At 72.4% G+C, this 55,586-nt stretch carries 57 protein-coding genes (2 of these 57 only partly in view); 29 read left to right on the forward strand and 28 right to left on the reverse strand.

Annotated features, from left to right (window positions below):
* On the reverse strand, positions 1-422 hold the beginning of the coding sequence (gene dapE, locus H7H31_RS10760; RefSeq protein ID WP_187062103.1) for a succinyl-diaminopimelate desuccinylase. The gene continues 667 nt to the left of window position 1, outside the view; the window shows 422 of its 1,089 coding nt (coding positions 1-422); the start codon lies at positions 420-422; its stop codon lies beyond the left edge, outside the window.
* 178 nt (positions 423-600) lie between these two features.
* Here dapE and H7H31_RS33825 point away from each other — a divergent pair, with 178 nt between their 5' ends.
* Both H7H31_RS33825 and H7H31_RS10770 read left to right on the forward strand, forming a co-directional pair.
* The gene (locus tag H7H31_RS33825) at positions 601-1,683 is read left to right on the forward strand and encodes a hypothetical protein (RefSeq protein WP_232109785.1); all 1,083 of its coding nucleotides are present in this window, start codon (positions 601-603) and stop codon (positions 1,681-1,683) included.
* 462 nt (positions 1,684-2,145) lie between these two features.
* Positions 2,146-2,553 carry an ATP-binding protein gene (locus H7H31_RS10770; RefSeq protein WP_187062104.1) on the forward strand — a complete coding sequence of 136 codons (408 nt, stop codon included), beginning with the start codon at positions 2,146-2,148 and terminating at the stop codon, positions 2,551-2,553.
* Between the two features lie 197 nt (positions 2,554-2,750).
* Here H7H31_RS10770 and dapC read toward each other — a convergent pair whose 3' ends face one another.
* Both dapC and fdxA read right to left on the reverse strand, forming a co-directional pair.
* On the reverse strand, positions 2,751-3,872 hold the full coding sequence (gene dapC / locus H7H31_RS10775) for a succinyldiaminopimelate transaminase (protein WP_187062105.1): 1,122 nt from the start codon (positions 3,870-3,872) through the stop codon (positions 2,751-2,753).
* Positions 3,873-4,161: 289 nt separating this feature from the next.
* Complete coding sequence (fdxA, locus tag H7H31_RS10780; RefSeq protein WP_176163910.1) at positions 4,162-4,488, reverse strand: ferredoxin; 327 nt, start codon at positions 4,486-4,488, stop codon at positions 4,162-4,164.
* Between the two features lie 144 nt (positions 4,489-4,632).
* Between fdxA and H7H31_RS10785 the strand changes: the two genes are divergently transcribed.
* Both H7H31_RS10785 and H7H31_RS10790 read left to right on the forward strand, forming a co-directional pair.
* Positions 4,633-5,772: a GNAT family N-acetyltransferase gene (locus H7H31_RS10785; protein ID WP_187062106.1), complete on the forward strand. Its 1,140-nt coding sequence runs from the start codon at positions 4,633-4,635 to the stop codon at positions 5,770-5,772.
* A 29-nt stretch (positions 5,773-5,801) separates the two neighbouring features.
* Positions 5,802-6,632 (forward strand): transglutaminase family protein, encoded by an 831-nt coding sequence (locus H7H31_RS10790; RefSeq protein ID WP_187062107.1) that lies wholly within the window; start codon positions 5,802-5,804, stop codon positions 6,630-6,632.
* Between the two features lie 166 nt (positions 6,633-6,798).
* On the opposite strand, the gene H7H31_RS10795 is transcribed toward H7H31_RS10790, so the two are convergent.
* The 4 genes from H7H31_RS10795 to H7H31_RS10810 all read right to left on the reverse strand — a co-directional run bounded on the left by H7H31_RS10795 (position 6,799) and on the right by H7H31_RS10810 (position 12,024).
* The gene (locus tag H7H31_RS10795; RefSeq protein ID WP_187117891.1) at positions 6,799-9,702 is read right to left on the reverse strand and encodes a peptidoglycan binding domain-containing protein; all 2,904 of its coding nucleotides are present in this window, start codon (positions 9,700-9,702) and stop codon (positions 6,799-6,801) included.
* A 198-nt stretch (positions 9,703-9,900) separates the two neighbouring features.
* A complete protein-coding gene (locus tag H7H31_RS10800) occupies positions 9,901-10,269 on the reverse strand; it encodes a DUF6113 family protein (RefSeq protein ID WP_176166385.1) in 369 nt (122 codons plus the stop codon).
* A 311-nt stretch (positions 10,270-10,580) separates the two neighbouring features.
* Entirely contained in the window at positions 10,581-11,540 is a 960-nt protein-coding gene (gene mshB / locus H7H31_RS10805) for an N-acetyl-1-D-myo-inositol-2-amino-2-deoxy-alpha-D-glucopyranoside deacetylase (protein ID WP_187060794.1), read from the reverse strand.
* A gap of 289 nt (positions 11,541-11,829) precedes the next feature.
* On the reverse strand, positions 11,830-12,024 hold the full coding sequence (locus H7H31_RS10810) for a hypothetical protein (RefSeq protein WP_187060795.1): 195 nt from the start codon (positions 12,022-12,024) through the stop codon (positions 11,830-11,832).
* Positions 12,025-12,668: 644 nt separating this feature from the next.
* Here H7H31_RS10810 and H7H31_RS10815 point away from each other — a divergent pair.
* A complete protein-coding gene (locus H7H31_RS10815; protein ID WP_187060796.1) occupies positions 12,669-14,927 on the forward strand; it encodes a prolyl oligopeptidase family serine peptidase in 2,259 nt (752 codons plus the stop codon).
* Here the strand turns inward: H7H31_RS10815 and H7H31_RS10820 are convergent.
* Positions 14,924-16,216, reverse strand: a complete 1,293-nt coding sequence (locus tag H7H31_RS10820) for a hypothetical protein (RefSeq protein ID WP_187117892.1) — start codon at positions 16,214-16,216, stop codon at positions 14,924-14,926. The two genes, H7H31_RS10815 and H7H31_RS10820, sit on opposite strands and share 4 nt — an antisense overlap.
* A gap of 154 nt (positions 16,217-16,370) precedes the next feature.
* Positions 16,371-17,654: a hypothetical protein gene (locus tag H7H31_RS10825; protein ID WP_187117893.1), complete on the reverse strand. Its 1,284-nt coding sequence runs from the start codon at positions 17,652-17,654 to the stop codon at positions 16,371-16,373.
* A 474-nt stretch (positions 17,655-18,128) separates the two neighbouring features.
* On the opposite strand from H7H31_RS10825, the gene H7H31_RS10830 reads away from it, so the two are divergent.
* The 9 genes from H7H31_RS10830 (at position 18,129) to H7H31_RS10870 (ending at position 29,016) form a co-directional block, all read left to right on the forward strand.
* Complete coding sequence (locus tag H7H31_RS10830) at positions 18,129-19,190, forward strand: ABC transporter permease (RefSeq protein WP_187060677.1); 1,062 nt, start codon at positions 18,129-18,131, stop codon at positions 19,188-19,190.
* Between the two features lie 171 nt (positions 19,191-19,361).
* Entirely contained in the window at positions 19,362-21,149 is a 1,788-nt protein-coding gene (locus H7H31_RS10835; protein WP_187060678.1) for an ABC transporter substrate-binding protein, read from the forward strand.
* Between the two features lie 130 nt (positions 21,150-21,279).
* On the forward strand, positions 21,280-22,257 hold the full coding sequence (locus H7H31_RS10840) for an ABC transporter permease (RefSeq protein WP_187060679.1): 978 nt from the start codon (positions 21,280-21,282) through the stop codon (positions 22,255-22,257).
* Positions 22,258-22,270: 13 nt separating this feature from the next.
* Positions 22,271-23,482, forward strand: a complete 1,212-nt coding sequence (locus H7H31_RS10845; protein ID WP_232109786.1) for an ABC transporter ATP-binding protein — start codon at positions 22,271-22,273, stop codon at positions 23,480-23,482.
* Positions 23,483-23,589: 107 nt separating this feature from the next.
* Complete coding sequence (locus tag H7H31_RS10850; protein ID WP_372455977.1) at positions 23,590-24,684, forward strand: ABC transporter ATP-binding protein; 1,095 nt, start codon at positions 23,590-23,592, stop codon at positions 24,682-24,684.
* Positions 24,685-24,919: 235 nt separating this feature from the next.
* Positions 24,920-25,156 carry a putative ATP-grasp-modified RiPP gene (locus H7H31_RS10855; RefSeq protein WP_372454650.1) on the forward strand — a complete coding sequence of 79 codons (237 nt, stop codon included), beginning with the start codon at positions 24,920-24,922 and terminating at the stop codon, positions 25,154-25,156.
* Positions 25,156-26,118, forward strand: a complete 963-nt coding sequence (tgmB, locus tag H7H31_RS10860; protein ID WP_187060784.1) for an ATP-grasp ribosomal peptide maturase — start codon at positions 25,156-25,158, stop codon at positions 26,116-26,118. The genes H7H31_RS10855 and tgmB overlap by 1 nt, the downstream gene beginning before the upstream one ends.
* On the forward strand, positions 26,115-27,257 hold the full coding sequence (tgmC, locus tag H7H31_RS10865) for an ATP-grasp peptide maturase system methyltransferase (RefSeq protein ID WP_187060785.1): 1,143 nt from the start codon (positions 26,115-26,117) through the stop codon (positions 27,255-27,257). The genes tgmB and tgmC overlap by 4 nt, the downstream gene beginning before the upstream one ends.
* 349 nt (positions 27,258-27,606) lie before the next feature.
* Positions 27,607-29,016: a hypothetical protein gene (locus H7H31_RS10870; RefSeq protein WP_187060786.1), complete on the forward strand. Its 1,410-nt coding sequence runs from the start codon at positions 27,607-27,609 to the stop codon at positions 29,014-29,016.
* A gap of 170 nt (positions 29,017-29,186) precedes the next feature.
* On the opposite strand, the gene H7H31_RS10875 is transcribed toward H7H31_RS10870, so the two are convergent.
* Genes H7H31_RS10875 through H7H31_RS10890 form a run of 4 tightly spaced genes read right to left on the reverse strand, consistent with a single transcriptional unit; the run spans position 29,187 to position 30,728 of the window.
* Positions 29,187-29,393 carry a DUF397 domain-containing protein gene (locus H7H31_RS10875; RefSeq protein ID WP_187060787.1) on the reverse strand — a complete coding sequence of 69 codons (207 nt, stop codon included), beginning with the start codon at positions 29,391-29,393 and terminating at the stop codon, positions 29,187-29,189.
* Positions 29,390-29,671, reverse strand: coding sequence for a Scr1 family TA system antitoxin-like transcriptional regulator (locus tag H7H31_RS33830; protein ID WP_222624934.1), 282 nt, complete (start codon positions 29,669-29,671; stop codon positions 29,390-29,392). Before H7H31_RS33830 ends, H7H31_RS10875 begins: the two co-directional genes overlap by 4 nt.
* A gap of 44 nt (positions 29,672-29,715) precedes the next feature.
* Complete coding sequence (locus tag H7H31_RS10885; protein WP_187060789.1) at positions 29,716-29,916, reverse strand: DUF397 domain-containing protein; 201 nt, start codon at positions 29,914-29,916, stop codon at positions 29,716-29,718.
* A complete protein-coding gene (locus H7H31_RS10890; RefSeq protein ID WP_187060790.1) occupies positions 29,913-30,728 on the reverse strand; it encodes a helix-turn-helix domain-containing protein in 816 nt (271 codons plus the stop codon). Before H7H31_RS10890 ends, H7H31_RS10885 begins: the two co-directional genes overlap by 4 nt.
* Positions 30,729-30,854: 126 nt before the next feature.
* Here H7H31_RS10890 and H7H31_RS10895 point away from each other — a divergent pair, with 126 nt between their 5' ends.
* Genes H7H31_RS10895 through H7H31_RS10915 form a run of 5 tightly spaced genes read left to right on the forward strand, consistent with a single transcriptional unit; the run spans position 30,855 to position 33,148 of the window.
* The gene (locus H7H31_RS10895; RefSeq protein ID WP_187060791.1) at positions 30,855-31,103 is read left to right on the forward strand and encodes a hypothetical protein; all 249 of its coding nucleotides are present in this window, start codon (positions 30,855-30,857) and stop codon (positions 31,101-31,103) included.
* Complete coding sequence (locus H7H31_RS10900; protein WP_187060792.1) at positions 31,100-31,288, forward strand: hypothetical protein; 189 nt, start codon at positions 31,100-31,102, stop codon at positions 31,286-31,288. The genes H7H31_RS10895 and H7H31_RS10900 overlap by 4 nt, the downstream gene beginning before the upstream one ends.
* Positions 31,285-31,782, forward strand: a complete 498-nt coding sequence (locus H7H31_RS10905) for a hypothetical protein (RefSeq protein ID WP_187060793.1) — start codon at positions 31,285-31,287, stop codon at positions 31,780-31,782. Before H7H31_RS10900 ends, H7H31_RS10905 begins: the two co-directional genes overlap by 4 nt.
* Positions 31,783-31,829: 47 nt before the next feature.
* Positions 31,830-31,976 carry a hypothetical protein gene (locus H7H31_RS10910; RefSeq protein ID WP_187117895.1) on the forward strand — a complete coding sequence of 49 codons (147 nt, stop codon included), beginning with the start codon at positions 31,830-31,832 and terminating at the stop codon, positions 31,974-31,976.
* Positions 31,973-33,148 carry a methyltransferase domain-containing protein gene (locus H7H31_RS10915; protein WP_187059582.1) on the forward strand — a complete coding sequence of 392 codons (1,176 nt, stop codon included), beginning with the start codon at positions 31,973-31,975 and terminating at the stop codon, positions 33,146-33,148. Before H7H31_RS10910 ends, H7H31_RS10915 begins: the two co-directional genes overlap by 4 nt.
* A gap of 61 nt (positions 33,149-33,209) precedes the next feature.
* On the opposite strand, the gene H7H31_RS10920 is transcribed toward H7H31_RS10915, so the two are convergent.
* From H7H31_RS10920 to H7H31_RS10940, 5 genes are all read right to left on the reverse strand, one after another.
* Positions 33,210-34,379, reverse strand: a complete 1,170-nt coding sequence (locus H7H31_RS10920) for an ABC transporter ATP-binding protein (RefSeq protein WP_187117896.1) — start codon at positions 34,377-34,379, stop codon at positions 33,210-33,212.
* On the reverse strand, positions 34,369-35,439 hold the full coding sequence (locus H7H31_RS10925) for an ABC transporter ATP-binding protein (protein ID WP_232109788.1): 1,071 nt from the start codon (positions 35,437-35,439) through the stop codon (positions 34,369-34,371). Before H7H31_RS10925 ends, H7H31_RS10920 begins: the two co-directional genes overlap by 11 nt.
* Before the next feature lie 12 nt (positions 35,440-35,451).
* Positions 35,452-36,462, reverse strand: a complete 1,011-nt coding sequence (locus H7H31_RS10930; RefSeq protein WP_187060089.1) for an ABC transporter permease — start codon at positions 36,460-36,462, stop codon at positions 35,452-35,454.
* Complete coding sequence (locus tag H7H31_RS10935) at positions 36,455-37,378, reverse strand: ABC transporter permease (RefSeq protein ID WP_176163882.1); 924 nt, start codon at positions 37,376-37,378, stop codon at positions 36,455-36,457. The genes H7H31_RS10930 and H7H31_RS10935 overlap by 8 nt, the downstream gene beginning before the upstream one ends.
* Before the next feature lie 126 nt (positions 37,379-37,504).
* On the reverse strand, positions 37,505-39,142 hold the full coding sequence (locus H7H31_RS10940; protein WP_187063712.1) for a peptide ABC transporter substrate-binding protein: 1,638 nt from the start codon (positions 39,140-39,142) through the stop codon (positions 37,505-37,507).
* Positions 39,143-39,935: 793 nt separating this feature from the next.
* On the opposite strand from H7H31_RS10940, the gene H7H31_RS10945 reads away from it, so the two are divergent.
* Entirely contained in the window at positions 39,936-41,126 is a 1,191-nt protein-coding gene (locus tag H7H31_RS10945; RefSeq protein ID WP_187063713.1) for a Cmx/CmrA family chloramphenicol efflux MFS transporter, read from the forward strand.
* A 158-nt stretch (positions 41,127-41,284) separates the two neighbouring features.
* Here H7H31_RS10945 and H7H31_RS10950 read toward each other — a convergent pair whose 3' ends face one another.
* Positions 41,285-42,157 (reverse strand): alpha/beta fold hydrolase, encoded by an 873-nt coding sequence (locus tag H7H31_RS10950; protein ID WP_187063714.1) that lies wholly within the window; start codon positions 42,155-42,157, stop codon positions 41,285-41,287.
* 661 nt (positions 42,158-42,818) lie between these two features.
* Here H7H31_RS10950 and H7H31_RS10955 point away from each other — a divergent pair.
* Together H7H31_RS10955 and H7H31_RS10960 are read left to right on the forward strand one after the other, a co-directional pair.
* The gene (locus tag H7H31_RS10955) at positions 42,819-45,098 is read left to right on the forward strand and encodes a catalase (RefSeq protein ID WP_187063715.1); all 2,280 of its coding nucleotides are present in this window, start codon (positions 42,819-42,821) and stop codon (positions 45,096-45,098) included.
* 216 nt (positions 45,099-45,314) lie between these two features.
* On the forward strand, positions 45,315-45,584 hold the full coding sequence (locus H7H31_RS10960) for a DUF5133 domain-containing protein (RefSeq protein WP_187063733.1): 270 nt from the start codon (positions 45,315-45,317) through the stop codon (positions 45,582-45,584).
* A gap of 97 nt (positions 45,585-45,681) precedes the next feature.
* On the opposite strand, the gene H7H31_RS10965 is transcribed toward H7H31_RS10960, so the two are convergent.
* The 5 genes from H7H31_RS10965 to H7H31_RS10985 all read right to left on the reverse strand — a co-directional run bounded on the left by H7H31_RS10965 (position 45,682) and on the right by H7H31_RS10985 (position 47,577).
* Positions 45,682-45,873 carry a hypothetical protein gene (locus tag H7H31_RS10965; protein WP_187063716.1) on the reverse strand — a complete coding sequence of 64 codons (192 nt, stop codon included), beginning with the start codon at positions 45,871-45,873 and terminating at the stop codon, positions 45,682-45,684.
* 263 nt (positions 45,874-46,136) lie between these two features.
* A complete protein-coding gene (locus H7H31_RS10970; protein ID WP_187063717.1) occupies positions 46,137-46,298 on the reverse strand; it encodes a DUF6879 family protein in 162 nt (53 codons plus the stop codon).
* Complete coding sequence (locus H7H31_RS10975; protein ID WP_315971651.1) at positions 46,285-46,881, reverse strand: Scr1 family TA system antitoxin-like transcriptional regulator; 597 nt, start codon at positions 46,879-46,881, stop codon at positions 46,285-46,287. The genes H7H31_RS10970 and H7H31_RS10975 overlap by 14 nt, the downstream gene beginning before the upstream one ends.
* Positions 46,857-47,387 (reverse strand): DUF6879 family protein, encoded by a 531-nt coding sequence (locus tag H7H31_RS10980; protein ID WP_187063718.1) that lies wholly within the window; start codon positions 47,385-47,387, stop codon positions 46,857-46,859. The genes H7H31_RS10975 and H7H31_RS10980 overlap by 25 nt, the downstream gene beginning before the upstream one ends.
* On the reverse strand, positions 47,371-47,577 hold the full coding sequence (locus H7H31_RS10985) for a hypothetical protein (protein ID WP_187063719.1): 207 nt from the start codon (positions 47,575-47,577) through the stop codon (positions 47,371-47,373). The genes H7H31_RS10980 and H7H31_RS10985 overlap by 17 nt, the downstream gene beginning before the upstream one ends.
* 274 nt (positions 47,578-47,851) lie before the next feature.
* On the opposite strand from H7H31_RS10985, the gene H7H31_RS10990 reads away from it, so the two are divergent.
* From H7H31_RS10990 to H7H31_RS11000, 3 genes are all read left to right on the forward strand, one after another.
* Positions 47,852-48,628 (forward strand): DUF6082 family protein, encoded by a 777-nt coding sequence (locus H7H31_RS10990; RefSeq protein WP_187063720.1) that lies wholly within the window; start codon positions 47,852-47,854, stop codon positions 48,626-48,628.
* Between the two features lie 184 nt (positions 48,629-48,812).
* Complete coding sequence (locus H7H31_RS10995) at positions 48,813-49,382, forward strand: GNAT family N-acetyltransferase (protein ID WP_187063721.1); 570 nt, start codon at positions 48,813-48,815, stop codon at positions 49,380-49,382.
* Positions 49,383-49,583: 201 nt separating this feature from the next.
* Positions 49,584-50,147 carry a GNAT family N-acetyltransferase gene (locus tag H7H31_RS11000; RefSeq protein ID WP_187063722.1) on the forward strand — a complete coding sequence of 188 codons (564 nt, stop codon included), beginning with the start codon at positions 49,584-49,586 and terminating at the stop codon, positions 50,145-50,147.
* Positions 50,148-50,173: 26 nt separating this feature from the next.
* On the opposite strand, the gene H7H31_RS11005 is transcribed toward H7H31_RS11000, so the two are convergent.
* Positions 50,174-50,374, reverse strand: a complete 201-nt coding sequence (locus H7H31_RS11005; RefSeq protein WP_187063723.1) for a DUF397 domain-containing protein — start codon at positions 50,372-50,374, stop codon at positions 50,174-50,176.
* Positions 50,375-50,384: 10 nt separating this feature from the next.
* Positions 50,385-51,287, reverse strand: coding sequence for a helix-turn-helix domain-containing protein (locus tag H7H31_RS11010; RefSeq protein ID WP_232109789.1), 903 nt, complete (start codon positions 51,285-51,287; stop codon positions 50,385-50,387).
* A 90-nt stretch (positions 51,288-51,377) separates the two neighbouring features.
* Between H7H31_RS11010 and H7H31_RS11015 the strand changes: the two genes are divergently transcribed.
* From H7H31_RS11015 to H7H31_RS11030, 4 genes are all read left to right on the forward strand, one after another.
* Positions 51,378-51,770 carry an ATP-binding protein gene (locus H7H31_RS11015; protein WP_232109790.1) on the forward strand — a complete coding sequence of 131 codons (393 nt, stop codon included), beginning with the start codon at positions 51,378-51,380 and terminating at the stop codon, positions 51,768-51,770.
* Positions 51,767-52,003, forward strand: coding sequence for a hypothetical protein (locus H7H31_RS11020; RefSeq protein ID WP_187063725.1), 237 nt, complete (start codon positions 51,767-51,769; stop codon positions 52,001-52,003). Before H7H31_RS11015 ends, H7H31_RS11020 begins: the two co-directional genes overlap by 4 nt.
* 148 nt (positions 52,004-52,151) lie before the next feature.
* Complete coding sequence (locus H7H31_RS11025) at positions 52,152-52,982, forward strand: DUF1206 domain-containing protein (protein WP_187063726.1); 831 nt, start codon at positions 52,152-52,154, stop codon at positions 52,980-52,982.
* A 320-nt stretch (positions 52,983-53,302) separates the two neighbouring features.
* The gene (locus tag H7H31_RS11030; protein ID WP_187063727.1) at positions 53,303-53,665 is read left to right on the forward strand and encodes a hypothetical protein; all 363 of its coding nucleotides are present in this window, start codon (positions 53,303-53,305) and stop codon (positions 53,663-53,665) included.
* Positions 53,666-53,900: 235 nt separating this feature from the next.
* On the opposite strand, the gene H7H31_RS11035 is transcribed toward H7H31_RS11030, so the two are convergent.
* A complete protein-coding gene (locus H7H31_RS11035) occupies positions 53,901-55,067 on the reverse strand; it encodes an ABC transporter ATP-binding protein (protein WP_187063728.1) in 1,167 nt (388 codons plus the stop codon).
* Positions 55,060-55,586: the final stretch of an ABC transporter ATP-binding protein gene (locus H7H31_RS11040; RefSeq protein ID WP_187063729.1), read on the reverse strand. Its footprint extends 532 nt past the window's final position; 527 of the gene's 1,059 nt are visible here — the last part of the coding sequence; its start codon lies beyond the right edge, outside the window; it ends in the stop codon at positions 55,060-55,062. The genes H7H31_RS11035 and H7H31_RS11040 overlap by 8 nt, the downstream gene beginning before the upstream one ends.

Genomic DNA, 55,586 nt, shown 5'->3' on the forward strand with positions numbered 1-55,586 from the left:
AGCTCGGCGGCGACCTCCTCGTTGTCGTAGAAGACGAACGTCAGGTCGCGGTTGGGCTCGGGCACCGTGGCCGCGATCCGCAACTGCACGGCCACGCCCGACTTCATGTCGGAGCTGCCGCAACCCCACAGCAGCTTCTCGCCGTCGGCGGTCTCGGTCAGGCGCGAGGGCACGTTGTCGGCGATCGGCACGGTGTCGATGTGGCCGGCGAGCACGACGCGCTCAGCGCGGCCGAGGTCGGTCCGCGCGACCATGGCGTTCCCGTCCCGGTCCACCCGCAGGTGCGGCAGGTCGCGCAGCGCGCGCTCGATGGCGTCGGCCAGCGGCTTCTCCTCGCCGCTCACCGAGGCGAAGTCGACGAGGCGGGCGGTCAGCTCGGCGGCGTCCACGGACAGGTCAAGTACGGGGTGCTCATGCTCCATGAGTGTGACCCTACGGGGTGCCGCGCCGGCCGGCCCAGCGCGCCCACGCCCCGCGATCCGGCCCCCGCTCGCGTGCGCGCGCCCGTGCGCGGCAGGGGGAGACGGGGAGCGGCCGGCGGTCTGCCGGGCCCGTGGCCCCTCCCGTGGCGGGCGCACGCACTCCAGTACGGTGTGACGCGTGTCCCTCCCCTTCCTCCGCAACCGCGCCCGGCGGGCGCGCGCCGGGGTGGCGTGCGCGGTCCTCCTCGCGCTGGTCGGGTACGCGACGGCGCACGTGCTGACCGGTGGCGGCGGCCCACCCCGCTGCGTCGTACGGGCCGACGGCCAGCGGCTCGAACTCGATCCGGAGCAGTCGCGCCACGCGGCCACCATCGCGGCCGTCGCCGCGTCGCGCGGCCTGCCCGACCGGGCGGTGACCATCGCGCTCGCCACCGCCATGCAGGAGTCGGGGCTGCACAACATCCGCCGGGGCGACCGCGATTCGCTGGGCCTCTTCCAGCAGCGCCCCTCGCAGGGCTGGGGCACCACGCGGCAGATCCTCGACCCGGTCTACGCGTCGGGCAAGTTCTTCGACGACCTGGTGAAGGTGCCCGGCTACTCACGGCTGCCGCTGACCGTCGCGGCGCAGCGCGTGCAGTTCAGCGGCTTCCCGCAGGCGTACGCGAAGCACGAGGCGAAGGCCCGGCTGCTGACCGCGTCGCTGACCGGCCACCTCGCGGCCTCCTTCCGCTGCCCGGCGCTGCCGGACGACGGGGAGCCCGGCGACCCGCGCCGGCTGCGGGCGCTGGTGGCGCGGGAGTTCGGGCCGGTGGTGGGCGGGCCGAGCGGCGACGAGGCGCGGCGCGGCGGGAACGCCGCCACCGAGCTGGGTGGCATCGGCGAGCCGGACACCGGCGCCGCCCGCGAGGAGACGGCCGACGGCGGCGCCTCCCCCACGCCGGCCGAGGGCGCGGCGGGCCCGCCGGGGCCGAGCGCGCGGCCGGGCACGGACGAGAGGGACGCGGGCGGCTCCGAGGTGCGCGTCCCGGTGCGAGCGACGGCGCCGGGCGGCGATCCGCGGCAGCGCGGCTGGGAGTTGGCGCACTGGGCGCTGGCGCACGCCGGCGAACTGCGCATCGCGCGCATCTCCTTCGACGGCCGGGAATGGTCGGCGAGCGCGTCGGAAAAGGGTTGGCGAACGGTTTCCCGAAAGGGCGCCCATTCCGGGGATTCGGTCGCGGGGAATTCCCGGACGGAGGTACGCATCGAACTCGCCCGGTGAATCCGGCCCGCGCGGTGATTTCGACGCCCCTTCGCAAGCCGCTCCCCGCCCTCGCCCCCCGCTCAGCGACCGCCCCCTCCGAGGACCCCGGCAGGCGCGGCGCGCCGGACGCCCCAGTAGGGCCGCGCGCCCACCCTCCCGCTCGACGACGGCCGCCCCGTGGCGCCGCTCACCGCCCGACCCCGGTACGCCGTCACGCGTAGCCCTCCCGCGTCGGGGCCGGGCATCGCGAAGCCCGTCGGCACGTGCCGTGGGCCCTTTGCGGGTGGGGCACCGGTAATTGGCGTGCTCCAACTGGCACGATAATGCGACACATTAACAATTCATTACCTTGCGAAACCGCAACTTTCCGAGTCCTCACGCGGTAGTCACTACGTCCACGCGCTGGACACCCACAGCAGGCGTCGCACATTCAGATGCCGCGCACCAGACGTTTTCGCATGACACCGTCGAAGGAGCACTATGTCCCTCCCCCTGAAGCGTCGGATCGCCCGGGCCGCGCTGTTGGTCGCCGCGGGCGCGGCTCCCCTGGTCGGCGCCGGGGTGGCGCAGGCGGCCCCCGCGCCGTCCCCGAACGAGTTGGCCGGTCCCCCGCTGGGCCAGGCGGTGGACGACGTCTCGCGGGAGGCCACGCGGACCGCGGGCGAGGTCGGCGGCGGACTCGTCCAGAAGGCCGGGCCCGCGGCGGGCAGGGTCGTGGGCCCGCTCGGCAAGAAGGCGGTCCGGCCGGCCGAGGAGGCGCAACAGCTCGCCAGCAAGGCGCTCCCCCAGGCCCCGTACCAGCAGAGCGGTCCGCCGCCCGTGGGCGGTCTGCTGGACAGCGGGTTCTGGCCCGGCAACCTCACCGGCACCGACCTGCCGATCGGCTGACATCGCGCGCCGCCGCCGCGGGCTCCCCCTGCCACGGCGGGGCCCGCGACGGCTCCCGACGCGGCCGACGGGCCCGGCGAGCGCCTCCCTGGTGGAGCGCTCGCCGGGCCCGTTTCGCGTGCCCGCACACCGGGCGCCGGTGGTTCTCGGCGGGGCCCGGCAGGACCGGGCCTGGCGTCAGTGCTGACCGGCGGGCGTCAGTCCTTGAGGCGGGCGACCGCCGCCGCGACCCGCTCGTCCGTCGCCGTCACGGCGACCCGTACGAAGCGCTCCCCCGCCGGCCCGTAGAAGTCGCCCGGGGCCACCAGGATGCCGCGCCCGGCCAGGTCGCCCACGGTCTCCCAGCACGGCTCGTCGCGCGTGGCCCACAGGTAGAGCGATGCCTCGCTGTGCTCGATGCGGAAGCCGTACGCCTCCAGCGCGCCACGCAGCGCCGCGCGCCGGCGGGCGTACCGCTCCCGCTGCTCGGCGACGTGCGTGTCGTCGCCCAGCGCCACGACGGTGGCCGCCTGCACCGGCGCGGGCGTCATCAGCCCGCTGTGCTTGCGGATCACGAGGAGTTCGCCGAGCACGGCCGCGTCGCCGGCGAGGAAGGCAGCGCGGTAGCCGGCCAGGTTGGAGCGCTTGGAGAGCGAGTGGACGGCGACGAGGCCGTCGAAGGAGCCGCCGCACACGTCCTCGCGCAGCACCGAGACCGGCTCGGCGTCCCAGCCCAGCTCCAGGTAGCACTCGTCGCTGACCAGCAGCACCCCGTGCCGCCTGGCCCACGCGACGGCCCGGCGCAGCTCGTCGGCGCTCATGACACGGCCGGTCGGGTTGGACGGCGAGTTCAGCCACAGCAGCCTCAGCCCGGCCGGGTCGAACGCGGCCAGCTTGGCGTCGTCGGCGAAGAGGTCCTCGTCGTACGCGACGGGCTCGGCCCGCGCGAGCCGCGCGCCGACCTCGTACGTCGGGTAGGCCAGGCGGGGGAAGGCGACCCGATCGCCGGGGCCGAGCCCGAGCTGCGTCGGCAGGGCGGCCACCAGCTCCTTCGACCCGACGACCGGCAGCACCTGCGCGTGGCCCGCCTCGCGGGCGCCGAGCCGGCGCTCGACCCAGCCGGCGATGGCGTCACGGAGCGCGACGGTCCCCCACACGGTGGGGTAGCCGGGACTGTCGGCCGCATCAGTCAGGGCGCGCTGGATCGCGGCGGGGACCGGGTCCACCGGGGTGCCGACCGAGAGGTCCACGATGCCGTCCGGGTGGCTGGTCGCGGTGGCCTTGTACGGCTCGAGCCGGTCCCAGGGGAAGACGGGAAGGCGGTCGGTGACGGGGGACACGGTGCCTCGTTTCCTGTGATGCCTGTGATGCCTGCGGTGTCTGTGATGCCTGTGGTGTCTGCGCGGACGCGGACGCGGGAGCGCCTGCCGCGTTCGCGGCGCGGGCCGCGCCGGTCACGCGGTTGCCACGCCCGGGCCGTGCGCGGCGGCCCGGAAAACGTCTCGGCCCCGTGCGGCCCGTCGCGCGCGCCACGGAGGCGGGGAGGGCCGTACGGGACCGAGACCGCGCTCGTCGCGCGGAGCCTGGCGGGGCCGGACGAGGTCAGTGGTCACTCGTCACGGCCGCGGATCACTCGTCGTGGCTCTGCGGCGGGAGCGCTGCGATGAAGGGGTGGTCCCGCTCGATCAGGCCGAGCTTCGAGGCCCCACCGGGCGAGCCGAGCTCGTCGAAGAACTCCACGTTCGCCTTGTAGTAGTCCTTCCACTCCTCGGGAGTGTCATCCTCGTAGAAGATGGCCTCGACCGGGCAGACCGGCTCACACGCACCGCAGTCGACGCATTCGTCAGGATGGATGTACAAGGACCGCGAGCCCTCGTAGATGCAGTCGACGGGGCATTCCTCGATGCAGGCCTTGTCCTTCAGGTCAACACAAGGCTCCGCGATGACGTAGGTCACGCTGTCGTTCCTCCTCGGTAGGGCTGGCGGGACCGGTGTTTGTGTGGCCCCGCCGCGTGGCGCGCGGGAGCGCGGCGTCGTCGATGCCCACACCTAGTATCTCCGTTCCGGGGCAGGAGACGAACATGAGGGGCGGACAGAGCTGTGGAGTTCACCACGGGCGGACGACTTGAAGTCCGAATTTCCCCCGCTGACGTGGGAAAACGCGTGTCGGTGCGGCGCCTGAACGATCCGGGGGGTGGGCCCCAGAAGTTCACCGACACGGTAGGGGTCCTTGCATCCTGGACTGGGGGTGTGGTGCGGATCACGCGCAAGACCGGCGAGGTTGTCCGCATCGCGGAAAACACGCTCGTGGCGGGCAAGGTCATCCCGTCCGTGCCCGGCGCCCGCCCCGGTTCACCGCCCGCCCGCCGGCGCGGCCCGGCCGCCGACGCGTTGGAGATCGACCGGATCGCCGCCCGCTCCTGGCCCCCGGCCGAGCGGGCCCGGCTGGCGCCCGCCGGCGCCGACCCCGACGCGGGGCTGGCCTCGGGCTCGGGCTGGGAGCTGCGCGCGGCCGGCGGCTTCACCCGGCGCGCCAACTCCGTGTTCCCGCTGAGCGACCCCGGGCTGCCGCTCGACGAGGCGCTGGGCCGGGTGCGGGCATGGTACGCCGAACGCGGACTCCCCGCGTACATCCACGTGAGCGAGGGCGCCACGGCCGAGCAGGACGCGCTGGCCACCGAGCTGGCCCGGCGCGGCTGGACGAACGAGGGCACGGCCGAGGTGTGGACCTCGGCCCTGGCGCCGCTGGCCGACCGGGACCCGGCGCCGTTCCCGGCCGGCGACACGCCGACGCTCTCGGCGCACGGGGCCGGGAGCGGGGCGGGCGCTCCGGTGCCACGGGGCGAGCTGTCGCGCACGCTCAGCGACGCCTGGCTGGCCCGCTACCAGCGGTTCGGGACGCCTGCGCCGGAGAGCCTCGCGGTGCTCTCGGGCGGGCCCTCGGTGTGGTTCGCCACCGTCTGGGCCGGTCAGGAGGCCGCGGCGATCGGGCGGTGTGTGGTGGACGGGCGCTGGGCCGGGTTCGCCGCAGTCGAGGTGGCGCCCGAGCACCGGCGCCGGGGCCTGGCCACCGCCGTGATGGCCGCCCTGTCCCGCGCGGCGCTGGCCGAGGGCGCCTCGGCGGCCTACCTCCAGGTCGAGGCGGACAACGCGCGCGCCCACGCGCTCTACGACGGGCTCGGCTTCCGCCCGCACCACCCCTACCACTACTTCCGCGCCCCACGGGACGACGCCCGCTGAGCGGGTACGCGGCAGGGTACGAGGCACGTATGTACGACACCACGGACCGACGGCGACGATTCGCCGAAGCGGCGCGCGAGGAGCGTCCCGACCTGGCGCTGCTGTGCCTCCTGGTGGGCGCGGAGGCCGACGCGGAGCTGGGCGAGGCGGGCGTGGACGCGGCCCAGATCGAGCTGGACCGGCTGGCCGGGCTGCTGCCCTTCGCGCCGGGCTCCCCGCAGGCGTGGGCCAGCGCCACCGCCGCCCTGCTGGGCGAGGAGTGCGGCTTCCACGGCACCCCGGCCGACTACCGGCGCCTGGACTCCTCCCTCCTGCACGAGGTGCTGCGCCGCCGCCGGGGGCTGCCCATCCTGCTGTCCGTGGTCTGGCTCGAGGTGGCCAGGCGGGCGGGCGCGCCGGTGTACGGGGTCGCCCTGCCGGGCCACTTCGTGGTCGGGTTCGGCGACCCGACCGGGGCGCACGCGCTGGTGGACCCGTTCGACGGCGGCCGACCGCTGACGGACGAGGACGCGGGGCTGCTGGTGGCGGGCGCCACGGGGGCGCCGCTGTCGCCCGCGCTGCTCGCCCCGGCCGAGCCGCTGGAGATCGTCCTGCGGGTGCTGAACAACATCCGCGCCTGGGCCGCCGCCCGCCCCGAGCGCACCGACGTCCAGCTCTGGGCGGTCGAGCTGTCCCTGCTACTGCCGAGCCACCCGGCGCGGCTGCGTTACGAACGGGGCCAGCTCCTGGTCCAGCGCGGCGACTTCCGGGGCGGGGCAGCGGAGATGGAGCGGTACGCGGACATCGTCGCGGCCATGGAGCCCAGCTCCGCCGAGTCGGTACGCCGCCAGGCCCGCTCGGCCCGCGCCCTGCTCAACTAGCGGCCCGGGCCCGCCCCGGCTAGCGGCCCGACGCGGCCCACCCAGCGGCCCCCAACGGATCGGTCAGCGACGCCGCGCACACGCCGACGGGACCCCGGGCAACTGGCCCGGGGCCCCGTCGACTGGGCCGGCGCGTACAGGAGACGGCGCGTCAGGAGACGGCGCGTCAGCCCAGGGTCGTGTTCGGGATGACCACCGTGCGCTCGGCCAGCGTCTTGCCGGTGAGCGCCCGGCCCATGGCGCCCGCCACGTCCGTCGGGCTGACCGGGGTCTTGGAACCGTCACCCCGCTCGACCAGCACGCCGTCGAAGGTGCTGCCGTAGAGCTGCTTTATGGCGTCCAGGTCGTAGTGCTCGACCAGCTTGCCGTCGACCACCCGCATGGACAGGATCTGCGGCAGCGAGCGGTCCGGGCCGAACTGGATCTCCTGGCCGCCGGCCTGAACGGTGATCAGGCCCGACATCGCGGGCTCGGCGAACGCCTTCATCTTGCGGTCGACCTCGGCGTTGGAGACCTTGGGCTGCCTGGTCGTGCTCGGCAGCGCCACCGCCCGGTTCTCGCCGGACTCGGCCCGCTCCCGGTACGCCTGGGCCACCGCGTCCACCGACTTGTCGGCGTCGAGGCCCTTGCCGGCCTTGCCGTAGACCGGCACCGCCCGGCCGGGCTCGAAGGTGATGGTGCCCTCGCGCGCCGAACCCGAGCCCTCGCCCGCGAGCCGCCCCAGGGCGTCCCGCAGCTTCTCCTCGTCGACCTTGACCTTGGCCTCCGCCTCCCGGGTGCCGCCGAACAGCGAGCCGATGACGGTGACCGGGTTGTAGTCACGCCCGGCGGTGTCCCGCACGGTGGCCTCTGTGTCGATCGACAGGCCCGCGACGGACGGCTTGAGCTCCAGTTGCTCGCCGTCCACGGAGACCTTCATCGGCGCTGTGGTGCGGTTGCCGAGCTGGGTGTCCAGCTTCTCGACCGCCTCCTCCTTCGAGGTCCCGCCGATGTCGATGCCGAGCACGGTGGTCCCGTTGGGCACGTCCGCGTGGCCGAGCACCAGCCCCGCCCCGTACGCCACGCACACCACGCCGACGATGCCCACGCCCGCCATGACGAGCTTGGACCGGCCCTTCTTCTTGGGCTTGCTCCCGCCGCCGCTGGGGGCGGGCGCCGGGGCGGGCGGCTTCGGGGGCTCCTGGCTCGCGGGCGGCTCGCTCGCGCCGCCGGGCGCCGTCGCGGGCACGCCGCTGACCACCGTGTTCCCGGAGACCGGCGGGCCGCTCGGGCGCTTGCCGGCGGCGAGCGCGTCCAGCGCCGCCTTGGCCTCGCGCTCGCTCTCGGTCAGCTCGGGCTCGCCGGGCAGCCGGTTCGCGGCCTGCCCGCCGCGGGTGGTCGCGCCCAGGCCGCCGGACGCGCCGGCGCCCGGACCGGGGGGCGCGCCGGCGCCCGTGGTGGGCGCGGCCGGCGCCTTCTTCGCCTTCTCGCGGGGCTGCGGCGTGAGCCGGGTCGTGTCGCCGGCCGCGCCACCCGCCGCGGGCCGCTCGACGTCGTGCCGGCTCGGCCCGCCGGGACCGCCCGGGCCGTCGAACGGTCCGCCGGGCGTGTCGAAGCCGGGCCCGGCAGGTCCGCCGGGGCCGCTCCCCAGCGTGCCGGGCGCGTCGAAGGGGCCGCCGCCGGCCGGGGGCGGGCCGGCCGGTCCGCCGGGCGTGTCGAAGCCGTCGTAGCGGCCAGACTCGTCGTAGCGGCCGGGCCCGTCGAAGGCGCCGAGGGCGTCGCCGGGCGGCGCGTCGAAGGGCGCTCCCGGCGCGTCGGGGCCGGGTGCCGCACCCGTGGACGGGCCGGGCCCGGACGCGAAGTCGGGCGGCGAGACGGGCATGTCGCCGGTGGCGGGCCCGCCGGTCACGCCGGCGGGGCCGGCCTGGTCAGCGGCGTCCTGGCCACCGAGCCAGGGGCTGGCGAAGCCGTCCGCCGGCGTGTCGGTGCGTACCGGCCAGTCGTCGTACGGGAGGTCGCTGCGGTCGCGAGGCCGCAGGGGGCCCGCGTCAGCGCCGTCGACGCCACCGGGCTCGGGCTCGGAGCCGGGGAAGGTGCCCAGCGGGTCGGTGAGCGGATCGGGCAGCGGGTCGGTGAGGGGGTCCGGCAGCGGGTCGGTGAGCGGGTCGCCCTGCCCGCCGCCGGGACCGCCGGGGCCCGCGCCGTGCTGGCCGTCGGCGTAGTCCGGGTAGTACGGCGGCCCGCCGCCCGGGCCGGGCCCGCCCGCGCCGAACGGGTCGGGCCCCGCGAAGTCGGCGTGCCCGCCGGAGGCGGCCTGGTCCGGGTAGCCGCCCTGGCCGGCGGGGTCCTTCGGGCCGGTGTGCCCCGCGTACCCGTCGTCGTACGCGCCGTCGCCCGGCAGGCCGTCCGCGCCGAAGGCGGGGAAGGGCTGGGTGGTCTCCTGGGTGGTCTCCGGCGTCGGGGCGCTCGGCGCGGCCGGCGCCGGGGGCGAGGCCCCGGCCTGCGTGTTCCTGGGCTTCCTGGGGGCGAACCAGTCGCTGGTGCGCTCGCTCGCCTTGCGCTCGCCCTCGCCCGGGGCCGGGTCGCCCGGGCCGGCGAGGGAGCCGGAGCCGGAGGCGGTGCCGCCGGTCGGGCCCACGGCCGACGCGGGGGAGCCGGGAGACGCCGGGGAGGGAGCCGAACCGGAGCCGGGAGCGGAACCGCCGGGGCGTGCGCCGCCCGATCCGCCGGCCTTCGCGCCGCCCGGGCGCTGCCCACCGCGATCGGACTCGCGCGCCGCGCCGGAAGCGGAGCCGCTACCGGAGCCCGCCGAGTCGTCGTCGCCGACCGGCTTCCGCACCACGACCGGGGGGATCGGCCGCGAACCCGGGATGTTGATCCGGATGCGGGTGGTCAGCGTCGTCTCGGTCTTCGGCTCCTCGGGCACGCGCGGCGGCCGGGGGCCGTCCGCGTCGGCGTTGTCGTACGGGGCCTCCTGGGTCGGGTGCGGCGACGGATACTGGCGCGATCCGTACGGCGGGGTACCCGAGGGGTACGCGGCGTCGCCGCGCCCCTGGGGCCCGGAGGACGAACTGTCAGATTCACGGCTCAAAGCAGGTTCTCCCAGTTAGCTCCGCCGCCCCCCATCTCGCGCTGGGGTTCCCCATGCCGTAGGCCAGGGGAGGCTCGGCGGCGCGCACCACCATACTGGGCACGGCCGACCGACACCTGTCGGCCGCCGTTTCCCCACTCCAGCGGGTTCGCGGCGGCGCGCCCAGCGTCATCTGTACGTCACACCCAAAAGGTGACGTCATTTCCCAAGTCGGGTCGCCGAGGCCGGCGGTTGCGGAACCTTCGGCACCGTGGCACACATCACACCCGCGAACATCCCACCCAGCAGGAAGAGATACGAGCCGACGCCCGACCCGAACACGAAGTCACCCTCGGGCCGGGTCGCGGTCAGGAACAGCACCACCATCAGCCAACCACCGGCGGGCGACCACGCGCCGGCGCGCGCCCGGGTGGCGTACAGACCGCCGTAGCAAAGCGCCGCGAGACCGAGCAGGGCCAGCAGCAACCCGCCCGGGAACCAAGCCGATTGGACCAGCGCGCCGGCGATGCCGACGACCGCGCCGACGACGACCAGCAGGGCGTACGCCGCGATCCGCAGCGGGCGCAGCGGCTTGGCCAGCCAGGCGCCGCCACCACTCGCCCCGCCCCCGGCGCCCGCCCCCGCGCCCGCCCGAGCAGCGCTGCGCGCGGGCGTACGACCGGCGCCACCGCCCGCACCGGCCCCGTTCGCCGACCCCTTGGCCGCCCCCTGAGACGTTCCCCTGGCCGGGCTGCCGCCCTTGGCTGTTCCCTTGGCCGGGCCCTTGGCCGTCCCCTTAGTTGGGTCAGTCGAGCCCTTGGCCGCACCCTTAGTCGAGCCCTTAGCCGAGCCCTTCGCCATGCTCGCGCCCTTGCCCGCGCTCGCTCCCGCGCCCGCGCTCACGTGGCCACCCCCGCGAACAGGTCGTCCTCGCGGCCCGGCCACGCGGTGTCGCCGTCCGCGACGGCGCGGCCCGGGCCGCGTCGCCCCTGTACGAGGCGGTAGAACTCCGTGGTCAACAGCGGCTGGCCGAGATCGTTCGAGAGGGCGAAGAAGTCGCCGCGCACGGTGACCTGCGTGGCGTGGGCCCGCATCGCCGCCGCCTTGGCCGCCGCGTGGGCCGATCCGTCGATCACCGTCGTCACCTCGTCGTCCTCGACCACGCCCGGCAGGTCGGCCAGCGCGGCGGTGCCGGCGAACGGGGCGCCGCCCGGCGTGTCGGCCAGCTTGTGCGCGCGCGCCAGGCCCAGTTCGGCCACCGAGCGGGGGACGCAGTTCCAGTAGATCTTGCCGATCTGGTGCGGATCGCCCAGGTCGCGGCGGAACCCGCGCTCCGCGGCCAGCTCCGCGGCGCGCATCGCCACCCGGTGCGCCTTGATGTGGTCGGGGTGGCCGTAACCGCCGTGCGGGTCGTAGGTGACGAGCACCTGCGGCCTGACCTCGCGGACGACCTCGACCAGGTGGGCCGCCGCCTCGTCCGTGTCGGCCTGCCAGAACGCTCCGGGGAGCCGGTTGTGCGGCATGCCCATCATTCCCGAATCGCGGTACCGGCCGGCGCCGCCGAGCAGTCGGTGGTCGCTGACCCCGAGCGCGGCCATCGCCGCGGTCAGCTCGCCCGCCCGGTGGGTGCCGAGCGCGCTGGCGGGTCTGGGGTCCCGCGCGTCGACGGAGGCCGGGTCGGCGGCGAGGTGGGCCAGGTCGGCGGGGATCACCTCGCCCTCCTCGCCGAGGGTGCAGGTCACCAGCGTCACGTGCACGCCAGCGGACGCGTACGCGGCCATCGTGGCGCCGTTGTTGATCGACTCGTCGTCCGGGTGCGCGTGCACCAGGAGCAGACGACGAGCGGGAAGGACGGTCATGGGAACAGCCTACGAGTCCGCCTCCCGGCACGGGCCCCCGGCGGCCCCCGGGGCGCGCCCCGATGTCCGCCCCCGGCCCGCGCCCGCGCGCGCGACGGCGCGCGGCAGCGCCGAGCCCCCTCCGAGCGGCACCCGGACCGCGACGCCGCGCGGGACGGTGGGACCCGGGCGACCGGTGCTCCGCCGGAGCGGGGTGGCTCCGGCGGGGCGGTGGCCCGGTCAGGGCGCGTACTCAGGGCGCGTACGAGGGCGGTCGGCCCCGACGGTGAGAATCCGCTGGAACCCGCGGCTAGAACCTGATGTCGCCGATGACGTCGGCGACGCTGGTGCCGAGTTCGTCGATCGTGGGCGCCATGGACGAGCCGGCGAGATAGAAGCCCAGCATCACGCAGACCAGCGCGTGTCCCGTTTTGAGGCCGTTCTTCTTGACCAGCAGGACCGTGATGACGCCGAGCAGCAGCACCGCCGAAACTGACAGCACCACGGCGGCTCACCTCCAGATTCATCCGTCGACGACTACTGGCCGCCGTTCACTAGTGTTTCCCGACAAGGACCTTGCGGCCGAACCTCCACCGCGCCCCGCGTAACCCCGCGCGCGACCCGGCGAACGCCCGCCCCTCCTACGCTCCGTGCGCTGCACCGCACCAGGAGCTACCCCGCTCCCCACCCGTTCATCCACGCCACCACCGCTCCACGCTCCCCACGGCAAACGCCGCCGCCGCGGGCCACCCGGCACCACGGGTCCCCACAACACCGGGGCCCGCGGACCAACTTGACTCCTACCCACCATGCGGTCGGGATCATAACTTTCCACCGACCCGCACATCACGGTGTGTGGGGGCATGACAGGGGCGCATGCTTGTTCGCATGTGCCACCTCACCGGTTCCGTCCAGCCATCGGACGGGGCCGACCCCCGCACTGGGCCGCCCGCCACCTCGTCCGCGCGCCCCATCGCACCACCTCGGCGCGCCGCGACCCGTCCGACCCGCCCGCACCCCTACACGGTGGGGTGAGACCCCGGCGTACTCCGGCGCGCGCCGGGCGTCCCCCGTCGCCCACCCGGCATGCGGACGCGACCCCGGGCCGCGGGCCGCCCCGGCGCGGGGGCGGCCCGTAGGCTCGGCCCCATGACCGGACACCTCTCGTTTCCTCGACAGCACGCGCGGACGCAGCGCTTCACCCTCGGGGCGCCGCGCGCGTTCAGCGTGTCGCCGGACGGCGCACGCGTCGTCTTCCTGCGCTCGCGGCACGGCACCGACCGGGCGAACCTGCTGTGGGTGCTGGACGTGGCGCAGGGGCGGGAGTACCCGGCCGCCGATCCGGCCGCGCTGCTCGGCGGCGCCGGCGAGGAGCTGTCGGCCGAGGAGCGGGCGCGGCGCGAGCGCAGCCGCGAGGGCGCGGCGGGCGTCGTCGGCTACGCGACCGACGGGGCCGTCGAGTTGGCGGCCTTCGCCCTGTCGGGCCGGCTCTTCGTCGCCGAGTTGCGCGCGGGCACCACGCGGGAGTTGTCGCCGGCCGCCGGGCACGGGCCGGTGGTGGACCCGCGTCCGTCCCCCGACGGGCGGCACGTGGCCTACGCGGCGGGCGGCACGCTGTACGTCGTCGGCAGCGACGGCGAGGCCGACCGGGCGCTGGCCGAGCCGGAGGGCCGGGACGTCACGTACGGCCTCGCGGAGTTCGTCGCGGCCGAGGAGATGGACCGCTCGCGCGGCTTCTGGTGGTCGCCGAACAGCGACGCGCTGCTGGTCGCGCGGGTGGACGAGTCCCCCGTGCGGCGCTGGTGGATCGCCGACCCGGCCAACCCGGACCGGGAGCCGACCGAGGTGGCCTACCCGGCGGCCGGCACGCCCAACGCCGTCGTGACGCTCGCCCTGATCGGCCTGGACGGCACGCGCACGGAGGTGACCTGGGACCACGGGCGGTTCCCGTACCTGGCCCGGGTGCACTGGTCGGCCGACGGCCCGCCGCTGCTCCTGGTGCAGGCGCGCGACCAGCGCACCCAGCGCTACCTGACGGTCGACACCGCCACCGGCGAGACGCGCACCGTGCACGCGGACGAGGACGACGCGTGGCTCGACCTCTTCCCCGGGGTGCCCGCCTGGACCCCGGACGGGCAGTTGGTCCGGATCGCCGACGAGGCCGGCGCGCGCGTGCTGATGGTCGGTGACCAGCGGCTCACCTCGGACTCCCTGCACGTGAGGGCGGTGCTGGCGATCGGCGAACGGGACGTGCTGTTCTCCGCCGCGCCCGGCGAGGGCGCCGGCCTGCCGCGGGTGCCCGGCGAGATCGGCGTCTACCGCGCCTGGTTCCGCGCCGGCGGCGACGGGCCCGGCGGCGCCGGCCCGCGGCCCAACGTGCCCGGCGGCTGCGAGCCGATCGCGCTCTCCCCCGACCCCGCCGTGACCTCCGCGGTGCGCGGCGGCGACGTGCTGGTGCTGCCCTCGCTGGGGCTGGCCGAACCGGGCGTGCGGGTCGCGGTCGTACGGGTCGACGACGAGCGGGCGCCGGCCGACTGGGAGCGCCTGACCGAGATCGCCAGCCACGCGGAGCGCCCGGTGCTGACCGCCGCGCCGCGCCTGGTCTTCGCCGGCGAGCGGAACATCCCCTGCGCCGTGCTGCTGCCCACCGGGTACGCGACCGGGGACGGTCCGCTGCCGGTCCTGATGGACCCGTACGGCGGGCCGCACGGGCAGCGGGTGCTCGCGGCGCACAACGCGTACCTGACCTCGCAGTGGTTCGCCGACCAGGGCTTCGCGGTGATCGTGGCGGACGGCCGGGGCACCCCGGGCCGCTCCCCCGGCTGGGAGAAGGCGATCCGGCACGAGGTGGCGGCGGTGACGTTGCAGGACCAGGTGGACGCGCTGCACGGGCTCGCCGACCGCTTCCCGCTCGACCTCGGGCGGGTCGCCATCCGTGGCTGGTCGTACGGCGGACTGCTCGCCGGCCTGGCCGGGCTGCGCCGCCCGGACGTCTTCCACGCGGCGATCGTCGGCGCTCCGGTCACCGACCAGCGGCTGTACGACACGCACTACACGGAGCGCTACCTGGGCCACCCGGACGAGCAGCCCGCGGTGTACGCGCGCAACTCGCTGGTCACCGACGAGGGCCTGGCCCAGGCGGCGGAGCCGGCCCGCCCGATGATGATCATCCACGGCCTCGCGGACGACAACGTGGTGGTGGCCCACACGCTGCGACTGTCCTCCGCCCTGCTCGCGGCCGGCCGCCCGCACGAGGTGGTGCCGCTGTCCGGGGTCACCCACATGACGCCGCAGGAACAGGTGGCGGAGAACCTGCTGCTGCTCCAGGTGGACTTCCTGCGCCGCTCGCTGGGGCTGCCCGGCGGCGAAGCCGACGCGGCGGGCGGCGCGGCGGACGGCGCGGCCTAGCCGCCTGACGCGCCGCCCGAGTTTCCGCTCGGGCGGCGCCCGCCCGCCTGCCGCGGGTGCGCCCGGCCACGGCCGGGCGGGTGTGGGGGTGGCGCTCCCGCCGAGGGCGGGGGGCTCATTGGCGGTGGCGGACTCAGCGGGCGCGGTGGACGCGGTGGGCGCAGTGGACGCGGTGGGCTCGCGGGGAGCGGCGGGCCCACCGGGCGCGGCGGACGTGCGGGAAGGGGCGGGGCGCCGTGGCCAGCGGCCGGGTTGCCACCCGCTTCGGCAGGTCCCGGCGGGTGACCCGGGCGGTGGGCCGGCATCGGCGGCGGCCCCCAGCCGGCCGCCGCCCCAGGGACAGGGCCGGGGCCGGGCGAGGCCAGCGCGAGGAGTGCCACCAGGCCGGCGAGGAGTTCCACGAAGCACGTGTACGTGAACAACTCCCTGCTGGCGGACATGTCGTCCAGATGGTCGAAGAAGCTGAGCTTGAGGTCGTGCGACACGCCACTGGTCCCGTGGGCGGTGACCAGGAAGGCGGCGACGAGGCCGAGCGGCCGGGAGTGAGGATCGCGCCCCGGGGCGAGGGCGCCCGCCACGAGCGCGAGGAACGCCACGGTCCAGGCGAGCCAGGCGTAGGGCTGGCCGAGGACCGAGGTGATGGACCGCTCGCCGGTGAATATGCGCTGGTAGCTATCCCCGTCCAGTTCCTGGACGAAGTAGATCTGCCAGGCGATCAACACCAGACCGATGCCGCCCAGGGCGACGAACACCGTTCTCGCCCCGCCCTGCGTGGACCCGGCGAGCCGCGTCGGCGGAGCCGCACCATACCCCTGCGCGACCGCCGGCGACGTCTGCCGGCCCGCGTCACGCGATCGGGCGACCGCCGCCAGCAGCGCCACGCTGGCCAACACGGCTGACCAGCAGGTGAGTTGCGCGCGGGTCGCCGTGCCGCTGGGCAGCAGGCCGTCCATCCAGTCGCCGTGCAGATTCCACAGGCTGGGCAGCCGCAGCGCGATGGTGACCACCGCTACGGCGACCAGGGCACTGCCCGCGACCGGGGAGCGCCTGACGATCAGGCCGGTCGCGACGTAGAGAACAAGCAGGACCAGGTCGTAGTAGGACGAGGCGACGACGCCGTTCGCGTCTGCCGGGTAGGGCACGTGGACCCACACCCACCACAGGTCGGCGCCGTCGACGACGTTGTTCAGGTCGCGGATGATCCAGGCCAGCGAGATGGTCGCGAAGAGCGCGCAGTACAGCGCCCCGAAGATCCGCACCTCACGTGTGATGGTCCGTCGCTCACCCATGTTGGCCGCCCCCTGACCGCCCCCGCGGGCGGCGACGCCACCCGGCACCGCAGGGTTACCCAGGGGTCCGGGCCCTCAAGAGCGCCGGCGGCGGGTCGACCGGATTCCGTCGGTCTGCCGCCCCGCCCGCCACGCGATCAGTCGGGCCGCCCGCCTACCAGGAGCCGGGCGGATTCGCGGGTGGTGGGCCCGCCGGGGGCGGGGGCGGCGGGCTTGCCGGGGGTGGCGGCGGGGCGGCGTAACCGCCCTGGTAGCCGCCCTGTTGGTCGCCCTGGTAACCGCCCGGGTAGCCACCCTGATAGCCGCCGCCCTGCTGGCCGCCCGGATAGCCGTCCTGGTAGCCGCCGCTCTGCTGGCCGCCCTGGTAGCCGCCGCCCGACGGGTAGGCGCGGGGCGAGGGGCCCGGGCCGTAGCCGTCGGGGGTGGCGTAGCCGTCGCCGCCGTAGCCCGGTGTGGGCTGGGGGCCCCAGCCGGGTGGCGGGCCCGTGACGTGTTCGGGTCCGCGCGGGGCCAGCGCGAGGAGGGCCACCAGGCCGGCGGCGACCTGCGCGAAGGACGACCACACGTACAGCTTCTGGTTGGTGGCCAGCTCGTCCATGATGTCGAGGACCTCAAGCTTGAAGATGATCGACAGGTCACCGACCGAGTACGCGATGACCAGGAGGGCGGCGATCAGGCCCAGCGGCCGGACGTAGGGGGCTCGGCGCAGCGCGAGGGCGCCGGCCACGACCGCCAGGAGCGCGACGAACCAACCGACCCAGCCGGTGGGCTGGCCGAGGACCGTCAGCAGGTAACGCTCCCCGGTGAGCTGTCGCTTGTACGCCTCCCAGCCCCGGTCCTGGGCGTAGTAGATCTGCCAGCCGATCAGCACCAGGCCGATGCCGCCGAGGAAGGCGAAGGCTGCCCCCGCCCCGCCGGGCGTGGGCGCGGCGAGTCGCGCCGGCGGGGCCGCGCCGTACCGCTGCTGGTCGATCGCCGGGGGCCGCTGCCGGGCCGTGTTGCGCGCGGCGACGACCGCCAGCAGTACCGCCGCGCTGACCAACACCGCCGACCAGCACGTGAGTTGGGCCCGGGTGGCCGTCCCGCCGGGCATGCCGTCCATCCAGTCGGCGTGCAGGTTCCACAGGCTGGGCAGGCGCAGCGCGATAGTGGTCACCGCGACGGTGACCAGGGCGCTGCCGGCGATGGCGGACCGCTGGACGATCAGGCCGGTCGCCACGTAGAGCACGAGCAGGACCAGGTCGTAGTAGGACGAGGTGACCAGGCCGCCGCTGGAGGGGGAGGTTCCCAGCCCGACCCAGTACCACCACACGGTGGACGCCTCGTCGACCTCGGTCAGGTCCCGGATGATCCAGGCCAGCGAGATGGCCGCGAACACGGCGCAGTACAGCGCGCCGAAGATCCGTATCTCACGCCCGATGGTCTGCTGCTCGCTCACGTTGGCCGCCCCCCTGACTGCCCCGCTCGGGCAGCGGCACCGCCCGGCACGACAGGTCTACCCCAGCGTGCGCGCGGTCAAGTGCGCCGGCTGCGACGAGGTCAGAAAAATCGTCGCCGGCCACGGAATCTCCCGCTTTCCGTGACCGTATGCTCCTGGCGGCGATGCGCTCCCTTTTCGCCGTGATCGCGTGCGATGGCGCGTACTGGCGGCGAAACGGCCCGAAAATCAACGGGTTTAAAGAGATTTTAGGGGCGTCTGTCGCCTTTCCGTGCGGCCTGTCAAGCACGCGCCCACCTCAATCTGCACAACCTTCGCTCAAGAAGGTCGCACCCGCACGGTATCCGTTCCACGCCCCCTTGACCGAGCTGGGAATTCATTGCGACAGTCCCGCTCATCCGGCGGCGCGCGGTGGCGTCCGCGAGGAGTCCACGAGCACGGCACACCCAGTGAGAAGTGCGGGGGCGCTACGCGATGACGAGTCCATTCCAGGCCGCTGCTGCGGGGCCCGAACCCGCCGCCGGCGGCGTGCCGCCGGGCCCGGGACGGGTGACGAAGGAGAGCGGTCCGAGCGAGCCGATGGTGGCCGGGGAGTTGGTCGGCCGCTCGCCCCGGCAGTTGATGTGGCGCCGCTTCCGGCGCGACCGGGCGGGCGTGGTCGCCGCCCTGGTGGTGCTGTTCTTCTTCGCCGTCGCGCTGTTGGCGCCGGTGATCTCGTGGCTGTACGGAAAGGACGCGTACACCACCTACGGCCTGGACCGGCCGGAACTCCTCGACCCGGTCAGCGGCTATCCGATGAAACCCAACGGCGGGATCGATGGCGAGTTCTGGTTCGGAATTGAACCGAAACTCGGCCGCGACGTGCTGATGCAGCTCGTCTACGGCATTCGCACCTCGTTGCTCATCGGTCTCGCCGCCACCGTGCTCTCCACGATCACCGGCATCGTCATCGGAGTGGCCGCCGGATATCTCGGCGGGCGCACCGACTACTTCCTGGGCCGGCTCATCGATCTGCTGCTCTCCTTTCCGCAGCAGTTGTTCTTCGTGGCCTTCATGCCGGTGGTCACTGCGCTTTTCGTGAGCCCGGAGAAGGAAACGCCCACCTATTTACGGGTGACCGCGCTGGTCCTGGTGTTGTGGCTGCTCGGCTGGATGCAGTTGGCCCGACTGCTGCGCGGGCAGGTGCTCTCGCTGCGGGAGCGGGAGTTCATCGAGGCGGCCCGGGTGACCGGGGCGTCCCCGTGGCGGATCATCCGCAGGGAGCTGTTGCCCAATCTGGGCACGCCGATCCTCGTGCAGTCCACGCTGATGCTCCCCATGTTCGTGACCGCCGAGGCCGGCCTCTCCTTCCTCGGCGTCGGGGTCGTGGAACCGACCCCGGACTGGGGCCGGATGTTCGCCAAGGGGGCCGAGTTCTACGAGGGCGACATCACCTACATGTTCTTCCCCGGCGTCGCGATGGTGGTCTTCGTCGTGGCCTTCAACCTGCTCGGGGACTCCGTCCGGGACGCCATGGACCCGAAGACCACCCGATGAGCCGGCCGCCGGAGCGACGCCGAGGAAGCCGCGGACCGGCCCACTCGGCCCCGTAGCCCGGCGGTGCCGGCCAGCGTCCGACAGTGACCGGCGACACCAGACAACACCAGGCAACACCAGGCAGACAGTGCGCAGCAGTGTTCGTCCGACGAGGCAGGTGTATGCACAGCCATGACGGTCAACCGCACATCGAAAGTCAGAACCTGCGCGATCGCGCTGGCCGCCGGGGCCCTGGTGCTCACGGCGTGCAGCGAGGGCGGCGGGTCCGGCAGCGACCGCTCGACGGAGCCGACGATGGAGGCCCACGGCATCACCCTGGGCAGCGCGGCCGACTCCACCGGCCCCGCGAAGGAGGTGCCCGGCGCGAAGAAGGGCGGCACGGTACGGGTCCTGCAACGTGACGCGTACGAGTACCTGGACCCCGGGCAGATCTACGTCACCGACGAGTTGATCATGCAGACCGTCTACAACCGGACGCTGACCAACTACCAGGTGGACGACAAGACGGGGAAGACGAAGCTGGTCGGCGACCTCGCGACCGACATCGGCAGGTCGTCGGACGGCGGCCGGACCTGGACGTACACGCTCAAGGACGGGCTGAAGTTCGAGGACGGCACGCCCATCACCTCGCGGGACGTGCGGCACTCCATCGAGCGGCTGTACGCGAAGTACCAGACCAACGGGCCCCTCTACCTCCAGCAGTGGCTCTCGGGCGAGGGACAGACCTTCCGCAAAGCACTGCCGGACGGCCCGTACGGCGGGGACCACCTGCCGGCGTCGGTGCTCGACACGCCGGACGACAAGACCATCGTCTTCCACTTCGACCAGCCGCGCGCCGAGGTGCCGTTCGCGGTGGCCATGCCGAACATCGGCGCGGTGCCGCCGGGCAAGGACAAGAAGGAGGGGTACAACAAGGCGCCGGTCGCCTCGGGCCCGTACAAGGTCGCCGACTTCAAGCCGGGCAAGGGCATCACGTTCGTACGCAACGAGCACTGGGACCCGAAGACCGACCCGATCCGGCACCAGTACGTGGACCGCTTCGAGGTGTCCTTCGGCCACCAGTGGATGGACTCCACGCGCCGCCTCCTCGCCGACCAGGGCGCCGACAAGCGGGCCATGACCTGGAACAACGCGGTGGACCCGGCGCAGATCTCCACCGTGCTCAAGGACAAGGAGGCGATGGCGCGCTCGCTGACCCGCACCCAGCCGTACGTGGACGTCGTCAGCATCAACACCAGCCGGGTTAAGAACAAGAAGGTCCGCGAGGCGCTGGCCTGGGCCTTCCCGAACGGCCAGTACCTCCAGCAGTACGGCGGGCCCAAGGCCGGTGAGATCGCCGGCTCGCTGGTCGGGCCCACCCTCAAGGGCCACAACCGCGACTTCGACCCGTTCCAGAAGCGGAAGTACCCCGGCGGCAACATCAAGAAGGCGAAGGAGTTGCTGAAGGAGGCGGGCAAGGAGGGCTACCGCATCGTCTACGCGTACGGCAACGACAAGCCCGCGCAGGACGCGTCGGTGGTCGTGGTACGGGCCCTGGAGGCGGCCGGCTTCACGGTGGAGAAGAAGGAGCTGGACCGTGGCACGTACTACACGCAGATCGGCAAGGTGAACAACACCTACGACCTGTACCGCTCCTCGTGGAGCGCCGACTGGCCGTCGGGCTCGACGGTCGTCCCGCCGGTCTACAGCGGCAAGAACGTCCACGACAGCTCGCCCAACTACTCCCACCTCAACTCCCCCACGATCAACAAGGAGATCGAGCGGATCGAGCGGATCGAGGACCTGGACAAGGCCGCCCCCGAATGGGTCAAGCTGGCCGAACGCGTGCTGACCGAGGAGATCCCGCAGGTCCCGGTCTTCTACAACCGGCTCTTCACGCTGTGGGGTTCGGGCATCGGCGGGGTCAAGTTCCACGAGCCGTACGGCGCGGTCGACCCGACGGCCGTGTTCGTGAGGTGACGGTCCCCGCTCGCGGGCGACGGCCGCACTCGCGCGCCGTGCCGGCCGTCCACCGCGAGCGGGGAACGCGACCGTGTAGTGACCGCGCCCGCCCGGGGCCCGCGCCCCCGACCCGGAGACCCGCGATGCCATGCTGAGATTCCTCATCCGCCGCTCCCTCGGCGCGGTCGTGATCCTCGTCCTGATCAGCGCGATCACGTTCTTCCTCTTCTTCGCGCTGCCCGCCGACCCCGCCAGGCTGGCCTGCGGGAAGAACTGCGACCCGGCGTCCCTCGCCCTCATCAACGAGAACCTCGGCCTCGACAAGCCGATCCCCGTCCAGTACGGGGAGTTCATGGTCGGCATCGTCGCGGGCCGGGACTTCCCCGTCGGACACTGCGACGCGCCGTGCTTCGGCTACTCCTTCGTCAACCAGGAGCCGGTGTGGCCCACCATCGTGGACCGCTTCCCCACCACGCTCTCGCTGGCGCTCGGTGCGGCCGTGGTCTTCCTGGCGGTGGGCGTGGGGCTCGGGATGATCGCCGCGTGGCGGCGCGGCACCTGGATCGACAAGCTCTTCAGCTCGCTCTCGCTGCTCGGCCAGTCCCTCCAGGTCTACTTCGTGGGGGTGCTGTGCCTGGCCTGGTTCGTCAGCGGGCTGTCGATCATGGAGCAGCCGGCGTACCACCCGATCACCGAGAACCCCGCCAGGTGGTTCAGCGGCATGCTGCTGCCCTGGCTGGTCCTTTCGCTGATCTTCATGGCCAACTACAGCCGGATGACCCGCTCGCAGTTGGTCGAGCAGTTACACGAGGACCACGTGCGCACCGCCCGCGCCAAGGGCCTGTCCGGTCGCACGGTCTTCTTCCGGTACGCCTGGCGCGGGGCGATCGCGCCCATCGTGACCATCTTCGGCATGGACCTGGGCTCGCTGCTCGGCGGCGCCATGATCACCGAGTACACGTTCACGCTGCACGGCGTCGGCCGGCTGGCCGTGGACTCGGTGCGCCTCACGGACCTGCCCATGCTGATGGGCGTGATGCTGATCAGTTCGGCGGCGATCGTCGTGTTCACCATCGTCGTGGACGCCCTGTACGCCGTCATCGACCCGCGCGTGCGCCTCGCCTAGGAGGGCTGAGCAGATGACCACCGCCACCCACGGCGCGCCGGCGCCCGCGCCGGGCGCGACCGGCGGCTACCTGTCCGTGCGCGACCTCCGGGTGCGCTTCGCCACCGAGGACGGCACCGTCAGGGCCGTGGACGGGCTCTCCTTCGACCTGGAGCGGGGCCGCACGCTCGGCATCGTCGGCGAGTCCGGCTCGGGCAAGTCCGTCACCAACCTCACCGTGCTCGGCCTGCACGACCCGCGCACCACCACCGTGGAGGGCCAGATCCTGTTGGACGGCCAGGAGTTGACCGGCGCCGGCGAACGCGCGCTGGAACGCCTGCGCGGCAACAAGATGGCGATGATCTTCCAGGACCCGCTGACCGCGCTCTCCCCGTACTACACGGTCGGCCGGCAGATCGCCGAGCCGTACCGCAAGCACACCGGCGCCTCCAAGCGGGCGGCGCGGCAGCGCGCCATCGAGATGCTGGCCAAGGTCGGCATCCCGCACGCGCGGCGGCGCGTGGACGACTACCCGCACCAGTTCTCCGGCGGCATGCGCCAGCGCGCGATGATCGCCATGGCCCTGATCTGCGACCCCGACCTCCTGATCGCCGACGAGCCGACCACCGCCCTCGACGTCACCGTGCAGGCCCAGATTCTCGACCTGCTCGGCGACCTCCAGCAGGAGTTCGGCTCGGCGATCATCCTGATCACCCACGACCTGGGCGTGGTGGCCAACGCGGCCGACGACCTGCTGGTGATGTACGCGGGCCGCGCGGTGGAGCGCGGAACCGTACGCGAGGTCCTGTCCGCGCCCCAACATCCGTACACCTGGGGCCTGTTGGACTCCATGCCCACCCTGGCCGGCGCCGTGGACACCCCACTGACCCCCATCCCCGGCGCCCCACCCAGCCTGCTCGCCCCACCCTCCGGCTGCCCCTTCCACCCACGCTGCGGGTACACCGCCGTGGTGGGCGGCGACCGCTGCGCGACGGAGCGCCCGGCCCTGCCGGCGGGGCGGGGGGCCGCGTGCCACCTGGGCGCGGAGCGTGGGGGCGCCGTCCGGCGGGGTGGCGGCGGGGCCGCGGGCGCCGGCCCGGCGGGGGCGACACGTACGGACAACGGTCCGGCGCCTGCGGACGGCCCGGCGCCTGCGAACGGCCCGGCGCCTGCGGACGATCCGGCCGGCGGCGGCCCGGCCAACAAGGAGCCGGGTGGCGGCCCGAGCCAGGGAGGGGACCGATGACGCGGGACGCGGCCACGGGCCGGACCGTGGAGCAGAGCGCGGGGAACGGGCCCCCGCCCGGTGAGCCGCTGCTCGTGGCCGAGCGGCTGACCAAGCACTTCCCGATCATGGGCGGCTTCCCGTTCCAACGGAAGGTCGGCGCCGTGCAGGCGGTGGACGGCATCGACCTGGCGGTGCACGCGGGCGAGAGCTTCGGCCTGGTCGGCGAGTCGGGGTGCGGCAAGTCCACCACCGGCCGGCTGCTGACCCGCCTCCTGGAGCCGACCGCCGGCCGGATCAGCTACCGAGGCCAGGACATCACGCACGCCGACCGCAAGGCCCTGGCCCCGATCCGCTCCGAGATTCAGATGATCTTCCAGGACCCGTACTCGTCCCTCAACCCACGCCAGACGGTCGGCGCGATCATCTCCGGCCCGATGGAGATCAACCGCATCCGCCCACCCGGCGGCCGGGAGGCCCGGGTGCGCGAACTCCTGGAGACGGTGGGCCTGAGCCCCGAGCACTACAACCGCTTCCCGCACGAGTTCTCCGGCGGCCAACGCCAACGCATCGGCGTGGCCCGCGCGCTGGCCCTGGACCCCCGCCTCATCGTCGCCGACGAACCCGTCTCCGCCCTCGACGTATCCATCCAGGCCCAGGTCATCAACCTGCTCCAGCGCCTGCGCGCCGAACTCGGCATCGCCTTCGTCTTCATCGCCCACGACCTGGCGGTGGTCCGGCACTTCTCGCAACGGGTGGCGGTGATGTACCTCGGCAAGATCGTCGAGGTGGGCGACCGCGAGTCCATCTACGTCCGCCCCCGCCACCCGTACACCCACGCCCTGCTGTCGGCGGTCCCGGACGCGACGGAGTTCCTCGCGGAGGGGGCGGGCGCGAGCCACGTGGACGCGGGTTACGCGGGGGCGGGCGAGGGGGCGGGCGGTGGCCCGGCTCCCGGCCCCGGGCGCATCCGTCTCGCCGGCGACGTCCCCTCACCCATCCGCCCGCCATCGGGCTGCCGCTTCCGCACCCGCTGCTGGAAGGCGCGCGACCGCTGCGCGAGCGAGGAACCACCCCTGGCCCCCATCCCGGGCAACGGCCCCGGCCACCTCACGGCCTGCCACTTCCCGGAGGACCCGACGACCGCGCGGGGCGAGGCGGTGATCCTCGATCCGGCGTTGCGGGGTGGGGGTGTGGCGAAGGCTCATGGTGTGGAGGGGTGAGGGGGCGGGTTGGGCCTCACTCCTGAGCGGCCCTCCGTCTCCGTCAACGGTCCACTTTCGATGCTCCGGGCCGGGCGCACGGACCTCGGCCGGTTCACCTCTGGCCGAGGTGATTCAGTCGCAGGTGTGATTGACAACACAGCGTGCACGCCGACAAGTTGGCCTCGCCGAGTCACGAGGAGACGGAGGTACACCACCGATGACGCAGACGCCCCCGCCATGGGGCACGCAACGCATGGGTCCGTACGCGGCGACTACCTCGGTTCCGCAGTACACACCTGTGATCGATCCCGAAACGCAGATCGCCGTCATCGTCGACGAGCACGGGCGAACGGTCGAGTTGGGTAGCCATGGCACCAGCACGAGCGGCCTGACACCCACCACGACCGCCCCCGGGGACGGAGCCGGCCCGGGTGCTGCGACCGACGCCGACAGCACCGAGTCATACGACCAGGACCAGAGTTCCGACTGATGCAGGAGAGCGGTTCGGTGCTGGTGCTGACCAACCCTTACGACGTGACAGCGGACCTGGTGCTACGGCTCCTCGCCGACCGTCGGGTCCCCGTGGTCCGTCTCGACCCCGGCACCGACCTCCACGCAGGTGCCTCGCTGACCGCCACGTACCACGCGGACGGCCAGCAGGGCACTCTCCGCACAGCGAGTCGGGAGATCGACACCACGCGCGTTCACTCCGTCTGGGTGCGGAGGCCGTCGCCCTACCTGGGCCCGCCGGGGCTGAGCGACCAGGATCGCCGGTTCGCCGCAGAACAAACGCTGTGGGGCGCGGGCGGCATCATCGCGTCGTTGCCAGCGGCGCACTACATGAATCACCCCTGGCACAACCGAGCCGCAGAGTCCAAGCCCGCACAGCTCTCGACCGCACAACGCTGCGGGTTCCCGGTGCCCAGCACGGTCATCACGAACGATCCGGACGAGGCGAGGACGTTCGCTGCCCACCAACCGGGCGGCGTCGTCTACAAGCCCCTGTGGAACACGACCTACCGCGTGGACGGTCAGCCGCACAGCGTGTGGGTGCGCGAGGTGGGCGCCAACGACATCACTGACGCCGTAGCCGTCTGCCCACACGTATTCCAGGCCACGGTGAGCAAGGAGTTCGACGCGCGCGTGACCGCCGTCGGTGGCCAACTGTTCGCGGTCCGGATCGACAGCCCCGATATCGACTGGCGCCGCCGCCAGGACCTCATGACGTGCACATCGATCGACGTGCCTGAGCCCATCGCCCATGCCGCCGTCGCGTACCTTGCCGAATTCGGTCTGGTCTACGGTGCGTTCGACTTCGCCGTGACCGCCGAGGGTGTCTGGTACTTCCTGGAATGCAACCCGAACGGCCAACGGGCAGGGCAGCCGGCGGGTACCACCAAAGCCATCGCCCACGCCATCACCGAGCAGCTAGCGAAAGGCCCCGGTACGTGAGCACTTCGACGCAGCTCCGCGAGACGTTGGCGGAAAGCCTCACCGAGACGGGCGCCCTCACGGACCCCGAGTGGCGGAGCGCCGTCAGCGCGGTGCCGCGTGAGTTGTTCGCGGGGGCCTACTTCAGGCCGGTGCCGGGCACCGTACCGACCAGCTATCGACCTGTCCGCGAGGGCGATCCCGGGTGGCTGGAGGGGATCTACTCCGACGAGACGCTGATCACCCAACTGGACGGGCAAACCCGACCCGTCGACGTGGCGGAGGGGACCGCGATCGGTTCCCCCTCCTCCTCGTCCACCCTGCCCTCGCTGGTGCTGCGCATGTGGCAACAGCTCGGCGTCGAAGCCGGTCACCGGGTGTTGGAGATCGGCACCGGCACCGGATACTCGACCGCCCTCGGTGCGCACCGCCTCGGGGACACCAGTATCACCAGCATCGAATACGACCCTGTGGTCGGCGGTGCCGCCGCTGTGGCGCTCGAAGCGGCCGGCTTCGCGCCACGGCTGGTCATCGGTGACGGGCTGCGCGGCGATCCGGACGGAGGCCCGTACGACCGGCTGATCGCCACGTGTTCGGTCCGGTACGTCCCGCTGCCGTGGCTGCACCAGGTCCGGCCGAGCGGGAAGATCCTCGTCACTCTCTCTGGTTGGAGTCTCGCCAACGCCCTCGTCTCGCTGGATGTGACCGGCCCCGGGGAGGCGACCGGTCGGTTCCTGCCCGGCTACACCAGCTTCATGATCGCCCGGCCGCACGATCGCCCGCCCCGACCGGCGCTGGCGCTGCTGCCCGGAGACGAGCGCCCGAGCGAGATCGACCCGACGAAGCTCGATGACTGGACCGGTGGTTGGGTCGCACAGCTCGCGGCACCGTCCGCCGAACGCCTGGGGACGGGCTCGGAACAGATCCTCTGGGACGTGTCCACCGGCTCACAGGCTCGGACGGCCCCCAGCCCCGGTGGCGGCTGGACCGTCGTGCAGCGCGGCCCCGTTCGCCTGTGGGACCAGGTCGAGCGGGCCGTACGACAATGGCAGGCCGCCGGCGAACCGCACCAGGAGGAGTTCGGCATCACGATCTCGCCCGTCGGCCAGCGGGTGTGGCTCGGCACCGAAGCCGGCCCCGGGTGGGACCTGCCGATCTGACCCACCCCGGCCCAGGTCACCCCCGGCAACCCCGACAGGCGGCACGCAGGCCCGCCACGACAGCGCCCCGGAAGCCCGCCCGCGGCATGGCCGAACGGCCGGGCACGGTGATCGCGTCGTCACTCAGCAACCCTCGCCACTCTCAGGCGTAGTGGCCACCCCCACCTGACCACCACAACTGGACGATGTGCTACCGCATTTGGTGGAGATCGGACGGCGGAATCGGGAACTCCGACCGCTGCGTAGCCATGGTAAGGAGTGAGGGGCCACCGGGCCCCTCTTCAACCGGGTCGCGTCGTGTGCGGTGTGGCGGGCGGCCCGGGCGAGATGCACGTCGAGAGGACGTACGGTGAGTTTGCTCAGCACGGATTCTGGTGCTGCCGGCCGATTGCGGGCCGGTCTGGTCGTCAGCGCGGCCCTGGCCGTCACAGCAGTCACGGCCACCACGGCGCCAGCGCTCGCGGCCTCCCCGAGCGGGGACCCGGCCGAGGGTCGGACGGCGGCCCAGGAAGGGCTTGCCCACCCGTCGGCCATGCTCGGCGCCGGCCCGATCAGCCGCACCGCGACCGGCCACCACGCGTTCGAACCCGGGCGCGCCGGCCGCCCCGCCGGAACCCCGCACGCCGCCCCCGCCCACCCGTCCGCCGGCCCGGCGTCGAGCGTCGCCGGCTGGCAGGAGAGGACGATGGCCGAACCGGATGCCACGGGCATCCGCCTGACGCGCGTGGACGCGCACGTCACGTGGGCGTCAGGGATGCGCTTCGACTGGTACGGGGACAACTTCGCGTTCGTACCCACGCTGTGGGAGCGCGACGACCGCAAGGGCACCGGGTGGAAGGAGCGGGCGACCATACCCGGGCCGAACGGGTACAACGAGCGGTGGAACGACGTGGACGCCTCGTCCAGCCGCAGTGCGGTGCTGGTCGGCGACTACCACGAGCCGTCCGGCGGCGTGGTCAACCAGAGCTGGAACGGCCGGGCCTGGAAGAACTCGGTGGCCCCGGTGCCGAAGGACACGATCGGTGCGGGCTTCCTGGCCGTCGACGCGCGCACCGCGACCGACGCCTGGGCGGCGGGCTGGGCACAGGTTCCCACCAGCGACTCGAACGACAGCAGGAACGTGGGCCTGCTCAGCCACTGGAACGGCACCCGCTGGACCACGTCGAAGCTGCCCGCCATCGGCGGTGACCGGGACGGCTGGCACCTGGTCACGGTGACCGCGCTGGCCGCCAACGACGTGTGGGCGGCGGGCTCGGTGTACGGCGACGCGGGCACCCGGCCGCTCCTCCTGCACTTCGACGGCAAGAGCTGGCGCGAGGTGCGGGTGCCGGACCTCGGCGACGTACAGGCCCAGTTCGACGCGCTCGCGCCCGGCCCGGGCGGCGTGGTGTGGGCCGGCGGTACGACCGAGGCGGCGGACGGCACCCTGAGCGGTTTCGCCCTCCGGTACGCGCACGGCACCTGGACCCGCAAGCCGCTGCCGACCGGCACAGCGCCGGTGACCGCGGTCACCGTCAACGGGGACGCGCCGGTGTTCGTGGTCGTCGAGGACGAGGAGCGGACCGACGCGCTGCAGGGCAACGCCACGGGCACCCGCTGGACCTCGCTCGGCCTGGCCGACGCCGCCGCGCCGCCGCTGAACAGCTTTGACGTACTGGCCTCCGGAAAGACCATCGACGTGCTGGGACACCGCCCGCCCTCGGACGGCACCGGACGCATCGGCTACCCGGTCGTCCTGACCAAGACCCTCACGCCCTGACGAGACCGTAGGACCGGCGGTTGGGAACGGGCCCCGCAGCAGCCCGAGGGCCGGGGCGGTCTCAGCGAGCAGCCAACCTCGTACGGCGTGCAGCCCATTCCACCGGCCTGGTAATGGAAGAACCCCCAACCGTCTGGTTGGGGGTTCTTCGGGTGTCGGCGGGTAACGGGTTACGCGCCGAAGTCGCCCGCCTTCACGCCTGCCACGAAGGCGTTCCACGCGGCAGGTTCGAAGGCCAGGGTCGGACCGCTGGGGTCCTTCGAGTCCCGGACGGGAACGATGCCAGTTGAGGTCGCATGAGTAGGGGCCCACTCGATGCATTGCCCCTCGCCCGCGCTGTACGTGCTCTTGACCCATACCGGGCCGGTGCCGTTCATCTGCCGTGGTCCTCCCTGATCTTGCGCATCAGCTCCAGCGACTCCGCTTCGGGGAGCGCCGCCATCCGTAGTGGGTCGAAATTGCCGACCGGGGAAGCCACCACGTCCGGTGCCTCGTCCACCTGCCCACCATGGGTGGGTGTCTCGGCGTACACGACTTGCGGTTTACCGTCCAACGCAAGCAGCGTTAACGGCAGATGGGAGGGAGCGGCACCCGCCTTGTACGGCAACACATAGAGGGTCACGTGGGCCATAGGACGCAGTGGAGCCCCCTCCATCCGGTCGGGGACTCCATGTCGATCGGCAGCGAGCGCATCACGGACTACGCGCCGAAGTCGCCCGCCCTCACGCCTGCCACGAACGCGCTCCACGCCGACGGCTCGAAGGTCAGAGCCGGGCCCTGTGGGTCCTTGCTGTCGCGTACGGGGATGACGCCAGTCGTGGTCGCGTGAGCGGGGGCCCACTCGATGCATTCGCCGCCGTTCGATGCGCTGTAGCTGGACTTGATCCACTTCTCGGTCATTGGTCGTAGCCCTTCAGGATCTGGTCGATCAACTCTGCTGTATCGCCGGGCGGTAGGGCCAAAGCCCTGATCAGATCGTACGCGTCCGAGGCCACCTCGACGTCGTTCGATTCCGCGAGTACGTACCCCCGGGGAAACCCATCTACGTGCGCGACGTCCGGCCCTTCCCTGAACGACAACAAGCCGAACGAGCTTGCCGCCACGGTGTTGAGCCGTCCCGCCGGAACCACCTGGACGCGGTGCCGCGGAGTCTCGGCCAGATCCCGTACGCGAAGCAACTGCTCGCGCATGGTCTGAGCATCACCCACCTGCGCCCGCAGTACGGCCTCGTTGATCACCAACCACAGGCGCACGGGCCATTCCTCACGGGTGAGAATGGCCTGCCGTTCCAATCGCGCAGCGACCAGCGCCTCTAGATCCACCGGGCGACCTCCACGGAGAACCTCCGAGGCGTAAGCCCGAGTCTGAACCAGTCCCGGCAGCAGCAGCGGATTGAACATCCGGATCATGGTGGCCTGTTGCTCAAGCACAACGTACGGTGCGAACCAGTCTGGATGGCCGCTGCGCTTGGCCAGCTTGGTTCGGAGGCGCAGGTACACCCCCGGCGTTCCGGCAAGTACGTCTATCGCTCGGGCGAACGCCTCCGACGCGAGCACCGTACCGTTCTCCACCTTCGACACCTGGCTCTGCCCGAAGTGCAACTCGTCCGCGAACCTCTCCTGCGACATAGCCAGGGACTCGCGCAACGCTCGCACCTCGTCACCGAAGTACGCGGCGGCACCCTTTGGCCGGACGGGGTTCCCCTCGCTCATGCGCAACTTCCCGTTTTCTTAAGCGGGTTGGAATGGCGTCTGACCTGGAATCTTAGCCCCGCAGGGGCAACGCTTGTAGGCAATCGATCACAACCGGTGATCGCCAGCTCTACAGGGAAATCGACCTTGGAACACAAGATGACCTTGCGGGTCTACCGAGCGCGCGTCGGGGAGGGGTCCGCCCCCGACGGTCCGCCGTCCGTCGTCACCGTCGACTCCGACGCCGTCTTCCGAGAGGACTTCGCGTACGCCGCCACCGCCGCCTGGCCCCCGTGCCGCTGCCCGCTCCACCGCGCCGGGGCAGCGCTTCGCCGCGTGGAGGCGGCCCCCCAGCGCGCGCAGGCGGCGTCCCAGGCCCCGGAGGTGACCCCGTGATCCGTCCCCGTGACTGGCGCCCGCGCAACGCGTCCCGTTGCCAGGTCTGCCGCGAACTCATGGTGCGCCGACAGCGCGCCCGCGCTCGCCGTGACGACGACGCGTACGTGCAGGCGAGTACCGAACTCGACCAGCACGTCAGGGAGCGTCACGCTCCCCCACGGCATCCGGGCGGTGCGGTGTGATCGACGCGCTTCTGACGCCCAGGCAGACGTGGGTGCACCTGCTCGTCTGGTGTCCCGCCGACACCTCCAACCCACGCGAGGAGGAACAGTTGTGGCCGCGAGTCCTCCAGGTCGCGCGGGGTGACGAGGCGGGGCCGCCCGGGGTCCTGCTCAGGCCCGGGGAGTCGGTGCAGCACGCCGCCGAACGGGTCGCCGGCGCCCTGGGCCTCGCACTCCCGCCACCGCCGCTCCGGCTGCTCGCCGTGGACCAACAGCCCGCCGAGCCCGGCTCCCTCGAACAGCTCGGCCTGGTGCTCGACGGTGGCCGTCTGGCTTCCGATGCCCTGCCCTCGTGTGGCTGCGAGGGCGCCCACGAGCTGGTGTGGACGCCCGTGGGCGAGCTGGGCCGCGTGGCGCTGGTCCACGCGCTGCGTACGCTCCTGCTGGACGTACGGCCCACCGTGCTGTGGCAGGGGTTACCTGTCGCCAGCGGAAGCACCGGAGACACCCCGTGAGCGGCGACCGAACGACTGAACGGCACGACACTTCGCAGGAGTTGTCCATGCAGCACAACACGCCCCACACCACCGCTGGCGACGCAGGCGACGGCCTGCCGGGACAGCCGTGGCCCGGCCCGCCCGCCCCGCCCACGCCGGACGGCGGCCCCGGCGTCCCCAATCCCCCGAAGAAGGCGGCGGGGACGCCGTGACCGCGCACGCCCATCGCGAGCGCACCGGCCACGCCGAGTTGGCGCGCGCCCTCACCGCGGGAGGCGTCCTCACCCCGGACTGGGCTTCCGCCTTCGCGGCCGTGCCCCGGGCGGCGTTCCTGCCCGAGGTGATGTGGCCCTTCGACATGGCGGCGGGCACCAGCGTGGCCGTCTCCCGGGCGGACGATCCGGATGCCTGGCAGGCGTACGCGGACGCGGACGTGCCCGTGGTCACCCAGTGGGACGACGGGGCGCACAGCGGCCGGGAGCCCGGGCGGGTGTCCACGTCGTCGGCGTCGATGCCGAGCGTGGTGTTCCGGATGCTGGCGGACCTGGACGTGCGCCCGGGTGACCGGGTGTTGGAGGTCGGCACCGGGACCGGGTGGAACGCGGCGCTGCTCGCGCACCGGGCCGGCGCGGGGAACGTCGTCAGCGTGGAGGTGGACGGCGCGGTGGCCGCGCGGGCGCGGGGCACCTTGGAACGGTTCGGGGCGGGGGTGCGGGTGGTGCACGGGGACGGCTACGAGGGGCATCGCGAGGGCGCGCCGTACGACCGGGTTATCGTCACCGCCGGGGTGCGGCGGGTCCCGTTCGCGTGGGTGCGGCAGACGCGGCCGGGCGGGCTGGTCGTCCTCCCCTGGGGGACCGACTTCGGCAACGGTGACGGGATCGCCCGCCTCACGGTCGCGCGGGACGGGCGGAGCGCGGCGGGGTTCTTCACCGGGCCCGTGGAGTTCATGAAGCTCCGGGCCCAGCGGCTGGCGCCCGTCGTGCACGGCGACTACGCGACGGGCGGGCCGGAGGAACGGGATGTCTCGACCACGGAGTTGACGGAGGACGCGTTGCTCGGGGAGCGGTTCGCACCGCAGCGGTTCGCCGTCGGGCTGCGGGTGCCGCGCTGCCATCACGTCCTCGCGGAGCGACGGGACGGGTCGCGGCCGGTGTGGTTCTACGGGCTCGACGATCGCTCGTGGGCGTGCGTGCTGTTCCGGGACGGTGCCAGCGCCCGGGTCTGGCAGTCGGGACCGCGCCGGCTCTGGGACGAGGTCGAGGCCGCCTACCGGTGGTGGGAGGGCGAGGGCGGGCCGGGGCACGAGCGGTTCGGGCTGACCGTCACGGCGGACGGGCAGGCCGCCTGGCTGGACGCCCCGGACCGCTCCTGGCCCGTCTGAGTCCGAGGGCGCCGAGGTCGCCCCTCCTCCGATCCCGACGCCCGCACCCAGGCGGCCGAAGCTACGCCCCCGCCCCCCACTCGGGCGGCGCCTCCCCCGACCCCGCCCCCGGCTCGGGCGGCTGCGGCCCGGGCACCTCGCCCGAGTCACCCGACTCACCCCGCACACCCGCCCCATCCGCCCCCGCCGGCCGCGTAGGCCCCGCGCTCGGGACCACGTCCCGTTCCTCCGCGAAGTGGCAGGCCGAGTCGTGGGCCACCGGGCCCGGGAGGTCGCGGAACTCGGCGGGGACGGCGAGCAGGGGGACTTCCAGGGCGCAGCGTTCCCGGGCCTTCCAGCAGCGGGTGCGGAAGCGGCAGCCGGAGGGTGGGTTGGCCGGGGACGGGACCTCGCCGGTGAGCAGGATGCGGGTGCGGTGTTCGCGGGCCTCGGGGTTGGGGACGGGGACGGCGGAGAGCAGGGCCTGGGTGTACGGGTGGGTGGGGTGGTCGTAGATCTCGGTCTCGGTGCCGACCTCGACCAGTCGGCCGAGGTACATCACCGCGACCCGGTCGGAGATGTGCCGGACCACCGACAGGTCGTGCGCGATGAAGACGTAGCTGAGGTCGAACTCCGCCTGAAGCTTCTCCAGCAGGTTGACGACCTGGGCCTGCACCGAGACGTCGAGGGCCGAGACGGGTTCGTCGGCGACGATGATCTCCGGACGCAGGGCGAGGCCGCGGGCGATGCCGATGCGCTGGCGCTGGCCGCCGGAGAACTGGTGCGGGTAGCGGTTGATGTACTCCGGGTTGAGGCCGACGACGTCCAGCAACTCCTGTACCTTGCGCCGGCGTTCGCCCTTGGGCGCGACCTCGGGGTGGATGTCGTACGGCTCGCCGATGATGTCGCCGACCGTCATGCGCGGGTTGAGCGAGGTGTACGGGTCCTGGAAGACCATCTGGATGTTGCGGCGTACGGCCTTCAGGGCGCGGCCCGACAGGCGGCTGATGTCCTCGCCACGGTAAAAGATCCTGCCCCGGGTGGGGCGTTCGAGGTGGACCAGGAGTTTGGCGACGGTGGACTTGCCGCAACCCGACTCGCCGACGATGCCCAGCGTCTCGCCGGGGGCGAGGTCGAAGCTGACCCCGTCGACCGCCTTGACCGCGCCGATCTGCCGCTTGATGACGATGCCCTGGGTGAGCGGGTAGTGCTTGACGAGGTCGCGTACTTCGAGGATCGGCTCACTCGTCATCGAGGGTCTCCTCCCAGAAGTGGCACGCGCTGGTCCGGCCGCCCCCGCCGACGCCGCCCGCGTCGGCCACGCTGCCCGGGTCGGTCACCTCGTACAGCGGTGGGCGGTCCACGCGGCACACGTCGCGGGCGCGCGGGCAGCGCGGGTGGAAGGGGCAGCCGGGTGGGATGTGCATGAGGTTGGGTGGCAGGCCCTTGATGGCGTACAGCTCCTGGCCCTTCTGGTCCAGGCGCGGGATGGAGTCGAGCAGGCCGCGGGTGTACGGGTGGGCCGGGGCGCGGTAGAGGTCGTGCACGGGCGCGTTCTCCACGATGCGGCCGGCGTACATCACCGCGATGGTGTCGGCGACGTCGGCGACCACGCCCAGGTCGTGGGTGATGAGGATCAGGCCCATGTCCAGTTCGCGGCGCAGTTCGGCGAGCAGCTCCATGACCTGGGCCTGCACGGTCACGTCCAGCGCGGTGGTGGGCTCGTCCGCGATGATCAGGGCGGGTTCGAGGGCCATCGCCATGGCGATCATGATGCGTTGGCGCATGCCGCCGGAGAACTGGTGCGGGTAGTCGCCCACGCGCTGCGCGGCGGCCGGGATGCGTACCCGGTCCATCAGCTCGATCGCGCGCTGGCGGGCCGCCTTGCGGGACAGGCCCCGGTGCACCTCGAACATCTCGCCGAGTTGGGCGCCGACCGAGACGACCGGGTTGAGCGCGGACAGCGCGTCCTGGAAGATCATCGCCATCTGCGCGCCGCGCACCTTGCGCCGCTCCTCGCGGCCGAGGGTGAGCAGGTCGCGGCCCTGGAAGCGGACCTGGCCGGCGGTGACGTAGCCGGGGGGCGAGTCGAGGATGCCCATGATGGCCTGGGCCGTGACCGACTTGCCCGAGCCCGACTCGCCGAGCACGGCGAGCGTCTCGCCGGCCCGGACGGCGTAGCTGACGCCGTTGACGGCCTGCGAGACGCCGTCCCGCAGCCGGAACTCGACGTGCAGGTCGCGCACGTCGAGCAGGGGTTCGGCGGGTGCTTCGGTGGCGGGGTGGGGGCTGGGCTCGTTGACGACGGTCACCTGCGGGGCTCCTCAGCGCAGCTTGGGGTCGAGGGCGTCGCGCACCGCGTCGCCGAGCATGATGAAGGCCAGCACGGTGATGCTGAGCGCGCCGGCCGGCCACAGCAGCATGTGCGGGGCGTTGCGGATGTGCGTGGAGGCGGCCGAGATGTCGATCCCCCAGGAGACGGTCGGGGGTTTGAGGCCCACGCCGAGGTAGGAGAGCGTGGCTTCGAGGGAGATGTAGGTGCCGAGCGCGATGGTGGCCACGACGATGACCGGGGCCACCGCGTTGGGCGCGATGTGGCGCAGCAGCAGCCGCCCGTTGCTGGCGCCGAGCGCCCGGGCGGCCTGGACGTAGTCGTTCTGTTTGGCGGTGACGACCGAGCCGCGCGCGATGCGGGAGATCTGTGGCCAGCCGAGCAGCACGATGAAGCCGACCACCGGCCACACCGAGCCGCTGGTGATCACGGACAGGAAGACCAGGCCGCCAAGGACGATCGGGATGCCGAAGAAGATGTCGGCGACCCGGGAGAGCACCGCGTCGCCCCAGCCGCCGAAGAACCCGGCGAGCCCGCCGAGCAGGCTGCCGAGCAGGGCCGCGCCGGCGGTGGCGCACACGCCGACGACGATGGAGGCGCGGGCCCCGTAGACGACCCGGGTGTACAGGTCGCGGCCCTGTACGTCGTAGCCGAACGGGTGCCCCGGCTCCGCGCCCTCCTGGGCCTTGGCCAGGTTGGCCTTGTACGGGCTGCCGCTGGCGATGAGCGAGGGCCAGATCGCGATGACGATCAGGAACAGGATGATCAGCGCGGAGATGATGAAAACCGGGTTGCGCCGCAGGTCGCGCCAGGCGTCCGACCACAGGCTGCCCACCCGGGCCTCGGGTCCTGGTCCGCCCGGTGGCTGTCCGCCCTCCAGGGTCTGGGCCTCGCTGCTGGCCAGGTCGAGGGCGGGGCCGCCGGTGGGGGCGACGGCGGTGTGCGGGTCGGGCGGCAGGCCGTGGGCGGGGCCCTGGCCCGGCCCGTGTGGGGGTTCAGGCATAGCGAATCCTCGGGTCGAGCACGGCGTAGAGGAGGTCGACGAGCAGGTTGGCGACCAGGAAGACCAGCACGAGGACGGTGACGAAGCCGACGACGGTGGGCGAGTTCTGCCGCAGGACGCCCTGGTAGAGCTGGTAGCCGACGCCGTGGATGTTGAAGATCCGCTCGGTGACCAGGGCGCCGCCCATCAGGCCGCCGATGTCGGTGCCGATGAAGGTGACCACCGGGATCAGTGAGTTGCGCAGCAGGTGCCGGGTGATGACGCGGCGCCGCGGCAGGCCCTTGGCCAGGGCGGTGCGCACGTAGTCGGCGCGCACGTTCTCGGCGATCGAGGTGCGGGTCAGGCGGGTGACGTAGGCGAGCGAGACCAGGCCGACGACGACGCCGGGCAGCAGGAGTTCGTTCAGTGGGGCGTCGGGCGAGACGGTGGGGCTGACGGTGTTCCACTTGATGCCGCACAGGTACTGGAGGACGTAGCCGCTGACGAACGTCGGGATGGAGATGACGATGAGGCTCAGCAGCAGCACGGTGGTGTCGATGGCCCGGCCTCGGCGCAGGCCGCTGAGGACGCCGAGGGTGATGCCGATGAGGATCTCGAAGGCGATGGCCACCAGCGTCAGGCGCACCGTCACCGGCCAGGCGTCCGCCATGAGTTCGGTGACGGGCTGGCCGTTGAAGGCGGTGCCGAAGTCACCCTGGAAGATCTGCCCCATGTAGTGCAGGTACTGCTTCCACAGCGGCTCGTCCAGGTAGAGGTCCTCGCGGATCTGCGCGGCGGTGGCGGGGTCGGGCGCCCGGTCGCCGAAGAGCGCGGCCACCGGGTCGCCGAGCGCGTACACCATGAAGAAGATCAGGAACGTGCTGCCGATGAACACCGGGATCATCTGGAGCAGCCGCCGGATCACATAGCGTCCCATGGGGGCTCCGGGGGGAGGGGGGTTGGTGCGGCGGGTGGGGCCGGGGGCCGGAGGGCCGGGTGGGCGACGGCTCGGCGCGCGTGGCCCGGGCGCTCCGGCCGGGGCGTGGGCGCGCCGAGCCGGGCGTCAGCCGACCTTGATCTCGTTGTAGACCGGCACGCTGAACGCGTTCAGGCGTACGTCGCTGAGCCGGTCCGAGTAGCCCGCGTTGCCGTTCTGGTACCAGAGCGGGATGCCGGGCATGTCCTTGGCCAGCACCTTCTCGGCGTCCTGGAAGAGGCTGACGGCCTTGGCGCTGTCCGACTCGGCGTTGGCCCGGTCCACCAGGCCGTCGAACTCATCGCTGCTGTACCCGCCGTCGTTGGACGAGGCGTTGGTGTAGAACATCGGCTGCAGGAAGTTCTGGATCAGCGGGTAGTCCATCTGCCAGCCGGCGCGGAACGGGCCGCGCATCTGCCGGTCGGTGATCTTGTTGCGGAAGTCGGCGAAGGTGCCGATGGAGGCGCCGACGCAGGCGTTCTCCTTGTCCAGCGCGTTGTTGATGCTGTTGCACACCGCGTCCACCCAGTCCTTGTGGGAGCCGGTGTCGGCGTTGTACGTGATCGTCATCTTGCCGCCGGGCAGACCGCCGCCCTCCTCGATGAGCTGCTTGGCCTTCTTCGGGTCGTACTCGCACGCGTCACCGCACAGCCCCGCCTTGTAGCCGCCGTCGGCGCCGAGCACCGGTGAGGTCCAGTCGGTGGCCGGGGTGCGGGTCTTCTCGAAGATCCGCTCGGTGATCTGCTCGCGGTCGATGGCCATCGACAGGCCGCGCCGCACCTTCTCGGAGCCCGCCTTGCTCCACCGCTTGTCGTACGTCGGGAAGGTGAGGGTCTGGATGATGCCGGCCGGCTGGTTGATGTACCGGTCGCCCAGGTCCTGCTTCACGTTCTTGAGCTGCGCGGCGGGAATGTCGTCGGCCAGGTCGAGGTTGCCGCCCTGCAGGTCGGTGTAGGCGGTGCCGACGTCGGTGTAGACCCGCAGCTCCACGCCCCCGTTCTGGGCCTTGTCCGGCCCGCCGTACTTGTCCCACTTCTTGAGCCGCATGGACGTGCCCTTCTTGTACGAGTCCACGCGGTACGGGCCGTTGCCGACGGGCTTGCTCACCCAGGCGTCGTGGTTCTCGAAGAAGGCTCGGGGCAGCGGCGCGAACGCGGCGTAACCCAGCGTCTCGGGCCAGGTCGAGAACTTCTGGGTGAGCTGGACGGTGAAGGTGGTGTCGTTCTTCACCTGGAGCCCGGACAGCGTCTTGGCGCTGGCCTTTCCCGAGGTGGGGTGGACCTTGTCGTACCCCTTGATGTACTCGAAGAAGTAGGCGTTCTTCTGCTTGTTGTCGAGCAGCGCGCCGTAGTTCCAGGCGTCCACGAAGGACTTGGCGGTGACCTTCTCGCCGTTCTGGAAGGTCCACCCCTTCTTGATGGTGACGGTGTAGTTCTGCGAGTCCTTCGTCTCGATCTTCTGGGCCAGCATGTCCTGGGCCTTGCCGGTCTTCGGGTCGTACCGCTTGAGCCCGCGGAAGATCATGTCCAGGACCTTGCCGCCCTGCACCTCGTTGGTGTTCGCGGGCTCCAGCGGGTTCTGCGGGTCCCCCCACGAGGACCGCACGGTGCCCGTCCCGTCGCCGCCTCCGCCGCCGCTGTCCCCGCCTCCGCCGCCACAGCCGGCGGCCACCATCGCGGCGGCCAGCCCACAGACGGCCCACTTGGCGCGCCTGACTCCGCGCATGGAGCCTCCTCAAGGTCCCGAAGCACACTTAGGACCCGATATCACCCCGCGCGATCTTGCCCCGCACGCCGAGCGCGGCTATCCGGGTCGCGGACTGGGCCACGTGGGTTGCGCTGCCGCGCGGGGCCGGAGTGGGGAATGCGCTGCCGCGCGGGCGGCCGGGGTGCGGGGTGCGCTGCCGCGCGGGCGGTCGGGGTGCGCTGCCGCGCGGGGGTGGAGTGGGGAGTGCGCTGCCGCGCGGTCGGTCGGTCGGTCGGTCGGTCGGTCGGTCGGTCGGTCGGTCGGGGTGCGCTGCCGCGCGGGGCGGCCACGTAAACGCGTGGACGCCGCGACCGCCGTCCCGTTACGCTGCGGCACCATGTCCAGCCCCGAGGCGTCCAGACGCTAGCCACCGGTCATCCGGTGGCTTTCCGCGTTGCCGCACCGTAGCCCCGCCCGCACAGGGCCCGGGCTCCGTCGGCCGTGGTGGACGCGTCACCCGCCCCGCGCGTACGGGGCCGGGCCGCGCTCGCCGTAGCGGGCTGCCTCCTCGTACGCGACGTCGCGCACGGCACGCCATCGGATCACCGCGTTACGGGCTGTCTCCCCTTACCCCAGCCGTCGGCGCGCCCGGTGCCCGCGGCGGTGGGTCGTGCGCGCGGTGGCCGCGCGCCTCCCGGTCGGGTCGCCGAGCCGATGCGCTCGCGCCCTGCCGTGGCGGCGCCGCGGCCCGCCGCCGTGCCGCCGACCGCCGCCGCCACCCGGCACCGGCCTTCCGATGGTTCCGATCCATCCGATGCTTCGGAGTCTCGCCGTGCCCTTTTCGCTCTACATGCTGGGCCTCGCGGTATTCGCCCAGGGAACCTCTGAGTTCATGCTGTCCGGCCTGTTGCCGGACATCGCCCGTGACCTCGACGTGTCCGTCTCCACCGCGGGGACGCTGACCTCGGCGTTCGCCGTGGGGATGATGATCGGCGCGCCGTTGATGGCGCTGGCCAGCATGCGCTGGTCGCGCCGGCGCGCGTTGCTGGTGTTCCTGAACGCGTTCCTGGTCCTGCACGTGATCGGCGCCGTGACCACGAGCTTCCCGGTGCTGCTCGGCACCCGGGTGCTCGCGGCGCTGGCCAACGCCGGCTTCCTCGCGGTGGCGCTGGCCACCGCGACCAGCCTGGCCCCGCCGAACGCCAAGGCCCGCGCCACCTCCGTGCTGCTCGGCGGCGTCACCGTGGCCTGCGTCGCGGGCGTGCCCGGCGGCGCGCTGCTCGGCCAACTCTGGGGCTGGCGGGCCGCGTTCTGGGCCGTGGCCGTGGTCTCGGCGCCGGCCGTGTTCGCCATCGTGCGGGCCGTGCCCGCGACGGCGGGCGCGGCGGCGGGCCCGGTCAGCGCGCGCCGAGAACTGCGCGCCCTGCGCGCGCCGCGGCTCTCCGTCGTGCTGCTGCTCGGCGCGTTGGTCAACGGGGCGACGTTCTGCGCGCTGACCTACCTCGCCTCGGTGGCCACCGAGGTCACCGGCCTCGGCGAGGGGTGGTTGCCGGTGTTGCTCGCGCTGTTCGGCGTGGGCTCGTTCCTCGGCGTGACGCTCAGCGGCCGGGTGGCCGACAGCCGCCCGGTGCCGCTCCTGCTGGCCGGTGGCGCGGCGCTGCTCGTCGGCTGGGCCGCGTTCGCGCTGACGGCCGGCAGCGCGGTGGCCACCGTCGCGTTCGTGCTGGTCCAGGGCACGCTGTCGTTCGCCGTCGGCTCCACGCTGATCGCGCGGGCGCTGTACGCGGCGGGCGCGGCCCCCACCCTCGGCGGCAGCTTCGCCACGGCCGCGTTCAACGTGGGCGCCGCGGTCGGCCCGGCGGCCGGCGCCCTGGCCATCGGCGCGGGCGCCGGTTACCGCGCGCCCCTGTGGGTCAGCGCCGTGCTCGTCGCCCTCGCGTTCGCCGTGGCCGGCCTGGCCACGGCCGTACGCCGCCGCTCCGCGGCCGACCCCGACGCGCCGGCACCGGCGCCGACCGCCTGAGTCCGAGGCCGTCCGAGGGCGGCCGTCCCCGGTCGGGACGGCCGCCCCGTGGGCCGGTCCGACGTGCTGAGCGTCGCCGCCGGCCGACCGCGCCCGCCGTCAGCTACCCGGTGCGTCCGCGTTCCCGGAGGGCGGGCGAGGGGCGGCCCGGGGCCGGTTCACCGCTCGGGCGGCGGGGCGAGGAAGTCCGCGAGGGAGGAGGCGAGCGCCTGCGGCGCCTCCTCGGCCACGTGGTGCCCGGAGTCGATGCCGTGGCCCCGTACGTCCGGTGCCCACTGCCGCCAGATCCGCAACGGGTCCCCGTACAGGTCCTCCAGGTCGTCCCGCAGCGACCACAGGGCCAGTGCCGGGCACCGGACGCGCCGCCCGGCGGCGCGGTCCTCCTCCTCGTGTCGCCGGTCGACGGTGAGGCCGGCCCGGTAGTCCTCCAGCATCGCCCGCACCACGTCGGGGTTGCGCGTGGCCGCGCGGAACTCGTCGTGGTTCTCCTGGCCCATGCGGTGCGGATCGCCGTGGTACCAGCGGTCCGGGTCGGCGTTGATGACCCGCTCGGGGATGTCCGGCTGGGCGAAGAAGAACCAGTGCCACCACTGCGTGGCGAACTCGGTCGTGATGCGGGACAGGTGCTCGCTGATGGGCAGGCAGTCGATCAGCGCCACCCGCGAGACCGTGTCGGGATGGTCGAGCGCGAGACGCAGCGCGACAGCGCCCCCGCGGTCGTGCCCGGCGAGCGCGAAGCGGTCGTGGCCCAGGGAGCGCATGACCTCGACCACGTCACCGGCGACGGCCCGCTTGGCGTACCCGGTGTGGTCCGCGGTGGGCGCCGGGCCGGTGGACCGGCCGTAACCCCGGAGGTCGGGGCAGACCACGGTGAAGCCGGCCTGGACGAGGAGTGGGGCGACCCGGTGCCAGGTCGCGGAGGTCCGTGGGTGGCCGTGCAGCAGTACCACCGGCGGCCCCTGACCGCCGTACCGCACGAAGATCGACGCTTCGCCGACCCGGATCTGCCTGGCCTCGAAATCCTCGAACAAGGCTCGCACCTCCGCCCTCGTTGACCCACCGTTCGCCGCCGCTGTCGGCCGGGAGCGACCCCGCCCACCGGGAGCACCGGGACCGCCGGGTCCATGGGGACCACCGGGCCGACCGGCGGCGTGGGCCGGCCTCCTCGTCGGCGGGCGCCGGACTGACACAGCCTCCCTCCTGCCCCCGACGGCGCCATGGACACACCCGCCTCGTCGCGACGCGACGCCGGAGGCCACCGACGCTGTCGCCTGCCGGCGGGGAAGAGGGCCCACCCACCCCGCCTGGTGGGGTTCGTCTCACCGCCGCACGCGTGAGCCGCGTACGGGCGGGTACTCGGGCCGCCGTGTTTCCCTTCGACCGCGTTTCCGCCCCCACCCACCGATCGGCCGCGCCACGGCCCTCGCCGGCCGCGAAGCGGCGCCCGGCACGCCCGGCGCGTCCATCGCGGCGTACCCGCCAGTCGGCTTCGGGCACGCCGCCGGCCGAGCGCGCCGGGCCCGCTTCGGGTCCGCGCCCCCTCACCCAGCAGGGGCCGCACGCTCGTCCGGGCGCGCGCCGCCTGGCTGAACTCGCCGGGCGCTCTCGTTTGTCGACCGGTCCCCACGGTCAAGGCTGTGACGTTGCCGCTCTCGGTACCGCACCACACCGCCCCCCAGGCACGGAGGAATGATGGGCAAGTCCAATCCGATCAAGGCAGCGGCCGAGAAGCTGGCCGACGCGCTGCGCGACGTCCCCGGCCCGGCCGACGGCATCCCGGGCAAGCCGGGGCCCGAGACGCCGCCGGTCGACGAGCCGACCGAGCCCCGCGGCCCGCTGCCGCCCAAGCCCGACCAGGGCTCCCCCGCCACCGTCTCCCCCACCGGGCAGCCGACCGGCGCCGACCCCGGGGACGTGGCGCAGGCCGGTTCGTACCTGACGACCGCGCAGGGCACGCGGCTGTACGAGACGGACAAGTCGCTGAAGGCCGGCCCGCGCGGCCCGGTGCTGCTCCAGGACCACCACCTGCGCGAGAAGATCACCCACTTCGACCACGAGCGCATCCCGGAGCGCGTGGTGCACGCGCGCGGCGCGGCGGCGCACGGCGTCTTCCACGGCTACGGCACGGCCAGCCAGGTGACCAAGGCCGCGTTCCTGGCCAAGGACGTGGCGACGCCGGTGTTCGTGCGCTTCTCCACCGTGCTGGGCTCGCGCGGCTCGGCCGACACCGTGCGTGACACCCGCGGCTTCGCGACGAAGTTCTACACCACCGAGGGTGTGTGGGACCTGGTCGGCAACAACATCCCGGTGTTCTTCATCCAGGACGCGATCAAGTTCCCCGACATCATCCACGCCGGCAAGCCGCACCCGGACCGGGAGATCCCGCAGGCGCAGAGCGCGCACGACTCGTTCTGGGACTTCGTCTCGCTGCACACCGAGGCGGTCCACCACACCCTGTGGAACATGTCCGACCGTGGCATCCCGCGCTCCTACCGCACGATGGAGGGGTTCGGCGTCCACACCTTCCGGCTGGTCAACGCCGAGGGGAAGACGACGCTGGTCAAGTTCCACTGGAAGCCGAAGCTGGGCGTGCACTCCATGGTCTGGGAGGAGGCGCAGATCGCCGGCGGCGTCGACCCCGACTTCCACCGCCGCGACCTCGCCGACGCGATCGAGGCGGGCGCGTACCCGCAGTGGGAGCTGGGGATCCAGACCTTCCCCGACACCCCGGAGCAGATGTACGAGGGCATCGACCTGCTCGACCCGACCAAGATCGTCCCGGAGGAGATCGCGCCCGTGCAGCCGATCGGGCTGCTGACGCTGAACGCCAACCCGACCAACTTCTTCGCCGAGACCGAACAGGTCGCCTTCCACCCCGGCCACCTGGTGCCCGGCATCGACATCACCGACGACCCGCTGCTCGCCGGGCGGCTGTTCTCGTACCTGGACACCCAGATCACCCGGCTCGCCGGCCCCAACTTCGGTCAGATCCCGATCAACCGCACGCACGCGCCGGTCAACGACATGCTGCGGGACGGCTTCCACCAGGACGCGGTGCACCGAGGCGTCGCCCCGTACCGGCCCAACTCGCTCGACGGCGGCTGCCCGTTCCTGGCCGGCGCGGACACCGGCGCGTACATCGAGGTGCCGGCCGAGGTACCGGCGGCCCGCAAGGTACGGGAGTCGCCGGCCACCTTCGAGGACCACTTCAGCCAGCCGAGGCTGTTCTGGCAGAGCATGACGGACGTGGAGCGCGAGCACATCATCGCCGCGTACACCTTCGAGCTGGGCAAGTGCTACGAGAACGCGGTCAAGGAACGGCAGCTCAGGGTGCTGGCCAACATCGACCCGGAGCTGTGCGAACAGGTCGCCACCGGCCTCGGCCTGCCGGTGCCCGAGCCCACCGAGGAACTCACCCCGGTCCGGCCGAGCCCGGCGCTGTCCCAGTTGGGCCAGAGCTGGCCGCTGGACGGCCGGATCATCGGCATCGTCACGGGTGGCGGCGGCGACCTGGACGGGGTACGCGCGGTGCGCCAGGCGGTGCTGGACGCGGGCATGGTGCCGCTGGTCGTGGCACCGTCGGGCGGCCAGCTCGACCCGAACGGCGACCCGATCGCCATCCAGCGCTCGTTCGCCACCGCCCGCTCCATCGAGTTCGACGCCCTCCTGCTGGCCGGCGTGCCGGGCCCGGGCGCGGACGGGTACGGGGCGCGGGACGCCAAGGCCGGCGACGAGTCGGCGCGCGCCGCCGCCGCGACCGACCCGCGGGTGCTGCTGATGCTCTCGGAGGCGTACCGGCACGGGAAGGCGATCGGCGGCTGGGCCGGCGCCGACACGGTGCTTGCCGCGGCCGGCATCCCGGCCGACGCGCCGGGCGTCGTGGTGGCCGAGTCCGGCGACGCCGCCCTCGACCGCCTCACGGAGTTGCTGCCCCACCACCGGGTCTGGGAGCGGTTCGCCCCCGCCATCTGATCCCCTCGCCCACGACACGGGGCCCGCGGCCGACCAGGCCCGGGCCCCGTGCCGTTGCGTTCTGTGACCGTGCCGCGCCGTGCTGTGCCGTTCCAGGCGTCCGGTGCCACCCGTGGGACGAGTTTGCCGGGCCGCGATATCGAAAGGAGTACGCCGTGGGTGCCCCGGGTACCCGAGGAGCGGACGTCGATCGTCCCCAAGCGAAAGGAGACGCACGTGTTGATGGCCCACCCCGCGGTCCTGCAACGGCTCGTCGAGCAGTACGAGGCACTGCGCACACTCCACGCGGAGGCTGGAGACGAGGCGGCACGGCAGCGCATGGACGATGTGGCCTACACGCTGTGTGTCTCGACCGGCACCCGCGACGTGGACACCGCGCTGATCACCGCCCGCTACCAGCTCCCCGGCGCCCGCGTGCAGGACGACTCCCTGCTCGCCAGCGACGGCGACGCGGAACCGGCACAGCCGGTCCCGGGCGGCGTGTAACGACCGCCGCCCCCTCGGTAACCCCAGCGCCCGCGTGCCACGGCACGCGGGCGCTGGGTTGTTTCAGCGACTCACGGGGGCGGGCTCGGCCAGGGAGCTACGCGTCCCCGTCGCCCCCGCCCGGCTGCGGCTCCCGGGGCGCCTCCGGCGGCATGGGCCCACCGTCGTGCTTGCCCCCGTCGTCCTGGGCGACGGCTTCCAGGTCCCTGGGGTGCCGAAAGGGAATTCCCCGCCACCCTTCCGCGTCGGGTGTGCGGTTCTCGTACGTCTCGACGGTCGCACCGCTCATCCACCAACCTCCTCTTTCGCCAGCGACCACGCCGCCGTACCGTCGATGGCATGGCCCGTCGGGCCACAGGGGGTTCCTCTGTGGCGGGTCCCCCGCTCCGGCGCTCGACCTGTCCAGGGCTCCACCGCCGGGGCGGGCGTCGCACTCGCCGCCGCTTGGCCACCGGGAATGGGTAGCGGGGCCAGCGGGGAGAAGTATGTGATTCCACACGTGCACGGCCTTGGGCGGGACGAGACGTGCGGCGCTAGTTTGGCCGCGTCGCGCTAACCCGGCTCGTACTCCCCGTGCGGCGTGGCCCGTTCCCACACCAACTCGAACGCTTTGCGCACGAGTTGAACCACTTCCGGCTCCGTGCGCCACTCGCGGTCCACGACATCACCCGCCCCGGAGAAGTACGTGAACAGCACCGACTCACCGTCGAACATCCACAGGTCGGTGCCGGGCAAGGGGATGTCGGCGGCCTTCCGGCGGGGCAACCAGCGGACCAACGGACTCGGTAATCACGAAGCGGAAAGTGCGGCCAGTCGCAAAAAGAACCTCCTGCCGGAGAACGCGTGCGCCCATCATCTTCTCCAGAACTCCGTCCGTGTAGCCATGTCGACCGAGGACAGCACGGGCGTACTCGGGGGTTTGCAGCAGGCCCGGGACGCAGGCTGGCTGAAAAAGTCGCATGAGGGTGGTCTGAGCCTCTATGGCCCGGATCTCGTTCTGATGCTTGTGAACGCCGGTGCGCCGGTATATGCGCCACGCCGTTGCCTCCGTGGCTGCCTGGCGAGCCACTTCGGCCAGTCGCGCCTTGACCTCCTCAGACACCTCCAGAGCCGAGAGGATGCGCTCCACGTCGATGAGGCTGGGCGCGAGGACACCGTTCTCGATCTTGCTGAGCTTGCTGGGAGACATGACAGCGCTACGGGCCACCGCCTTGGCCTGCTTCCCACTGGCCGCGCGGAGGTCCCGTAGCGCTCGACCGATATGGACGCCTTTCACGCCGGCTTGTGCAGCTCCCACCAGTCCCGGAAGGGGACAGCGTGGCTCATGGCAGCGTCACGCCGCTCCAGCCACTCGTGCGCTTGTTTCTCGGGGACGAGTTCCGCGCCCAGGAAATCGCCGCCATCGCCGTACCGCATGGTGACGACGGTCCGTTCGTCGAACGTCCAGAAGTCCGGCGCGTCCGACAGCGGGTTCGGTTCGTCGGTCGTGTCGAGGATGAAGAACTCCTCCCCGGCTTCCTGGTTCCGCACGTACCCCCAACCCAACTCGAACCGCAGGTAGTCACTCAGCGGCCGGGCGAGGACATGCACCCGGTACATGCGCTTACCGGCTTGTGTGGCCTCTCGTACGGTCGTCACCCACCCAGCCGACTTGTACGCCGCTGGCTGCGGTTCGCCGGCCAGGAAGGCGCGATAGGCTTCCACTCCGCCCGACTTGCTGTAGTCGTCCAGGGTCTCCAGTCGGAACGCTTCCCGCTCGAAGCTCGTGAAGAGTTTTCCGAATGCGTCAGGCGAGATGTTCACGGGCCACCCTCAGGAGCAAGGAAATCGGGACACGGACGACGGTCTCGTTGTCCGGTAACTGCATGGTGGCGAGCGCCTCCTCATCGTCCACCTTGAAGCCCTGGACAAGGACGTTCTCCGATTCCGCTATGCCCCACACGGTCGGGCAGGGCCCCTCGTCGCACTCACTGGCGAGCTGCTTGATCGTCACCGGTTGCCCCCTGTCGATTGGCGTCCGGGACGATCCTCGCAACCGCCCAGCGGGTGGGCAAGCCACCTCAGTTGAGAGAACGGGAAACCGGGAATCCGACGCGAACGGTGCCTGCCCCCGCTCCCGCTCGGCCGGGCGCGCCCACCGGCCGGCTCGCGGCGTCGGTGGCTGCACGTAGGCTGCGCCCTGGTTCAGTCCGCCGAGGGGGCGGGCGGCGCGTGGGGGGTGCGTTCACCTGATAGCTGCTCGTCATCGTCCGGCGAACCCACCTTCGGTGGCTCGCCGGACCGCCAGGGGTCTGGCATGGGTCGCCGCCACGGCGGCCGTGCTCGCGGTGCTCCTGTTGTCGCCGTTCGTGCTGGAGGGTGTCTCCGACGCCAGGGATGTGGACTGGAACAGGCTGAGCCAGGTCGGCGCGGCGTACGGGTTCACGTCGGCCGTCGTCTCGGCGCTCGCGTTGGCCGGTGTCGCCGCCTCGCTGATCGCGCAGAACCGGCAGGCCAGGGCCGAGCAGATCCACGGAATCCGCGGGTACTACCTGGAGCTGGCCCGCATGGAGCTTGACGACATGGCGCTCTACCAGCCTGTGTGGGGTGACACGGACATCGCCGAGGTCCACCAGCGCAAGCGCCATGTCTACGCCGACCTGATGATGAACTACGCGTGGATGGGCTACGAGGTCGGGACCATCCCCGAGCCGCTGCTGCGCGACATGCTGGCCGGGATGTTCACCGGAGAGGCGGGGCGACACTACTGGGAAAGGGCCCACGCCTCGTGGGCCGCCAGTGCGTCCGGGAGCCGCGTCGGTCGTCGTTTCCTGGTCATCGTGGCCGAGGAGCACGCCCGCGCTGTCGCCTCCGGTCCTCCCGTACGCTCGGCCGCTCCCCCGGACCCACCGGACCCACCGGACGTGCCTCCCGCCGGAACGCCCTCCGCGTGGCAGGCGGCGATCGGCACCCTGGTCGGCCTGGGCACCGGCCTGGCGCTGGGATCGATCGTGCGCAGTCGCAGTCGCAGTCGCAGTGGCAGTGGCAGTGGCAGCCGCCGCTGAAGGCCGGCAAGGCGGGGGCCGCGACCACGGCGCTCCGGGCGGCGCTGACGGCGTCGGAGCCACCCCGAAAGATTCCCCCTTGTCTCAGCGCACCGCATGGGAGACGGTAAGCGCTGGTCAGTGGGTGGGTGAGCTACCCGGGGGAGGCGTACGCGGGCAGTCGCGTGCGCGGTGAAGGAGAGCGATGTTCGCGATATCACTGGGGGACGACGGCGCGGAGCTGCGCCCGCTGGAGCCGTGGAACGCGGAGGAGTACTTCGCGCACATGGAACGGTGCCGCGAGTACGTCACCCGCTACGTCCCCATGCCCGACCGGGCCACCGACGTGGAGACGGCGCGCACCTTCCTCCAGGCACGCGCGGACAACGCGGCGGCCGGCCACGGGGGTTTCTTCGGCATCTGGTCGCAGGGCACGTTGGTCGGCGGCGTCCTCTTCGTCGCCCTCGACGCGAAGATGGGCACCTGCGAGGTCGGCTGCTGGCTGGAGGAGGAGGCCGTCGGTCGCGGTCTGATCACCCGTGCCATGCGGCACCTCATCGACTGGGCCGTGGACGAGCGCGGCATCCACCGCGTCGAGTGGCAGGCGGCCACCCCCAACACGGCCAGCATCGCCGTGGCCAAGCGCCTTGGCATGACGCGCGAAGGGGTACTTCGCGGCAGCTTCCCGCACCGCGGCGAGCGCCTGGACATGGAGGTGTGGTCGGTACTCGCCCCGGAATGGCGCGCGCACCGCGACACGCTGACCCGCCGCTGAGCCCCGACCCCGCCGCCCCGCGAGCCGCCGGCCACGGGCCGAAGTCGGGGCCGGGGCCGGCGGGGTACGCGCTCGCGCACGCGTATTTCGCTTGATCCACATCGGGTTCGCGCGAGACGCTGACCGGTGGTCCGCCGGGCGGGCGGGCCGCTGGTTGGCAGGACGCCACAACACAGCACGGTCGATACGGCAGGGGGCGCGATGTTCGCGAAATCGCTGGGGGACGACGGCGCGGAGCTGCGCCCGCTGGAGCCGTGGCGCGCCGAGGAGTACTTCACCCACATCGAGCGCTCCCGCGAGTTCATCGGCCGCTACATCGGCCTCGCCGACGCCGCCGCCGACCTGGACTCGGCCCGCGCGTTCCTCCAGTCGTACGCGGACAAGACGGCGGCCGACGGCGGTCGCATCTACGGGATATGGCTGGACGGCACGCTGGTCGGCGGCGTGCTGTTCCGCGTCTTCGACGCGCGGGAGGGGACCTGCGAGGTGGGTTGCTGGCTGGAGGAGACCGCCACCGGACGTGGCCTGGTCACCCGCGCCATCACCGTCCTCATCGACTGGGCGGTGGACGTACGCGGCATCCACCGCGTCGAATGGCAGGCGGACGCCGCCAACGCGGCCAGCCTCAAGGCCGCGCAGCGCCTCGGCTTCGTGCGCGACGCGGTGTTGCGGGGCAGCTTCGCGCGCGGCGGTGGCCGCCGCGACGTCGAGGTGTGGTCGGTCCTCGCCCCGGAGTGGCGCGAGCGCCGCGCGTCCCTGACGTAGTCGCTGGCGTTGGGCTTCCCTCGCCGTCAGCGCGCCCCGTCGGCGAACTGGCCCCGCTTGACGGCAACCAGCAGCGCGCGGAGCGCGGGGCGGCTGGTGGTGATCACCGTGGCGGGGTCGGTGCTTTCGCGGAGGTGTGGACCGCTGGTGGAGCTGCCGGCTATCTCTACGCACGTGTCCGAGCCCGGTTCACTGAAGCTCGACTTGCGCCAACGCAACTGGTTCATCCATGCCTTCCTATAGCAAGGAGTACAAGATTCGCTGGATCAGTCCCAGCGAGTCCTTCACACGGTGTGCCTCTGGCTGCACGGATGCGTCCACGGGAGGCAGCGCCCTATCGCTCAGGCTAGCGAACCACTGGTTGTACCTGGAAAGCGAGTCACTATCTCCTAGGTACAGCGACTTCTCAACGTGTCCAACGACAACCGTGCTCAGCTCGACCTCTGCGGGCACGGCAAGGGTGAAGGACGTGCCGAAAGCAACCGGGCCATCGAACGGCAGGATCTGGATAGTCACGTTGGGGCGCCGTGAGCCTTCGATGAGGAAGGCCAACTGTTCTCTCATGATCGAGCGATCACCAAAGGTCGCATGCAGCGCAGCTTCGTGGATGACCGCGTGGAAATGTGGAGGCGCCCCGCCCTCCATCGCCTGCCGACGCCGCATACGGAACTCGATATCAAGATCCTGCTCCTGCGGCGAAACGCGGGCATAGCCTCCCCTGAAACCCGCCGTAGCGTACGCCGCCGTCTGGAGATGCACCGGGATGAACATGGGCTCGTAGATCAGCAAGCGCTCAGCCCTAGACTCCAAGTCGGCGATGTCCAGGAGCGACGGTCGGACGCGGTTCCGATAGGAGTCCCACCACCCTCCGCTCGCGCCTTGATCCAACTCGACCAGCGCATCAATATACGTGTCACCTATCCCTGTCACGGCGTCAGCAAGACGGCGGAGCCGCTCCCGCGACAAGCTAGTCCGTCCAGCTTCCGCATTACTCAAATGCGACTGGCGAGTGCCCACCAGCTCAGCGGCTTCTGTCACCGACAGACCGGCACGCTCACGGAGCTTGCGAACCTCTGCCCCGAACCGACGTTGCCGATAGCTGGGGTTGCTCCTCAGTCCCACGATTTCCACCTCGATCACTCAGAGCGGTTGTACACATGTCACGCTACTCGCTACCTTGAGTATGGCGCCAGTCACAGCAGGCACTCAACTGGAGGCTGCCATATGCGCATGCCTGAACAACCCTGGTCCTACGGCCTGTTCATCCCCCACGATCCGCGAGCCGTCGCCGTCGTACGGGCCACGGTGCGCAGCGTGTTGCGGGCCGGGGAACTCAACTCGCTCGTCGACAAAGCCGAGTTGCTCGCCTCGGAGCTGGTGACCAACGCGTACCGCAACGCGCACGCCGACGCGTTCGTCAGCATGGACTGGCAGCCGGGCGACTTCCGGCTGACCGTCTGGGACACGGGGGCCAGGCTGCCCGTGCCGCGCACGGCGGCGGACGGTGACGAGTGCGGGCGCGGGCTGGCCATCGTGGAGGCGGGCTCCGACGACTGGGGTGTGGAGCGGCACGACGGCGGCAAGGCCGTCTGGTTCTCGCTCAAGCCCCCGCACAGCGGATGAACGCCGACCCCACCCAGCGGGCGTCCGGCGTCTACGACGGCGATCCGGACTGGCTGGACACCTACCGTCGCGCGATCTACGCCACGCTGGTCAGCGACCCGGAGCGGGCGCGGCGGCTGGAGCACCTGCGACAGGTCTTCGCCGAGGCCGACTGCGTCGAGAACGCCAGATGGGCCGCGGTGCAGGTCGGCGTGTTGCTGGACGCGGCGCACCGGGAGGCCGTCGGCCGCTGACCCGGCCGGCCGCGGGCCGCCCGAGCCCCCGTGGGCCCGGGCGGCCCGACATACTCCGTACGGCCGTAGAGCGACACTTACCGTTAGGCCGGTACGGACCGGGGCATCCGAGAGGGGTTCACCCACCCCTGAGCCCTGGAGGTACGAGATGGGTACGGTCAGCGCGGTACGAGGCGGCCGAGGCGCGGCCCGCAAGGCGGCGAACAGTTCGGCCATGGACGCCGCCGCGCGCTGGGGGCTGGCCGCCCGTGGTGTGCTCTACGTCCTGGTCGGGCTGCTCGCGCTGCGGCTCGCCTTCGGCGGCGGCGAACAGGCCGACAACGGGGGCGCGCTACGCGAGCTGGGCAGACAGCCCTTCGGCGCTTTCCTGATCTGGGCCGTCGGCATCGGCATCGCGGGGCTGGCCCTGTGGCGGCTGTCGGAGGCGCTGTTCGGCGCGGCCGGGCCGGACGGCCGCAAGGCCCGTAAGCGGGCGATGTCCGCCGGGCGCGCCGTGTTCTACGGGTTCATGGCGTACTCCATGATCTCCTTCGCCATCAAGGACCAGGGCAGCGGTTCCAGCGACAAGAAGTCCCGTGACGTGACGGCCGACGCCCTGGGCTGGCCGGCCGGACAGTGGCTGGTGGGCATCGCCGGGCTCGTGATCGCGGGTGCCGGCGTCTGGATCGTCGTCCAGGCCGCGCGCCGCTCGTTCCACAAGCACCTCAAGCACGCCCAGATGTCGCGGCGCACCCGGAAGGTGATCGACGTGCTGGGCGTGGTCGGCGGGGTGGCGCGTGGCGCGCTGTTCGCCGTGGCCGGCGTCTTCGCCGTACGGGCCGCACTCGACTACGACGCGAGCCAGGCCAAGGGCATGGACGACACCCTGCGCAGCTTCGCCGACACCCCGGCCGGCCCGTGGCTGCTCGCGGCGATCGCCGTGGGCCTGGTGCTGTTCGGCGTCTTCTCGCTGGCCCTTGCGCGGTGGCGGCGGGTGTGAGGGGTGCGGGGCTCGCACCCGGCGGGCCTCGGCCTGGCCGCGCGGCGGGCGAGGGGCCGTCCGGCCTGGGGTGAGCCGCCCCCGGGGCGGATGGGGGCGCCCGGTCCCCGAGCAGCCCCGAAGGTGTACGCGCGCCGGTGATCAGATAGACACGGTGTCGGTACTGAACCCCACCCCGGACGAGCGACAAACCTGGCTGTACCGCCTTGGGCCACCTCGCCGACGCGGCAAACTGAGCTTCGGGCGCCACAGACATGCGATGAGCGGACCAGTGGCAGCCCCGCGATCTGCTGCGTTCGGCACGACGGAGGAACAGCACGATGAGCACTCAGCCCATAGAGCCCCCTGGCGATGACGAGCCGCTGATTCCGATGCCTCCGCTCACGGAGCAGGCGCTCAGGGTGGCCGTTCGCACCTTGGGTCTGGGGGCGTCGGTCCGCTGCGAGGCAGAGTTCCACGACGCGTGGCAGGAAGCGGTGCAGACCGACAGCACCGTGCCGATGCACACGTTCCTGCATCGCTGGGCGGTCTTCGTAGCCCTCCGGCGCTACCCGGAGCGTGCACGACGGCTCGATGAGTTGGAGCACGCGGTGGCCGCGACGGACAACGTCGAGGATGCCCGTCGAGCCTCGGCGCGGATCGGCGTGCTACTCGACCAGGCGTACCGCGAGGTCGCCGCGTGAGCGACTGGACGTGGGAGTACCTGCCGGACGCGGAGCACGTGATGGGCAGGCTGGCCACCGCCGGCTCGTGACCCCAGCGGGGGCTCCTGAACTCCGAAAGACGCGAGGGCGCCCGGGCCGGCATTCCGGCCCGGGCGCCCTCGTCAGGGACAGCCCGTGCGACCCTCGCCGCGGCGGCGAAAGGACCAACCCCCGCCGAAGCGGCGAGTTCACACCCTCGCCTCAGCGGCGAGCGTCACGCGTGGACGACGTCCTTCTCCTCCGCGAAGTGGCACGCCGACTCGTGGGCCGCGGGGGTGTTCTGGCCGACGAACCGTTCCGGGATCGCGAGCAGCGGCACCTCCTTGGCGCACTTGTCCTCCGCCTTCCAGCAGCGGGTGCGGAAGCGGCAGCCGGAGGGCGGGTTGGCCGGCGAGGGGACGTCTCCGGAGAGGATGATCCGCTCGCGGCCGTCGCGGGCCGAGGGGTCGGGGACGGGGACCGCCGACAGCAGCGCCTGGGTGTAGGGGTGCGTCGGGTGGTCGTAGATCTCCTCGTCCGTACCGATCTCGGCCATCTTGCCCAGGTACATCACGCCGACCCGGTCGGAGATGTGCCGGACGATGGACAGGTCGTGCGCGATGAAGATGTAGGACAGGTTGAACTCGTCCTGGAGCTTCTCCATGAGGTTGATGACCTGCGCCTGCACCGACACGTCCAGCGCCGAGACGGGCTCGTCGCAGATGATGATCTCCGGGTTGAGCGCGAGGCCGCGGGCGATGCCGATGCGCTGGCGCTGGCCGCCGGAGAACTGGTGCGGGTACCGGTTGATGTACTCCGGGTTCAGGCCCACCACGTCGAGCAGGTCCTGCACCTTGCGGCGCCGGTCGCCCTTGGGCGCGACCTCCGGGTGGATCTCGAAGGGCTCCCCGATGATGTCGCCGACCGTCATGCGCGGGTTCAGCGACGTGTAGGGGTCCTGGAAGACCATCTGGATGTTGCGGCGTACGGCCTTCAGCGCGCGCCCGGACAGCTTGGTGATGTCCTGGCCCTTGTAGAAGACCTCGCCCGCGGTCGCCTGCTCCAGCGTCATCAGCAGCTTGGCGACCGTGGACTTGCCACAGCCGGACTCGCCGACGATGCCCAGCGTCTCGCCCTGGTAGAGGTCGAACGAGACGCCGTCCACGGCCTTGACCGCGCCGATCTGGCGCTTGAAGAGGATGCCCTGGGTCAGCGGGAAGTGCTTGACCAGGTTGCGCACCTGGAGGATCGGCTCGCCGCGCTCGACGGGTGCGTCGAGTACGGCCTCCACCTCCTCGACGGACGCGGCGTCGACCACGTCCACCTCGGTCACGTTCGGGGTGGTGTCCCGGGGCGCGCCCTTCTGGTCGGCCGCCTCGTCCTTCTTGGTGGGGTCAGCCATGGATCGTCTCCTTCCAGAAGTGGCACGCGCTGCCTCGGCCCGGCAGGTCGGTGCCGTCCCGCTCGGTCACGGGGTGCAGGATCGGCACCTCGCTGCGGCAGATGTCCTGCGCCTTGGGGCAGCGCGGGTTGAACGCGCAGCCTGGGGGAATCCGCGTCAGGTTGGGCGGCAGGCCCTTGATCGCGTAGAGCTCCTGGCCCTTCTGGTCCAGGCGCGGGATCGAGTCGAGCAGGCCACGGGTGTACGGGTGCGCGGGGCGCTTGTACAGCTCGTGCACGGGCGCGGTCTCCACGATGCGGCCCGCGTACATCACCGCGATCTTGTCCGCGACGTCGGCGACCACGCCGAGGTCGTGGGTGATCAGGATGAGGCCCATGTTGTACTCGGCCTGCAACTCCGCGAGCAGGTCCATGACCTGGGCCTGCACGGTCACGTCGAGCGCGGTGGTCGGCTCGTCCGCGATGATCAGGTCGGGCTCCAGGGCCATCGCCATGGCGATCATGATGCGCTGGCGCATAC

The organism is Streptomyces buecherae (assembly GCF_014295035.1).
GTDB lineage: Bacteria > Actinomycetota > Actinomycetes > Streptomycetales > Streptomycetaceae > Streptomyces > Streptomyces youssoufiensis.

Excerpts from the sequence above, each read along its gene's own strand:
- H7H31_RS11000 (WP_187063722.1), top strand. The coding sequence starts at position 49,584 with ATGTTCGCGAAATCGCTGGGGGACGACGGCGCGGAGCTGCGCCCGCTG.
- H7H31_RS10820 (WP_187117892.1), bottom strand. The coding sequence starts at position 16,216 with ATGGGTGAGCGACGGACCATCACACGTGAGGTGCGGATCTTCGGGGCG.
- H7H31_RS10890 (WP_187060790.1), bottom strand. The coding sequence starts at position 30,728 with ATGAGCGAGGGGAACCCCGTCCGGCCAAAGGGTGCCGCCGCGTACTTC.
- H7H31_RS10845 (WP_232109786.1), top strand. The coding sequence starts at position 22,271 with ATGACCACCGCCACCCACGGCGCGCCGGCGCCCGCGCCGGGCGCGACC.
- mshB (WP_187060794.1), bottom strand. The coding sequence starts at position 11,540 with ATGACCGTCCTTCCCGCTCGTCGTCTGCTCCTGGTGCACGCGCACCCG.
- H7H31_RS10770 (WP_187062104.1), top strand. The coding sequence starts at position 2,146 with ATGTCCCTCCCCCTGAAGCGTCGGATCGCCCGGGCCGCGCTGTTGGTC.
- H7H31_RS10920 (WP_187117896.1), bottom strand. The coding sequence starts at position 34,379 with ATGACGAGTGAGCCGATCCTCGAAGTACGCGACCTCGTCAAGCACTAC.
- H7H31_RS10910 (WP_187117895.1), top strand. The coding sequence starts at position 31,830 with ATGCAGCACAACACGCCCCACACCACCGCTGGCGACGCAGGCGACGGC.
- H7H31_RS10935 (WP_176163882.1), bottom strand. The coding sequence starts at position 37,378 with ATGGGACGCTATGTGATCCGGCGGCTGCTCCAGATGATCCCGGTGTTC.
- H7H31_RS10835 (WP_187060678.1), top strand. The coding sequence starts at position 19,362 with ATGACGGTCAACCGCACATCGAAAGTCAGAACCTGCGCGATCGCGCTG.
- H7H31_RS10815 (WP_187060796.1), top strand. The coding sequence starts at position 12,669 with ATGACCGGACACCTCTCGTTTCCTCGACAGCACGCGCGGACGCAGCGC.
- H7H31_RS10930 (WP_187060089.1), bottom strand. The coding sequence starts at position 36,462 with ATGCCTGAACCCCCACACGGGCCGGGCCAGGGCCCCGCCCACGGCCTG.
- H7H31_RS10965 (WP_187063716.1), bottom strand. The coding sequence starts at position 45,873 with ATGAGCGGTGCGACCGTCGAGACGTACGAGAACCGCACACCCGACGCG.
- H7H31_RS10940 (WP_187063712.1), bottom strand. The coding sequence starts at position 39,142 with ATGCGCGGAGTCAGGCGCGCCAAGTGGGCCGTCTGTGGGCTGGCCGCC.
- tgmB (WP_187060784.1), top strand. The coding sequence starts at position 25,156 with ATGCAGGAGAGCGGTTCGGTGCTGGTGCTGACCAACCCTTACGACGTG.
- H7H31_RS10955 (WP_187063715.1), top strand. The coding sequence starts at position 42,819 with ATGGGCAAGTCCAATCCGATCAAGGCAGCGGCCGAGAAGCTGGCCGAC.
- H7H31_RS33830 (WP_222624934.1), bottom strand. The coding sequence starts at position 29,671 with ATGGAGGGGGCTCCACTGCGTCCTATGGCCCACGTGACCCTCTATGTG.
- H7H31_RS10850 (WP_372455977.1), top strand. The coding sequence starts at position 23,590 with ATGGGCGGCTTCCCGTTCCAACGGAAGGTCGGCGCCGTGCAGGCGGTG.
- H7H31_RS11030 (WP_187063727.1), top strand. The coding sequence starts at position 53,303 with ATGAGCACTCAGCCCATAGAGCCCCCTGGCGATGACGAGCCGCTGATT.
- H7H31_RS10830 (WP_187060677.1), top strand. The coding sequence starts at position 18,129 with ATGACGAGTCCATTCCAGGCCGCTGCTGCGGGGCCCGAACCCGCCGCC.
- H7H31_RS10995 (WP_187063721.1), top strand. The coding sequence starts at position 48,813 with ATGTTCGCGATATCACTGGGGGACGACGGCGCGGAGCTGCGCCCGCTG.
- H7H31_RS10885 (WP_187060789.1), bottom strand. The coding sequence starts at position 29,916 with ATGACCGAGAAGTGGATCAAGTCCAGCTACAGCGCATCGAACGGCGGC.
- H7H31_RS11015 (WP_232109790.1), top strand. The coding sequence starts at position 51,378 with ATGCCTGAACAACCCTGGTCCTACGGCCTGTTCATCCCCCACGATCCG.
- H7H31_RS10970 (WP_187063717.1), bottom strand. The coding sequence starts at position 46,298 with ATGTTCGACGGTGAGTCGGTGCTGTTCACGTACTTCTCCGGGGCGGGT.
- H7H31_RS11035 (WP_187063728.1), bottom strand. The coding sequence starts at position 55,067 with ATGGCTGACCCCACCAAGAAGGACGAGGCGGCCGACCAGAAGGGCGCG.
- H7H31_RS10855 (WP_372454650.1), top strand. The coding sequence starts at position 24,920 with ATGGGTCCGTACGCGGCGACTACCTCGGTTCCGCAGTACACACCTGTG.
- H7H31_RS10840 (WP_187060679.1), top strand. The coding sequence starts at position 21,280 with ATGCTGAGATTCCTCATCCGCCGCTCCCTCGGCGCGGTCGTGATCCTC.
- H7H31_RS11020 (WP_187063725.1), top strand. The coding sequence starts at position 51,767 with ATGAACGCCGACCCCACCCAGCGGGCGTCCGGCGTCTACGACGGCGAT.
- H7H31_RS10875 (WP_187060787.1), bottom strand. The coding sequence starts at position 29,393 with ATGAACGGCACCGGCCCGGTATGGGTCAAGAGCACGTACAGCGCGGGC.
- H7H31_RS10790 (WP_187062107.1), top strand. The coding sequence starts at position 5,802 with ATGTACGACACCACGGACCGACGGCGACGATTCGCCGAAGCGGCGCGC.
- H7H31_RS11005 (WP_187063723.1), bottom strand. The coding sequence starts at position 50,374 with ATGAACCAGTTGCGTTGGCGCAAGTCGAGCTTCAGTGAACCGGGCTCG.
- H7H31_RS11025 (WP_187063726.1), top strand. The coding sequence starts at position 52,152 with ATGGGTACGGTCAGCGCGGTACGAGGCGGCCGAGGCGCGGCCCGCAAG.